General features: G+C 34.8%; 36 protein-coding genes and 1 pseudogene (1 of these 37 running past the window's edge). 20 read left to right on the forward strand and 17 right to left on the reverse strand.

Translation table 11 applies throughout. The features are described from left to right. From GON26_RS19075 to GON26_RS19085, 3 genes are all read left to right on the forward strand, one after another. The coding region (locus GON26_RS19075; protein WP_160376369.1) for a hypothetical protein at window positions 1-620 on the forward strand (620 nt) is incomplete at its 5' end. Between the two features lie 955 nt (window positions 621-1575). Continuing rightward, window positions 1576-3879, forward strand: coding sequence for a type IA DNA topoisomerase (locus tag GON26_RS19080; RefSeq protein WP_160376370.1), 2304 nt, complete (start codon window positions 1576-1578; stop codon window positions 3877-3879). A gap of 213 nt (window positions 3880-4092) precedes the next feature. Continuing rightward, window positions 4093-4572 carry a DUF6265 family protein gene (locus tag GON26_RS19085; protein WP_317164717.1) on the forward strand — a complete coding sequence of 160 codons (480 nt, stop codon included), beginning with the start codon at window positions 4093-4095 and terminating at the stop codon, window positions 4570-4572. Window positions 4573-4721: 149 nt separating this feature from the next. Here the strand turns inward: GON26_RS19085 and GON26_RS19090 are convergent, their stop codons facing one another. Next, window positions 4722-5885, reverse strand: a complete 1164-nt coding sequence (locus tag GON26_RS19090; protein ID WP_160376371.1) for an MFS transporter — start codon at window positions 5883-5885, stop codon at window positions 4722-4724. A gap of 327 nt (window positions 5886-6212) precedes the next feature. On the opposite strand from GON26_RS19090, the gene GON26_RS19095 reads away from it, so the two are divergent. The 8 genes from GON26_RS19095 (at window position 6213) to GON26_RS19130 (ending at window position 19347) form a co-directional block, all read left to right on the forward strand. Further along, window positions 6213-7712, forward strand: a complete 1500-nt coding sequence (locus tag GON26_RS19095; RefSeq protein ID WP_160376372.1) for an ankyrin repeat domain-containing protein — start codon at window positions 6213-6215, stop codon at window positions 7710-7712. Window positions 7713-7716: 4 nt separating this feature from the next. Beyond that, window positions 7717-8199, forward strand: a complete 483-nt coding sequence (locus GON26_RS19100) for a DUF2271 domain-containing protein (RefSeq protein WP_160376373.1) — start codon at window positions 7717-7719, stop codon at window positions 8197-8199. 147 nt (window positions 8200-8346) lie between these two features. After that, a complete protein-coding gene (locus GON26_RS19105) occupies window positions 8347-10536 on the forward strand; it encodes a PepSY domain-containing protein (protein WP_160376374.1) in 2190 nt (729 codons plus the stop codon). 160 nt (window positions 10537-10696) lie between these two features. Beyond that, the gene (locus tag GON26_RS19110; RefSeq protein WP_160376375.1) at window positions 10697-11695 is read left to right on the forward strand and encodes an FAD:protein FMN transferase; all 999 of its coding nucleotides are present in this window, start codon (window positions 10697-10699) and stop codon (window positions 11693-11695) included. 223 nt (window positions 11696-11918) lie between these two features. Next, on the forward strand, window positions 11919-14306 hold the full coding sequence (locus GON26_RS19115; protein WP_160376376.1) for a TonB-dependent receptor: 2388 nt from the start codon (window positions 11919-11921) through the stop codon (window positions 14304-14306). 81 nt (window positions 14307-14387) lie between these two features. Beyond that, a complete protein-coding gene (locus GON26_RS19120) occupies window positions 14388-15113 on the forward strand; it encodes a hypothetical protein (RefSeq protein ID WP_160376377.1) in 726 nt (241 codons plus the stop codon). Between the two features lie 409 nt (window positions 15114-15522). Then, a complete protein-coding gene (locus tag GON26_RS19125; protein ID WP_160376378.1) occupies window positions 15523-17832 on the forward strand; it encodes a TonB-dependent siderophore receptor in 2310 nt (769 codons plus the stop codon). 201 nt (window positions 17833-18033) lie between these two features. Beyond that, window positions 18034-19347 carry an APC family permease gene (locus tag GON26_RS19130; protein ID WP_160376379.1) on the forward strand — a complete coding sequence of 438 codons (1314 nt, stop codon included), beginning with the start codon at window positions 18034-18036 and terminating at the stop codon, window positions 19345-19347. Window positions 19348-19498: 151 nt separating this feature from the next. Here the strand turns inward: GON26_RS19130 and GON26_RS19135 are convergent, their stop codons facing one another. The 3 genes and pseudogenes from GON26_RS19135 to GON26_RS19145 all read right to left on the reverse strand — a co-directional run. Then, entirely contained in the window at window positions 19499-21832 is a 2334-nt protein-coding gene (locus GON26_RS19135; protein ID WP_160376380.1) for a hypothetical protein, read from the reverse strand. Beyond that, window positions 21792-22817: a hypothetical protein gene (locus tag GON26_RS19140; protein WP_160376381.1), complete on the reverse strand. Its 1026-nt coding sequence runs from the start codon at window positions 22815-22817 to the stop codon at window positions 21792-21794. Before GON26_RS19140 ends, GON26_RS19135 begins: the two co-directional genes overlap by 41 nt. Before the next feature lie 178 nt (window positions 22818-22995). Next, window positions 22996-23249: pseudogene (locus tag GON26_RS19145) on the reverse strand (hypothetical protein); the annotation flags it as partial. A 129-nt stretch (window positions 23250-23378) separates the two neighbouring features. On the opposite strand from GON26_RS19145, the gene GON26_RS19150 reads away from it, so the two are divergent. From GON26_RS19150 to GON26_RS19160, 3 genes are read left to right on the forward strand one after another with little or no spacing between them, the layout of a single operon-like run. After that, window positions 23379-25514, forward strand: a complete 2136-nt coding sequence (locus tag GON26_RS19150) for a TonB-dependent receptor plug domain-containing protein (RefSeq protein WP_160376382.1) — start codon at window positions 23379-23381, stop codon at window positions 25512-25514. 26 nt (window positions 25515-25540) lie between these two features. After that, on the forward strand, window positions 25541-26656 hold the full coding sequence (locus GON26_RS19155; protein WP_160376383.1) for a tetratricopeptide repeat protein: 1116 nt from the start codon (window positions 25541-25543) through the stop codon (window positions 26654-26656). Between the two features lie 3 nt (window positions 26657-26659). Further along, window positions 26660-27793, forward strand: a complete 1134-nt coding sequence (locus GON26_RS19160) for a PepSY-associated TM helix domain-containing protein (protein ID WP_160376384.1) — start codon at window positions 26660-26662, stop codon at window positions 27791-27793. Window positions 27794-27869: 76 nt separating this feature from the next. On the opposite strand, the gene GON26_RS19165 is transcribed toward GON26_RS19160, so the two are convergent. Beyond that, window positions 27870-30506, reverse strand: a complete 2637-nt coding sequence (locus GON26_RS19165) for a valine--tRNA ligase (protein WP_160376385.1) — start codon at window positions 30504-30506, stop codon at window positions 27870-27872. Window positions 30507-30711: 205 nt separating this feature from the next. On the opposite strand from GON26_RS19165, the gene GON26_RS19170 reads away from it, so the two are divergent. Further along, a complete protein-coding gene (locus GON26_RS19170; RefSeq protein WP_160376386.1) occupies window positions 30712-31092 on the forward strand; it encodes a DUF1573 domain-containing protein in 381 nt (126 codons plus the stop codon). A gap of 57 nt (window positions 31093-31149) precedes the next feature. On the opposite strand, the gene GON26_RS19175 is transcribed toward GON26_RS19170, so the two are convergent. From GON26_RS19175 to GON26_RS19195, 5 genes are all read right to left on the reverse strand, one after another. Then, a complete protein-coding gene (locus GON26_RS19175) occupies window positions 31150-31626 on the reverse strand; it encodes a hypothetical protein (RefSeq protein WP_160376387.1) in 477 nt (158 codons plus the stop codon). 43 nt (window positions 31627-31669) lie between these two features. Further along, entirely contained in the window at window positions 31670-33766 is a 2097-nt protein-coding gene (locus GON26_RS19180) for an OmpA family protein (protein WP_160376388.1), read from the reverse strand. A gap of 10 nt (window positions 33767-33776) precedes the next feature. Further along, window positions 33777-34706 carry a PorP/SprF family type IX secretion system membrane protein gene (locus tag GON26_RS19185; protein WP_160376389.1) on the reverse strand — a complete coding sequence of 310 codons (930 nt, stop codon included), beginning with the start codon at window positions 34704-34706 and terminating at the stop codon, window positions 33777-33779. 30 nt (window positions 34707-34736) lie between these two features. Then, window positions 34737-37358 carry a gliding motility-associated C-terminal domain-containing protein gene (locus tag GON26_RS19190; protein ID WP_160376390.1) on the reverse strand — a complete coding sequence of 874 codons (2622 nt, stop codon included), beginning with the start codon at window positions 37356-37358 and terminating at the stop codon, window positions 34737-34739. 121 nt (window positions 37359-37479) lie between these two features. Continuing rightward, a complete protein-coding gene (locus GON26_RS19195) occupies window positions 37480-38805 on the reverse strand; it encodes a PDZ domain-containing protein (protein WP_160376391.1) in 1326 nt (441 codons plus the stop codon). 121 nt (window positions 38806-38926) lie between these two features. On the opposite strand from GON26_RS19195, the gene GON26_RS19200 reads away from it, so the two are divergent. The 5 genes from GON26_RS19200 (at window position 38927) to lgt (ending at window position 43966) form a co-directional block, all read left to right on the forward strand. Beyond that, the gene (locus GON26_RS19200) at window positions 38927-40123 is read left to right on the forward strand and encodes a pyridoxal phosphate-dependent aminotransferase (protein WP_160376392.1); all 1197 of its coding nucleotides are present in this window, start codon (window positions 38927-38929) and stop codon (window positions 40121-40123) included. A gap of 203 nt (window positions 40124-40326) precedes the next feature. Beyond that, entirely contained in the window at window positions 40327-40998 is a 672-nt protein-coding gene (folE, locus tag GON26_RS19205) for a GTP cyclohydrolase I FolE (protein ID WP_160376393.1), read from the forward strand. 134 nt (window positions 40999-41132) lie between these two features. Further along, window positions 41133-42614, forward strand: a complete 1482-nt coding sequence (gene cysS / locus GON26_RS19210; protein WP_160376394.1) for a cysteine--tRNA ligase — start codon at window positions 41133-41135, stop codon at window positions 42612-42614. An 82-nt stretch (window positions 42615-42696) separates the two neighbouring features. Next, window positions 42697-42939, forward strand: coding sequence for a membrane protein insertion efficiency factor YidD (gene yidD, locus GON26_RS19215; RefSeq protein WP_160376395.1), 243 nt, complete (start codon window positions 42697-42699; stop codon window positions 42937-42939). A gap of 64 nt (window positions 42940-43003) precedes the next feature. Next, window positions 43004-43966 carry a prolipoprotein diacylglyceryl transferase gene (lgt, locus tag GON26_RS19220; protein WP_160376396.1) on the forward strand — a complete coding sequence of 321 codons (963 nt, stop codon included), beginning with the start codon at window positions 43004-43006 and terminating at the stop codon, window positions 43964-43966. Window positions 43967-44114: 148 nt separating this feature from the next. Here the strand turns inward: lgt and GON26_RS19225 are convergent, their stop codons facing one another. The 7 genes from GON26_RS19225 to asnB all read right to left on the reverse strand — a co-directional run. Further along, on the reverse strand, window positions 44115-46193 hold the full coding sequence (locus GON26_RS19225) for a CehA/McbA family metallohydrolase domain-containing protein (protein ID WP_160376397.1): 2079 nt from the start codon (window positions 46191-46193) through the stop codon (window positions 44115-44117). A gap of 750 nt (window positions 46194-46943) precedes the next feature. Beyond that, entirely contained in the window at window positions 46944-47558 is a 615-nt protein-coding gene (locus GON26_RS19230) for an acyloxyacyl hydrolase (protein ID WP_160376398.1), read from the reverse strand. A 78-nt stretch (window positions 47559-47636) separates the two neighbouring features. After that, the gene (secDF, locus tag GON26_RS19235; RefSeq protein ID WP_160376399.1) at window positions 47637-50609 is read right to left on the reverse strand and encodes a protein translocase subunit SecDF; all 2973 of its coding nucleotides are present in this window, start codon (window positions 50607-50609) and stop codon (window positions 47637-47639) included. A 227-nt stretch (window positions 50610-50836) separates the two neighbouring features. Further along, window positions 50837-51772, reverse strand: coding sequence for a malate dehydrogenase (gene mdh, locus GON26_RS19240; protein WP_160376400.1), 936 nt, complete (start codon window positions 51770-51772; stop codon window positions 50837-50839). A 109-nt stretch (window positions 51773-51881) separates the two neighbouring features. Beyond that, window positions 51882-53822, reverse strand: a complete 1941-nt coding sequence (gyrB, locus tag GON26_RS19245) for a DNA topoisomerase (ATP-hydrolyzing) subunit B (RefSeq protein ID WP_160376401.1) — start codon at window positions 53820-53822, stop codon at window positions 51882-51884. Window positions 53823-54135: 313 nt separating this feature from the next. Beyond that, window positions 54136-56868: a M16 family metallopeptidase gene (locus tag GON26_RS19250; protein ID WP_160376402.1), complete on the reverse strand. Its 2733-nt coding sequence runs from the start codon at window positions 56866-56868 to the stop codon at window positions 54136-54138. Between the two features lie 268 nt (window positions 56869-57136). Then, window positions 57137-57671, reverse strand: the 3' end of a protein-coding gene (gene asnB, locus GON26_RS19255) for an asparagine synthase B (RefSeq protein WP_160376403.1). 1082 nt of this gene lie beyond the right edge of the window; 535 of the gene's 1617 nt are visible here — the last part of the coding sequence; its start codon lies beyond the right edge, outside the window; its stop codon occupies window positions 57137-57139.

Below are 57671 nucleotides of genomic sequence, written 5' to 3' on the forward strand. Positions count from 1 at the left end.
AATTTGACATCACGGACGTCAAATTTGACATCACGGACGTCAAGTTTGACGTGGCGGACGCCAAATTTGACATCACGGACGTCAAATTTGACATGGTGGACGCCAAATTTGACGTGACGGACGCCAAATTTGACGTGACGGACGCCAAATTTGACGTGACGGACGCCAAATTTGACATGGCGGACGTCAAATTTGGGGTGATTCAAGAATATTGGAACGTGTACAAAGTCATGAGGCTTCGCAAAACTGGAGTGAATTATGCCGAATTTCACGTCACGGACGTGAAATTTCACATCGCCGACGTGAAATTTCACGTTCCGGACGTAAACGTTTACGTTCTTGGTGTGAAATTTCACATCACGGACGTGAAGTTTCACATCGCCGACGTGAAATTTTACGTTCCGGACGTAAACGTTTACGTTATTGATGTGAAATTTCACATCACGGACGTGAAGTTTCACATCGCTGACGTGAAATTTCACGTTCCGGACGTGAAACTTCACGTTTTTCTGAGATGGGACAAGATTTTGTGTAAACTCGAAATGGGTGTTAAGTTCTTAGCTATAATCCAATACAAAAAAGTCCTAGCGGGGTGGCATTCAGCATACGTTAAATCATGAGTAGAGATTCCTACGGAATGACAAGATTGTGGTGACTTTTTGGGTTCGCAATAGAAACTCAAGCGGGGTGACATTCTGCATGCGTCAAATCATCGATAGAGATTTACTTCGTAGAACCACTTCGTTAGGTTTCCTACGGAATGACAAGATTGTGGTGACTTTTGGGTTCGCAATAGAAACTCCGGCGGGGTGACATTCTGCATGCGTTAAATCATGGATAGAGAGATTTACTTCGTAGAACCATTTCGATAGGTTTCCTACGGAATGATAAGATTGTGGCGACTTTTGGGTTCGCAATAAAAACTCCAGCGGGGTGACATTCAGCATACGTGAAATCATGGATAGAGATTCCTACGGAATGACAAGATTGTGGTGACTTTGCGTTGACTTTTTGTTTTTTTTGCCTTTCGTTAGGTTTTCTACGGAATGACAAACTGTGTGTTTAAAAAATCACAGAAGCTTCGCAATCTTGTCATTCCGTAGGAATCCCAGCGGGGTGATATTCAGCATTATGTTAAATCATCGATAGAGATTCCTCCGGAATGACAAGATTGAGGACCTCCGTAACCACCAAGTGTAGCTCGGGTGAGGGATAGAGCTAAGCTACCGAAGTAGCAGCGAAAGCCCGACAGCATCCCGGTAAGAGGGCGTATAAGCGCATGCTGGATTTGCCCTCTTATCGGGATGCTGGCACCCCCTGATGAATGATAAAAACGATGTTTTCAGGAAGGGCTTGTGGGGGTACCAAAAAGGATAGAGGACCAAATTTTGTCTAATCTCAAAATGGATGTTAAGGTCTTAGCTATAATTAAATACAAAAAAATCCCCGCGGGGTGATATTCGATAGCACTACTTTTCGGATTACAAAAATTAGTGGCTTCGTGGCTTCGTGACAAAAAATCTTCCATACCAATTTCTAAATCCTTAATTTCGCTTTTCTAATAAGAAAGAGAAAATGAAGGTCTGTATTGCCGAAAAACCAAGTGTCGCACGAGAAATTGCATCTGTTTTAGGTGCTAATACCAAGCACGATGGCTATTACGAAGGCAATGGGTATGCGGTAACTTATACTTTTGGGCATTTATGTACCTTAAAAGAACCTAACGATTATAAACCGCACTGGAAAAGCTGGGACCTGAATAATCTGCCCATGCTTCCGGAAAAATTTGAAACCAAAGTGGTGGAAAATTCGGGTATCCAAAAGCAATTTAAAATTGTAAAAAGCTTATTCGACAAAGCCACAGTCGTGATCAACTGCGGGGATGCCGGACAAGAAGGAGAACTGATTCAGCGTTGGGTGATGAACGAAGCCCATTACAAAGGCGAAGTGCAGCGTTTGTGGATTTCGTCGCTAACCACTGAAGCTATAAAAGAAGGTTTTGACAACTTAAAACCATCTGCCAACTACGATAATTTATTCTACGCAGGATTTTCAAGAGCCATTGGCGACTGGTTATTGGGTATGAATGCCACGCGTTTGTACACTGTAAAACATGGCGGTTACAAGCAGGTTTTGTCTATCGGGCGCGTGCAAACGCCAACACTGGCCATGGTGGTGGATCGTTTTAAAGAAATTGAAAACTTTAAACCTCAACCCTACTGGGAATTGCAGACTTTGTACAGAGAAACACTTTTTAGTTATGAAGAAGGCCGTTTTCTGAATAAAGAAGATGGTGAACTTCTGGCCCATAAAGTAAAAGAAAGTGAGTTCGAAATTGTTTCGGTTGAAAAAAAGAACGGAAACGAGTTTGCGCCAAAACTGTTTGATTTGACAGGTTTGCAGGTGTATTGCAATACCAAATTTGGATTTTCGGCAGATGAAACGCTTAAAATTGTTCAGACTTTATACGAACAAAAGGTAGTTACCTATCCGAGAGTGGATACGACTTTTTTACCCAACGATATTTATCCGAAAGTTCCCGGGATTCTGGAGAAACTAACTCAATATTCTGAGTTGACGCAGCCTCTTTTAGGGAAAAAAATTAAAAAATCGCCTAAGGTTTTCAACGATAAAAAAGTAACCGATCACCACGCGATTATTCCAACCGGAATTGAAAGTAATCTGCAATACAATCAGCAGCAGGTGTATGATATTATTGTAAAGCGTTTTATTGCTGTTTTTTATGATGATTGTCTGGTGGCCAATACAACAGTAATCGGAAAAGCAGCCGATGTGCTATTTAAAACCACTGGAAAAGAGATTCTGAAAAAAGGTTTTCGGGTAGTTTTTGAAGACCCAAATGCCAAAGAAAAAGAAGCGGATATATTGCCGAGTTTTGTCGTGGGCGAAAAAGGACCGCACGAACCTTCGTTTTTAGAAAAAGAAACCAAACCACCGAATCAGTTTACAGAGGCAACCTTATTACGTGCCATGGAAACCGCTGGAAAACAGGTTGACGATGAAGATTTGCGCGAACTGATGAAAGAAAACGGGATTGGCCGACCTTCTACACGGGCGAATATTATTGAAACCTTGTTTAAGCGTCAGTATATTGTTCGAAATAAAAAGCAGGTTTTGCCTACCCCAACCGGGATTCAGTTGATTGATACGATTCAGAATGAATTGATAAAATCGGCAGAATTGACGGGTTCCTGGGAGAAGCAGCTGAAGGATATCGAAAAAGGAACTTTTACCGCTGGTGCTTTCATTAAAAACATGAAACGTATGGTTGAAGCTTTGGTTACGGAAGTTCGAAGCGAAACCCGACATGCCAATATTTCGCATGCACAAAGTGTTCAGAAAGAAGTGGCTAAAGTCGAGCAAAAGAAAGTTGCCGGAATTCTGGCAGAAGCCTGTCCGAAATGTAAAAAAGGAAATCTGATAAAAGGAAAATCGGCTTACGGCTGCAGCGAATATAAGTCGGGTTGTAATTTTCTGCTGCCTTATACTTTTGCAGAGAAAAAAATATCCGAAAATCAATATTTAAGATTGGTTCAAAAAGGTTCAACGGTAAACATAAAGGGTTTTAAAACGGAGGAAGGAACTGTGGAAGGTTTGCTTCGTTTTGAAGAAGGTTACAAATTAAAATTAGAAACAAAAAAAACAGCTCCAAAGGCAAAATCTGAAGCAGCTTCGGATGCTTTAACATGCCCGAAATGCAAAAAAGGAACTGTTCTAAAAGGCAAAACAGCTTATGGTTGTGGCGATTATAAATTGGGTTGTGATTTTAAAGTAACTTTTGATGAAGTGAGAGCCAAACTAGCTGATCAAAAACCTACTAAGGAATTGGTTTATGCTATTTTGGAGGAGAGCGTTTAGTTTTTTTTGCGAATAATTTGTTTCACGCAGATTTCGCAGATTTAAGCAGATTAAATTTTGATTTACAAAAAAAATCTGCGCACATCTGCTTAAATCTTTTTTAAATCTGCGTGAAACAAAAATCATATTAATCCTCTTATCCCGATAGCTATCGGGAGTGGTAAACAATTTTTTCCTAACTTAGCTATTCAATCTAACTTCTAAAACTCAAAAATGATGTTTCAAAAAACTACTTTTATATTACTTTTACTAGCAATCGTTTCTTGCAAAAAAGCCGAAAACACCGAAAAAGACAAAATAAAAGCCGCTGATTGGCTAATTGGAAACTGGGAAAATAAAAATCCTGATGGGGTGCTTACCGAAAATTGGGAGAAAGTAAACGACAGTACTTTTAGTGCAACTTCCTATTTTATTAAAGCAGAAGACACCATTCACCAGGAAACTATCTCGCTTGCGCAAAAAGGAGAAGAACTAACGTATATCGCTACTGTAAAAGGACAAAATAATGATAAGGCGGTTTCATTTCCAGCAACACTTTCAACCGATAAACAATTGGTTTTTGAAAACCCAAAACACGATTATCCACAGAAAATTACTTATACCAAAGGAGCTAATAATACTTTGACTGCAGAGATTACAGGGAAGTTAGATGGAAAACTGACTACGGAGAGGTTTATTATGACGAAGAAGTAGAAATCTCGCGAAGTCGCAGAGGCGCAAAGTTTTTTTTAAATATATTATTTTGTTTTTGTTTTTGTTTTTCGCCAAGTTGCGAGAAACAAAAATAAAAGCTGTAAAAACTTAGAACCTAAGTAGCTTAGAATCTTAGTGACTTAAAAAAACTACTCGTTCTCCCCTATTTTATTGACCATCAGAATCATCAATCCGCCCAGGAATGCCATTACCAGAAATGCCCATTTCATGCTTAAATATTCAGAGATGAAACCCACCATGGGCGGAACAAGCAAAAATCCTAAATAACCGATAGTTGAAATCGAAGTCAAAGCCGAGCCACTGCTTAATTTTGAAGATCTTCCGGCAATGCTAAAGACTAACGGAACTACACAGGAAACCCCTACTCCAATGAGTACATAACCAAAAATTGTTGGGTAAACAAAAGGAAACAAAAAGCAAATTAAAAATCCGAAAGTGATTAACAACGCACTGTAAAACAGGATATTCTTGATTCCGAATTTCATTACCGCATAATCTCCTAAAAAACGTCCTAATGTAACCGCTGTCATAAAAAACACAAAAGCTGCGGTAGTCAGTTTTGGTGACGCGTGCAATATATTCTGGAAATAGATTCCGCTCCAGTCGTACATCGTGTTTTCGCAAGCCATAGACACAAAACAAATCAGGGCAAACTTAATCAGGTTTTTATCGGGTAAGGAAAAGAACTTCTTTTTCTCTTCCGGCAAAGGTTCTGTATGAATGGAAAGCGGGTAAAAACAAGCCGTAACAGCTAGCATTGCCATACTTATTCCGAGTAAATGATACGATGGTGCAATATGCTGTGTAACCATCACGTACCCCAAACCTGCTCCGGCAAAACCAGCCAGACTCCAAACAGCGTGAAAACGCGTCATAATCGATTTTGGATAGAGTTTCTGTACTTCCAGCGCCTGCGCATTAATGGATAAATTGAAGATATTTCGTGAAGCTCCAAACATCAAAAGTATGATAATCAACTGCCAGACATAACTTGAAAAGCCGGGGAAAGCCAGCATGATATTAAACATTACAGCTCCTAAAAGCATGATATAGCGACTGCTGTATTTGTTTAATAATTTTCCTGTAAAGGGCATGGTAAACATCAAACCAATCGGGAAGGCAAATAAAACGGCTCCAAACTGGGCTTCGCTTAAATGCAATTGTGTCTTGATATCCGGAATTCGGGACGCCCATGATGAATAGCCAAATCCTGAAATAAAGAAAAATACTGTATTGGCTATCCGATATCCTTTTGGTGAATGCTGTATTTTTTTTATGTAGGAAAGAATCATGGAATGGCTTTGAATTTATTTTGATGCAAAATTAAGGTTTTGATCCTGTTTCTTAGTCATTCAACAAACTTAAAATTACTAATTCAGAAATTATTTGTCTAAAACACACTTATAAGCTAGCTAGAACTCCTTTTTTTATAAATTTTAAAAAAAAATCAATCTCTGATTAAACCTTATTATTAATATTTAATCTAAATAAGAGTGCTCAAACAAATATTATGTTTTACATTTGTATTTATTTTTATCAATTCTAAATAATTATATTTTTATAATCTTTAGAAAACCAACCAAAAATCCATTAACAAAGAACCTTTTTATATATACTTTATGAAAAACAGCCTTTTTATTTCCTTTGCATTCGCTGCTATTTTTAGCGTTAATGCCCAACAAAAAAACACTCTTTTAGAAGCCTCTTTTTGGAAAACAGCTCCAAATGAAATTTCGGTAAAAGCTGAAATAGAAAAAGGAAACAGCCCTTCAGAATACAACCAAAACTCTTTTGACCCTGTCGTTTTGGCTATTAATAATGAAGCTCCCAATGCTACCATAAAATTTTTATTGGAACAACCGGGAAATGCAGTCAATAAAAACACACATGATAACCGTATTTATTTGCACTGGGCAGCTTATAAGGGAAATGTAGAAATTGTAGAATATCTTTTAGCAAAAGGTTCAGATATCAATCATGAAGATAGCCACGGAGCCATTCCTATAACTTTTGCAGCAAGCAGCGGTCAAACTAACACGGCTCTTTATGATGCTTTTTTTAAAGCAGGAACTGATCCGAAAAAGAAATACAAAAACGGTGTTAACCTTTTATTACTGGCCATTCCGGCTGATAAAAACTTAACTCTTTCGGACTATTTTGTATCCAAAGGATTATCCCTGAAAGATGTTGACAGTAACGGAAATACTGCTTTTGACTATGCTGCCAGAACAGGTAACATTGCTCTTTTGAAAACACTTGTTCAAAAAGGCGTAAAATATACCGGCAGTTCGCTAATTTTTGCTGCACAGGGTTCACGCCGTGATTCTAACCCTATCGAAGTCTATAAATATTTAGTTGAAGATCTAAAAATAAAGCCTACAGCTACCAGCGCAGAAGGAGAAACAGTACTTCATTTTCTGGTACGCAAGCCTAAGCAAATCGAAATTATCAATTATTTTTTAGCCAAAGGTGTTGATATCAATACAGCAGATAAAGAAGGCAATACCGCTTTGATGAATGCTGCTGGTTCAAGAGAAAAAGAGGTTCTAGAACTGATATTGCCTCTTGTAAAAAACAATAATGCTAAAAACAACAAAGGCGAATCTGCCCTGACTTTTGCTATTACTTCTGGTACGCCTGAAGGTGCTGAACTACTTTTGAATAAAGGAGCTGATGTAAACGTTTTAGATAAAGACGGAAATAATTTAGGCTACTATTTAATACAATCTTACAGACCACAAATGGGTCGTGGCGGCGAAGCTCCTAAACAGGATCCTTTTGCTGCAAAAGCAAAATTACTTCAGGATAAAGGTTTGAATCTGGCTGCTCCTCAAAAAGACGGAAGCACTTTATACCACTTAGCTGTTGTTAAAAATGATTTAACCTTACTAAAAAAATTAGCCGATTTCAACATCGATATCAACGCTCAAAACAAAGATGGTTTAACTGCTTTGCATAAAGCTGCCATGATTTCTAAAGATGATTCGCTACTGAAATACCTCCTGTCCATCGGAGCAAAAAAAGAAATTGCTACTGAGTTTGACGAAAGCGCTTATGCACTTGCAAAAGAAAATGAATCCCTAACCAAAAATCAAGTTTCGATAGAATTTTTAAAATAAAAATATGAAGTCAATTATTAAAATAGCAGCTCTTGGCGCGCTAATGTTTCTTTTATCTTTTCAGGCTACAGCTCAAACGAGTAAATACAAATGTATGCTGCAAATGTCTAACTACATTGGCGAAGGTGCTTATATTGTGGTTTCTCTTGTAAACGCTAAAGGTGAATACGAAAAAACCCTTTATGTAATGGGTGATGATAAAAAATGGTACAGTTCGCTTAAAGAATGGAATAAATTTAACGCTGCAAAAAAAGAAAATATTAGTGCTAAAACCGGCGCTTCGGTAACTGGTGGAGACCGCAGTATTACGACTATCGAAATTGAAGATTCTAAAATCAATAAAGGGTACAAATTACGTTTTGAAACGGCTGTTGAAGATCAAAAATATTTTAATGCTGATGCTGAAATGGCTTTAACCAAAGAAGGAATGGCTGAAAAAGCAGAAGGCAAAGGATATATTCGCTACGTTCGGTTGAGCAAAATTTAAACATCAAACTTTACTATCTGCGAAAATCTTTTAATCTGCCTGATTTTTATGCGGATTTAAAAGATTTTCGCAGATTTATTTTTATAAATTCCAGGCAAGAAAACTTTAATTTGCCTGGAAAATAATTTCCAAAATATAATTATAGCAATGACTCTTTCCTTTTGGCGATATACACACTTAGTTTTAGCATTGTTTTCATCTGTATTTTTACTACTAGCGTCTGTAACTGGTGTAATTCTGGCCGTTGATGCTATTCAGGAAAAAATACCTTCTTACCGAATTGACAACTTTGACAGCATAACTTTAGGAGAGAGCCTGCCTGAACTCCGTAAGACTTACCCTGAAATTACCGAAGTTACTGTCGATTACAATCAGTTTGTAACACTTCAGGGTATTGATCAAAAAGACAATGATGTTCATCATTATATAAATCCAAAAACAGGAGAAATTTTAGGAACTCCAATCAAAAAAAGTGCATTTATTCAATGGATAACGGCTTTTCATCGCTCTCTTTTTCTTAAAGATGCCGGGCGTTTTACGGTTGGTTTTATCTCTTTTCTATTAGTCTTAATTTCGATTTCGGGTTTTGCTTTGATTATCAACAGACAAAGGAGTCTGCGTAATTTCTTTTCTAAAATCGTAAAAGAATATCTCGCACAATATTATCATGTTGTGTTAGGAAGACTGGCTTTGATTCCGATTTTGATTATTGCCCTTACCGGAATGTATCTTACCCTGGAAAAGTTTAATTTTTTCCTTGAAAAAAAAGCGGAAACTGAAATCAAAACTGAAATTGCAGCATCGCAAAAAGGTGCGAATCTGAATATTTTTAAAACTACGCTTCTGGCTGATGTTCAAAAAATTGAATTTCCTTTTTCAGATGACCCTGAAGAATTTTATATCATTAAACTAAAAGACAAAGAAATTGAAGTCAATCAGATAACAGGTGCTGTTGTGAGCGAAAAACATTATCCGATGGCGGTTTTACTGGCCGATTTGAGTCTGGATCTGCATACCGGAAGAACCAATATGGTTTGGGCTTCCGTTTTAGGAATTGCCTCTCTTTGTATTTTATTTTTTATCTATTCTGGTTTTGCAATGACTCTGAAACGCCGATCAAGTCGCATCAAAAACAAATACAAGGCTGAAGAGAGTAATTATATTTTACTTGTTGGTTCTGAAAATGGCAGTTCATTACGATTTGCAAATTCGATTTACAAACAATTAATTACCAATGGTAAAAAAGCATTTCTTGCCGAGCTAAACAATTATACCGTTTATCCTAAAGCCGAACATTTTATCGTATTGGCATCGACACACGGTTTGGGAGATCCGCCATCGAATGCTACCAAATTTATTTCGTTGCTAGAAAAAATCGAACAGCAGCAAAAAATCAAGGTTAGTGTCGTAGGATTTGGATCAAAAGCTTATCCTGATTTTTGTGGTTTTGCTTATGAAATTGATAAATTCATTCAAACCAAAAACTGGTCGGAGCGATTTTTAGAACTACAAACCGTAAATGACAAATCGGCTGCGGAATTTGTAAACTGGGTAAAACTATGGAGTGACAAAACCGAAATTCCGCTTGCCACTACTCCATCTTTGTATAACGATGTTCCTAAAGGTTTACAAAAACTGATGGTACTTGACAAAACAATCCTGTCTGATACTGACCAGACATTTTTACTGACGCTGAGAGCCAATATGAGAACCCAATATACTTCAGGCGATTTATTGGCTATTTATCCTGCCAATGATAATCTGGAGCGGCTTTATTCGATAGGAAAACATAGCGGAAACATTCAATTAGTTGTAAAACTGCATCCTTCTGGATTAGGCTCCGGTTATTTATACCATCTCGCTCCTGGAGATATTATAAAAGCAAGAATCATCAAAAATGAGGCTTTTCATTTTCCTAAAAAAGCGTCAAAAGTTGCCCTGATTTCAAACGGAACGGGCATTGCTCCTTTTCTGGGAATGATCGAGCAAAACAAGAAGAAAACCGAAACCCATTTATATTGCGGTTTTAGGCAGCATACCGAAACTATTTTGGGTTATGAAAAATTTGCTGATGAAATGTCACAAAAAAATTATCTGAATAGTTTTCATATCGCTTTTTCGAAAGAAGCCAATCATTGTTATGTAATGGATTTGATACAACGTGATGCGGCCTTTTTTGCAGCTTTATTACAAAATAATGGCGTAATTATGATTTGTGGTTCATTGGCCATGCAACAAGATGTAGAAAAAGCTCTTGATATAATTTGTCTTGAAAAAATGAATAAAAGTCTGGCGGTTTATAAAGAAAATGCGCAACTATTGACGGATTGTTATTAGTGATCAAGTTCCTAAATTAAAGAAACAAAAAAGTCAGCACAAACTTGTCATTCCCTTAGGAATCTCTATACTTAGCGAATATTAGCGCGTGAGATTCCTACGGGATGACAAGTTTGTGGTCAGTTTATGGTTATTCTATTGCGTTTAATTTTAATTATTTATGAAAACTAAAAATATATTTCTTCCAAAATATTTTCTTTTTCTTCTTGTACTGATGTGTAGCTTTTCAAGTCAAAGTCAAGTCTTACGAAAAAGAGCTACTTTGCTTATGGGTGGTCGTTTTGACATTAGTATTGTGGATAAAGACTCACTTTCGGCTGAACAGGACATTAATGAAGTAATTGCCGAAATCAGCCGAATAGAAAATCTAATTTCAGACTGGAAGCCGGATTCTCAAGTTTCAGAAGTCAATCAAAATGCGGGAATTCGTCCTGTAAAAGTAGATCGTGAAGTTTTTGAACTGACGCAGAAAGCCATTCGTTTTTCTGAAATAACCAACGGTGCTTTTGATATTAGCTTTGCAGCTATGGACCGAATCTGGAAATTTGACGGCTCGATGACCGAGATGCCTTCGGCGGAAGCCATAAAAAAATCGGTAGCAAAAGTGGGTTATAAAAACATTATTCTGGATAGTACTCAATCGACTATTTTCCTGAAGTTAAAAGGAATGAAAATTGGATTTGGCGCTTTAGGCGAAGGTTACGCAACCGATAAATGCCGCAAAATGATGCTTGAAAAAGGAGTACAATCCGGAATTGTAAATGCGTCCGGCGATATGAGTACCTGGGGAAAACAGCCTAACGGAAAAGATTGGAACATTGGTATTACAAATCCGTTTGATACCGATAAAATGGTAGAAATCGTTCCGGTAAACAATGGTGCGGTAACGACTTCAGGTAATTATGAAAAATTCGTGGTTTTTGATGGAAAACGGTATTCACACATTATAAATCCAGCGACTGGTTATCCTTCTACGGGTTTATGCAGTGTAACTGTTTTTGGTCCCAGTGCCGAAATGGCAAACGGTTTCAGTACTTCATTAATGGTTTTAGGGAAAAAGGAAGGTTTAAAATTATTACAAAATTATCCGGATTATAGCTGTATTATGATTACAGATAGTGGCAAAATCATTAAATCAGGAAATTTTAAATTGAAATAACACTTGTTTTAATTCTATTTAGAAAAAAAATCATCAAAATATTGATTTGTAAGAGGCTTCACCAGTACGTGGAGCCTTTTTATTTTATCTAAATCACTTTAAAACAAAGATTTAAAATATTTTATCAATATTTAATCTAAATAAGGTTTGTTAAACAAATATTAAATTTTACATTTGTACCTATTTTTATCAAGTCTAAATAATAACCCATTCATTTTATATTATGAATTGTCTGAATTACTACAAAAAATTCATCCTAACGGTAAGCTTCTTTATGCTTTCGGTTGTTGGTTTTGCTCAACAAGGCGGAACTATTAAAGGAAATATACAAACCAGCGATGATAAAGCTGCTGAAGGAGTTTCTGTTTCTGTAAAAGGAACAAACAAAACTACAATTGCGGACAACAATGGAGTATTTGAACTTACAAATGTACCTGCTGGATCGCAAACTTTAGTGGTTACATTGGTAGGCTATGAAGATCTTCTTGAAGAAATTGCAGTTAATCCCGGAGAAGTTACAAATGTAGATTTGAAACTTACTTTGTCAAATACTGAGCTGAACCAAGTTGTAGTTTTAAGTAATAAAAGCGCTTCTAAAACCAACCGAATTTCATCATCGCTTCGTTTACAATCTGCGATTATCGAAATCCCGCAAAACATTCAGGTTGTTACTGCAAAACTGATGCAGGATCAGCAAATTTTTGATATGCTTGAAGGTGCTACCAGAAACGTAAGTGGTGTTACAAGAGTAGAACATTGGGACAATTACGCTAACATTTTTATGAGAGGTAGCCGTGTAAATCCTTTTAGAAATGGTATGAATGTAAGTACAACCTGGGGCCCCTTGACCGAAGACATGAGTATGGTAGAGCGTATTGAGTTCGTAAAAGGACCTGCTGGATTTATGTTGTCAAACGGAAACGCAAGCGGATTGTATAATGTGGTAACAAAAAAACCAAGCGGACGCAACAAAGGTGAAGCTACTCTTACATTAGGAAGTTATGATTTGTACAGAGCTGCTATTGATTTGGATGGTAAATTATCAAAAGATGGTAAATTATTATATCGTGTAAACGTAATGGGACAAGCCAAAGGCAGTCACCGTCAATTTGATTACAATAATCGCTACTCTATCGCACCCGTATTAAAATATCTGGTGGATGACAATACAGCTATTACACTAGAATATACACATCAGTTTTCGCAAGTAAACATGATTGGAACAAATTATGCTTTTTCTAAAAAAGGCTATGCTGATTTGCCAAGAAACTTTACTACTGGTGAAGGTAATTTTGACCCAACAAACATGAATGATAAAAGTCTTCTTCTTATTTTAGATCACAAAATAAGCAATAACTGGAAATTTACAGGACAAGCTGCTTACTTTAATTATACTCAGGTAGGTATGTCTATGTGGCCTGATGGTATTTCGGGTGCAGATCAGAACATTATGGCAAGACGTGTTTATATCTCAGAAGATTATGCCATCGCTAAAACAGGACAATTTTTTGTAAATGGAGAAGAAAAAACAGGGATTGTGAATCACAAAATATTGGCAGGAATCGATTTGAGTGATAAAATTAATTATTATGACTGGGTTCAAAGTGCTTTGCTTACTGATCTTGATATCTACAATCCTGTTTACGGAAGTATGAATTCTAGCAATATGCCTGTGTTTGACAGAAGTGTTGACATTAAAGTAAGAGGACTTCAATATAAAAATGCTTACAATGCGTTTTATGTACAGGACGAACTTGGTTTTCTTGATAATGCTCTTCGTTTAACAGTAGCCGGTAGATATACAACTTTAAAAACAGCGAATGTTTATAGTGGTGATTTCGAAGATAGTAAATTTACACCTCGTTTAGGATTGAGCTGGTCAATCAACCAAAATACTTCTGTTTATGCTTTAAGAGACGAATCATTTAATGAAAATTACGGATTAGACTGGCAAAAAAAATCTTTTGATCCATTAACTGGAACCAATTATGAATTAGGTTTCAAAAAAGATTGGATGGACGGAAAATGGAATTCAACATTTGCAGTATATCAAATTAAAAACAATAACGTACTTACTGCTGACTTGGATCCAACTCACTATGAGGATGGTATTATACCTGCAAACCCATTTAACAAACAAAACGGACAAACAAAAGTGGAAGGTTTTGAAGCAGATATTAGAGGAGAAATTTTTAAAAACCTTGACGTAGTAATCAATTACGCATTTACCGAAGGAAAAACTACAAAAGATACTAATCCTGCAATGGTAGGTAGTCAACTATCAGGAACTTCAAAACATGTTCAGAATACCTGGTTAAATTATAAAATAGATAATGGTGCTTTGAATGGTATTGGGCTTTCTTTAGGATACCAATATCAGGCAGACAGAAAACCATGGTTTGCCTCTAACGACGAAACACAATTACCGGATTATTTCCGTTTGGATGGTGGGATAACATACACTAAAAACAAAATGACCTATAATCTTCTTGTAAACAACATCTTAGACGAATATTTATACTCAGGAGGATATTATGACTACAATCAAACGTATTACTGGCAAACAGAACCTGGAACAAATGTTCGTTTCTCTGTTAGCTACAAATTCTAAATAAAAAAACATAAAAATCCCTTACACAGCAATTTGTTTAAGGGATTTTATTTAAAAATAAAACTTAAAATCTTACTTATTATGAAATCAAATAATTTAAAAAAATTAGCTTTTGTACTTTTAATGTTCGTTACTAGTCCTGCCTTATTTGCTCATGCTTTATGGATCGAAACTAAAGCTACAGGAACAAAAGGTAAAGCTCAGGAAATATCTGTTTTCTTTGGAGAATTTTCAGATAAAGACATTACTCCTGCTGCAAAATGGTTCTCGGATTTAAAAGACTTTTCGCTAGTAGTCATTTCTCCTTCAAAAAAAGAAATTAAATTGACTGCTAATGCTTTAGAAAATAAATATCAGGCTTTTTTTACTCCGGATGAAGATGGCGTTTATACCATTGCGATGCACCATAAAGTAAAAGATGTTTACGGAACTATGGTTTTGGATTATAACTCAAGTGCAACTGTAACGGTTGGAAATGCTGCAACAGGAAACGAAGCTACAGCAAACAGAAATGTTATTAGTTTATTTTCTAAAGATGTAATTGCAGCTAAGAAAGATGTAAAAATAAATGTAAATGCTTTGTACGAAGGTAAAATTGCAAAAGAGCAAAAAATGAAAGTTATCGCACCAAATGGTTGGGAAAAAGAATTATGGAGCAACGAAAACGGTGAAATTGCTTTTACACCAATCTGGTCAGGAAACTACATGGTAGAATTTGCTTATACTGAAAAAGCTTCTGGAGAACACAACGGAAAAAAATACGATGAAGTTTGGAAAATGGCCACTTATTTGATTTCGGTTAAATAACCTCTCTTTCTTTTTCATACAAATTAAAAAAACTTTATTAAAGCCTTACACTGTAAGGCTTTTTAATTTATTAAAATAAGCTCAATAAACCATTCTCATTACAAAACAATATGACTATCCGTTTCTTATACCAATCATTAAGAATAGCACAAATATGAAATTGATTTCAACTAATAGCGCCGATTGTGAGTTATAAAGAGCTATGAAAAATAAAATTTAAAACTCTTAAAAAAAAATCAAATAAAACTAATAATACAAAGCATTTTCTTACCAACTAATTTTATAAACAATTAACAAGCAAATAGTTATAATATTAAGCTTAATTATTCTAAATAAACTTTGCATAACCCAATGTTGGTATTTATATTTGCACAAAAATACTAATTTTTAATTATTCTAAATAAATAGCATGAAACATCTTTTACTTTTCGTATTATCGTTTTTAAGTTTAGCCACATATAGTCAGGAGTATTCAAGCAATGAGACTGCATCAGTAATTAACGATACTGTAAAAAATAAAAAAGGAGAAGTTTTAAACGAGGTAACAGTTACCGCTAATAAACCCAAAAAGCCCATATCTGCTGCACGTTCTGGAATAAAAGTTATGGATTTACCTCAGAGTGTTCAAATCATTGGCAGCGAGGTTATCGAACAGCAACAAGCTATCCGATTAAGCGAAGTAATTAAAAATGCTAATGGTGTTTACGTAGGATCTGCCCGTGGGGGTGCTCAGGAATCGTTTTTCTCAAGAGGTTACGATATGTCTGGTAATAATATGTTCAAAAACGGTTTTAGATACAATGCCGGATCAATTCCTGAAGTTTCTTCATTAGAAAAAGTTGAATTCCTTAAGGGAGGTTCTGCTTTATTATACGGTAACGTTGCACCGGGCGGAATCTTAAATCTGGTTACAAAAACGCCAAAATTTATCCGAGGTGGCGAAGTATCGATGCAGGCAGGGAGTTATTCTTTTTATAAGCCAACAATTGATTTTTACGGTCCATTAAACAATTCTATTGCTTATAGAATTACGGCTTCGTATGAGAACTCAGAAAGCTTTAGAGATTATGTAAAAAATGAGCGAATCTATGTTAATCCTTCATTATTATTTAACCTTTCAGATAAAACCCATATTACTTTACAAGGAGATTACTTAAGCGCAGACTGGACTCCAGATTTTGGAACTGGTATTTATGGTAAAGATATTTTAGACTTGCCACGTAACGAATTCTTTGGAGCCTTATGGTCAACTGGAAACACAAAATCATCGAGTGCTTCCTTATTATTCAATCATGATTTTAATGAAAATTGGAAATTAAGTTTTAACTCTTCGTATCAAACTTATAGAAGAACTCAAACTTCTACAGCACAATTAAGTACTATTCAGGCTAACGGAGACTGGAAACGTGGTCTAACAAAAGCCGATGCAGGTGAAAATATTTTTGGTGATCAATTGAGTTTACAAGGCACCTTTAATACCGGAAATGTAAAACATCAAATATTTACTGGTGTAGATTACGAAAACGCTCTTACTCCAAGTTATACTTTTGGATTTTATAATCCTGCAGCACCTGCTGACCTTATAACAACAGAAGCTACCGCTATCAACTTATACAATTATGATTATGGCACCCAAAGTACAGTTATACCTTTTCAAACAAGAACAACGCAATTAACAAGTACAGAAACACAACGTTTTGGGGCTTACTTTCAGGATTTAGTTTCGATTAATCAATACATAAAAGTATTAGCAGGATTACGTTGGTCTTGGCAGGAAAGCGAAGCTACAACAACAAAAGAAGTAATTGGGAAAGATGTAAATAATAAAAATGTTATTACAACAACTTACGAAAACGCAGTGCCTGTAACGGCAACCAAAGTATTAAACAGAGCTTTTTCTCCAAAAGCAGGATTAGTAATCCAGCCGACTACAGATTTTTCTATTTTTGCTAGCTATTCGAACTCTTTTACGCCTAACACAGGAACAACCGTTAATGGAGACGTTCTAGATCCTTCTATTATTGATCAATATGAAGCAGGTATCAAAAAAGATTTTTGGAAAGGTCTTTTGAGCACAAACGTTACAGTTTATCAAATATCAAATAATAATTTGGCTCAAACGGCTCAGTTTTTAGCAGATGGTGTTACACAAAATGCAAACAATAATCTAAAAGAATTAGTGGGAGCTACAAAAGGAAAAGGGCTTGAAATTGATATTACTGCCCATCCTCTAATAGGTTTAAATATTATGGCTGGATACAGCTTTAATGAAACCAAAGTCTCTAAATCATCCGGAACAAATGGAAGTTTAGTCGTTGGAGATATTTTAGCCAGAACTCCTAAACACACTGCCAACTTGAGCTTTTTCTACAAATTGCCATCTGGAACATTAAAAGGTTTAACTTTTGGAGCAATCGGAAATTATATTGGTGACCGCACAGGAGGCTGGAACGATGATTATTTATGGACAGCTGTTGCACCTACACCTGCTAATCCTAAACCAGACCCAGCTTATACTATAACTATCAGAGACCGTGATATCCCATTAGAAGGCTATGCAACAGTTGATGCATCTTTAGGTTACGACTGGAAAAAATTCTCTTTCTTATGCAAATTATCAAACATTACAAACGAATTGAATTATACCGTACACGAAAATTATAGTGTAAACCCAATTGCACCTCGTCAGGTTTTAGCGAGCTTGCGATATAAATTCTAAAATATTGAATTAGTTTTTTTTTCCAAAACTTTTTCTGCTCATTTTCAAACAGAAGAAGTTTTGGTTTTTAATAAAAACATACTTTTACAAAACCTCGTTTAGCAATAGACGAGGTTTTTTGTTTTGAAAAAAGAAAGTCCTTTATTTGTATTTACTTTTGCTAAAAACATCCTGAATTTTAATAAAAACTAAAAATCTACAATGACAGATTCCAGACAAAACCAATTAAAAAAGAGCCTAGGATTAAGTTTTAATATTGCCGTATTAATTGGCGGGACAATTGGAGTCGGAATTTTGAGAACCCCTGGAACCATTGCCGGAATGTTAAATAATTACTGGCTCATTATTGCTTCCTGGCTTTTTGGCGGATTATTTGTTTTGATTGGTGCCAATTCTTATGCAGAACTTGCCACGATGCTCCCGAAAGCAGGAGGTTCTTATAATTATATTAAAAGAGCTTTTGGCGATTATGCGGGTTTTCTTTCGGGTTGGTTTGATTATATTACCAATGCCATTCCGCCTGCTTTTTACTGTATAGTCATCAGCGAATATCTTATTATTTTGTTTCCGGATTTGGCCAATTATTCAACCGTAATGGCAATTTCTTTATTGCTTGCTTTTGTCTTACTACATTTAACAGGTGTCAAAAACGGAAGCGCCATTCAGCAAATAACCAGTTTATTAAAAGTGTTTTGTTTTGTGGCTTTGGTAATCGCTTGTTTTATGTATTCCGGTGTTGCAATTCCAGCTATCAAAACGGACAATTCTTTCTTTCAAATCGGATTATTATTTGGATTTTTTAAATCGCTTCAACTCATTATCGGAACGTATAACGGCTGGAACAGTGCCTGCTTTTTTGCCGAAGAAAACAACGATCCCGGCAAAAACATTCCGAAATCACTGTACAGTGGTGTCCTACTTGTGGTTGCGATTTATGTTTTATTGAATATTGCTTTTTTTCATGTTTTACCAATCGAAACTTTAGCCAAATCCAATCTGGCAGCCGCAGATGTAGCCAACATTATTTTTGGAAAAAACGGAGCCATTATCGTTACCGTAATTTCTATTTTCTCCCTGATTAGTATTCTGAATGCTTTTATGATGATTCCGCCAAGAATTTTATATGGCTTAAGCCGAGATGGTTTTTTTATCGAAAGAGGAACAACTGTCAACAAAGGCGGAACTCCTATTGTAGCGCTTTTGGTTTCCTCCTTATTCAGTTTGTTTTTGATTTGTATTGGTTCCTTCGAAGTATTGTTTTCGTTTGCCGCCTTCACCTCTATTATCGTTTGGGGATTAGCGTATTGCTCACTCCTTAAACTAAGAACTACTGAACCCAATTTACCAAGACCTTATCGCTCACTTTGGTATCCCTGGACGACCATTATTGCTATTATTGCTTCAATTGCCTTACTAACTGGATTTATCTACAGCGACCCCAAAAGCTTTGGGATTATTGTTGGAATTACGATTGTTTCGTATCCTTTGTTTTGGGTTTTGAGGAGAAGGAAATAAAATAACTTTTTTTTCGCCACGACCCGACCGAAGGGAACTGGCAAAGCAATTCACTAATTAATTTTATTCATATAGTAGAAAAATAATTAGTGAATTCGTGGCGGAAATTACAAAAACAAAACCCGACAGGTTTGCTAATCAATTGTCTTAGTTATCTTCTGGATTTAAAATATTCTTCAAAAGCATTACAATCTGAAATTAAATCTTCGTAATCATCAGAATATTTTGATTTTAAATCTTGATAATATTTATTTTTTTTCAAAATAAAATTATCATAATTTTCAATACGATTATCATAATCATTAGGAAATTGATGTACTAATTTATTCTTTTCACACTTGCCTATCATCCTTAAACACAAAGCTTTAAACTTGTTTGTTTTTGCATTTTTTAGTGCCACCAAATAATATTTCTGCGCCAAATTGCACTCATAAAATTCATCGTTATCTTCAACGGGGTTTTCAATTATTTGAACTTGCCATCCATAACGTCTCATTTCTGGTAAACTACCATAGAAAGTCATATTATAATAACAATTCGCTGCCAAAAAATAAAAGTAATCTCTATCTTTTTCTTTTGGATTTGATGCTTTTTCTAAACAAGAGATCAATTGCTGTGTAACGGCATATTTATTAAGTTTGAATAAATTATTTTGAGAAACAAAGCCTGGCGTATATTTTAAAACAAAAAAAGGATTTTTATAAACGCCGTCGCAATCCTCTTTCTCCCATAGGCATTCTGAATAATCAATTTTATATTCCTTTTTATCTTCATTTTTAGCAAAATAAAACAAAGCCCGCTGTAGATTATTCTGGCGAATGTATTTTGTACCAATCAAATCATACAGTCTTGGCAATTCATTTTTGATAAAAGTGTTTTTCCAGACATAAAATTCATCCGAATCTTTTTTATTATTTGTAATTTCTTCCACCATTTTTTCGACTTGAAGCGGGGAATAAAACATATTAATATAATCAAAATAATCAGAACAATAATCTGTATAGTATGTTGCTTTAATCTTAGAGTTTTTCCAATAGGCCGCATTATAATAACTGTCATCATCAGCTTCTTTATCATTTAATTTTGAATATAGAAAAGCTGCATCTGTGGTGTTTCCTTTATATTCAAGCTCTCTCCCAATGGCAAATACAAATTTCTTGTAATTTTTGTTTTTAAGAAGAATTGGCTTTACTTCTTCTAAAATAACAGCTTCGTTTTTAGGTTGATTTGCCGTTAACGCTAACGCTTTTATAATTTCTAATTGATTGTAAAGAGGGTCAGATTTCGATATTTGTTTCTCTAATAAAGAGATTTGGCTTAAACATCCCTGATTGTCTTTAGTCATAAAATGAAGATATGCCTGGCATATTTTCCACAAAAGTATATTGTCAACTTTTTTAAAATTTACACTATTGACGAACTTCAACAATTGATCGGCATAATTTCGGTCTCTTTCAACACGATTCATTATATCGTGTATTGAATTCTTCTGTATATCATCATAAGACGACAAAGATGGGCTAAAAAGTGAATAATAAGGTGTAAAAACCCAATCTTCAATTTTATTTATTTCTCTTAATAACAAAAATGATAATCCCTCAAATTCCGGATTATATTTATAAATCTGCTTTAAGTACTCTAGTGATTGATCTGTTTTTTTGATTCCTGCCAATAAATAAACATTGGCTTTTTCCTGATTTGTATTAGCATATTTTAAAACTTCATTGATAGAAACGTTTCTATTATATTCGCCGGAAATCATAAAGCGCTTGTCTGGAGCATTTGCAAAAACCTGCGCAGCGTAATAATTCGCCAATGCGAGATCCGTTTCTGCAAATGTTCTAAAATACAAACTCCAGTAATTAAGTATTTGTACATTCTTTTCAAGTTTAAAAACACCATCATACAAAGTTCTTATCGTTGCATAATCGTTATTATAATAGGCCAGTCTAATCGCTAAAAAAGTGTATCGAAGCTTCAGTTCCTTATTTGTGATTTTATTTGAAACTGCAATCGCTTTATCAATAAGTTTGGTTCTTTTTGGAGTAACCAACATTTGTTTTCTTTCCCAAGGATCATCATATATCCCATTAAAAAACTCACAGCTTTTGGCAAACTTCAAATAATCAACAGCTTCAAAATCTTTAGATTGATATAAATACCGAATCATTTCATTTGAACTTTGCGGATTAATTTCTTTTGAATCTATTTCAAGTAAAACTTTTCTAATGGCATCAACTGAAACCTTATTTTGGCAATATGCAATCCACAGCTTTTCGTTGCCGTCGATAGTCAGTTCTTTTCCAATACTATCTTCACTTGGACTAAAAGAGTTCGAAGAATAATTAAAATCTGAATAAGAATAATATTTAAAATGGAGGGGATCTAAAAACGAATACCGAAGGTCTTCTCCAGAAGGATAAAATCCGCAGGAAAAAATTGCGTTACTTACTAAAGTTACTATAAAAATCAGAAAGTGTTTCATTGCTATAATTGCTTAATTGTTCTTCGTCTAAATGAAATAGTGTTACAGTTGTATTAGCATCAAAAAATACATTTTTCTTTATAATTTCAATGGCTTTATTAATCTTTTCGGGAGTGATCTTTTCATATTTAATTTTATCTCCAACTCTCAAATAAAAATCATCCACCACCCGATCCTTTTTTACCTCATACCACATCGGTTTTATTTCTTTTACTAATTTTAAAATTACTTCATGATTATTATAAATCACTTTTGAAAACTTATTATTCTGATACACCTGCATCCATGAATAAGTGGGCAATGCAATATCTAAATGCAAAGGGTATTTCCGTTTTTTATTGAGATAAAGCCCTAATTCATCAAGATCTAAAATTGAATTTTTCGACTGATTCTCCAGCGGGTTAATCAAATTATAACACATTAAAGTAGCTTTATCAACAGGAGGAATTCCCATTTTTTCTGGATATTTATACGGATACAATCGTAAGGTACAACTGATTTGCTTTTTTGAAATTTCTTTCAGTTTCTTTAAAAAATAAAAATAATTATCCTTTGTTTTTAATGTCCAATCGCAGTCCATTTGAAATTCTGAAACAGGATTAGCTCTTTCAAATTTATCTTTAGTGTATTTGTTAATTAGAAAATTAACGTTATCTGCTAAAGTGTCCAGTTCTTTTCTATCAGCATTTTTAAAAACTTCATTCTTTATATAAACGGTGGGAATGATTGTAAGGCTATCTTGTTCATAAATATGTAAAGTTGTTTTTGATATCGGAAAATCTCCAAAAGATTCGTTATGGTCGATTTCAAAAAACTTTACATAAAGCTTTTTAATTTTTAAGTCCTTAACAATTGATTTTTCTTTTTCGGAAAAACTCCAACTATTACTTTTCCAGTAATAAAAAGATTTTTCAACGTTTTCTATTTTATTAGAGCATCCCCAAAAAAAACAGGAAACAAACACAAATAACACGATTCTTTTCATTGCAGACTGATTTTTGTTTTAACGTAAAATCGTATTAAAATTATACTATTTTGAGATATAAAGTTTAAAAAAAGACAACTATTTTCATAAAAAAATACCCAATAAAAACAACAAAACCCGGCAGGTTTCAAAAACCTGTCGGGTCTAAAAATTTATAGATTTAAAGTAAATCAAATCCTTACTTCAATCCAGCCAAACTTTGCTCGATTGTAGCAATTTTTGCTAAAGCATCTGCTTCTTTTTGTCTTTCGTTTGCTAAAACTTTTTCTGGCGCTCCACCAACAAATTTTTCATTTGATAATTTTGCCTGAACTAATTTTAAAAACCTTGTGTATATTTTAATTCTTCTTCTAATTTCTTAATCTCCGCTTCAACATCGATATTTCCAGAAATCGGAATAAAATATTCATTTGATTTTACACGGAAAATCAATTTTTTTTTCAAAAGCAGAACTGTTAAATTTATTAATATAATTATATATATTTGTTCTAAATAAACTTTGTTCGTTCAAGTTCAGTTATTACATTTGCGCTTTATTTTTATTTAAACCAAATAAGCCTAATGAAAAATATTTTACTTGTAATAAGTTTTCTATATACTTCTCTCCTTTTTTCACAAAATGAGATTCAAAATCAGAAGAAAGATTCTATCTCAGCACTTCAAGAAGTAATTGTTTCTTCAAAAATTGGAGTTACACAAATAGAACCTCAAAAAATTCGATTCAATACAAGTGACCTTGCTTCCCAAAATGGAGGCACAGCGGGAGATATTTTAAAAAGTATGCCATCTGTAGCTATGGGAGGAAGTCCCAATCACAATCGTGACATTCGTTTGAGAGGATTATCCAATGGTTACACACAAGTTTTGATTAACGGAAAAAATTCTGGTATAAGTGGTAACAATAGAGAAACTGTGCTGGATCAAATTCCAGCAAGTGCCATTGAATACATCGAAATTATAACCAATCCTAGTGCAGAATATCAAGGAGATGGAATTAACGGAATTGTTAATATTGTCCTTAAAAAAGGATACACAAATAGCACGTTAAAGGGCAACATTACTTTTATGGCAGACAATGCTGACGGTTACAATGGAAGTCTATCATTGTCACAACAAAAAGATAAATTTGGTTATATCATTTCCTATGACCGACTTCAAAGAACCATAAACAATGACAAATTTGTTGAAAAAATCAATTCCAAAAATGGCATATATGATGGAACTCAGTTAACCAATCAATTGGAAGAAAAAACATTCTTAAACGAAAACTTTAGATTGAACACCAATTTTGGACTTTGGAAAAATGCAGTTGCAAATGCTGGTTTAAACTACGGAAGACAATTAGAAGTCAAAGATAAAAACATAGACATTAATACGACCAAAGCTGACGAATCTTTTAAAGATAGTTCTATTCGTACGGAACCTGAAACCAAAGACAATAAATACTTTGAATACATTTTTGACATCAAACAAACATTCAAAAATAATGGGGTTTTAAAATTCGCATTCAACTATTTAGATTTCGAACAACCTAAGACCAAAAACATTAACATTCAAAAACTGAATGCAAATGGTACTTTTAGCGGAAATCCTACTTTACAGGAAGAAACAGAAATGCTAAAAGACAACAATTACTTTGGTAACATTGATTATAGTATGCCAATTGGTAAAAACAATAATCTTAAAGCAGGATATCGATTGGCATCATTAAATAGAGATTTAGATAACTCTATAGCCACTTTTAACCACACTACTGGTAATTGGGATACTGCACAAACCGATGATAAAAATTATTCATTTACTGAAAACACACACGCACTTTACATCACTGATGAGTTCAAATGGAAGTTTTTTAAAATCAATGGAGGTCTTAGAATGGAGCAAACCCATTTGGAATTAGAATCTCCAATAGATGCCATTTATGAGTCAAGAGACTACACAATGTGGCTTCCAAATCTTACTGCTCAATTTAATTTAGACGAAACGCAATACATCGCATTAGGCTTTGGCAAACGTGTTAGACGTCCTGCTTTTCAAGATTTAAATCCTTTTATTGATAATAGAGATCCTTTAGTCATAAAACAAGGAAATCCGGACTTAAAACCTGAATACTCCTATAATTACGAAATAGGTTATTTGAAAAGCTTTGAGAGATTTAATGCTGGAGTCAACATCTTTTATCGTGATATTCACGATCTTATTCAAAAAGTTACTACCGAAGACGACAATAATATTTTATATGAAAAACCAGATAATTTTGCAGGAGCATTTCTAAAAGGTATTGAATTAATATCGTCTGCAAAGCTCACAAAATGGTGGACAGTAAATGCTAGTTATTCGTATTTTGAATCAGAAATTAATGACGATATGTTTAATGGTGACGCGCTTAAAGATCAGGTAAAATATACGGCAAAATTGATAATGGACTTCAGTTTGCCCCAAGAATTTAAAGTACAGTTAATTGGAAATCTTATTGGTCCAAAACCATCACCTCAGGAATCTGAAAAAGAGCTTTACTTTGTTGATTTAGGGATTACTAAAAATTTCCTTAAAAATGGAACTTTTATGCTTCGTGTATCAGATCTTTTTGATACTGTTACAAAACAAAAAACTAAAATTGCAACCAATTCTGTCACTTACGAAACCGAAAACACACAAGGGCAGATTGTAAGTGCCGGAGTAAAATGGAATTTTTAAAAAATGAACAACTAAAACACAAACAAATGAAAAATTTAATTTTAAGTATTATTCTATTAATCTGTGCAACAGCTAATGCACACCGCACAGAAGTAAACATTCTTGATACCGAAGCTGGGAAAATAGCAGCTTTGGCAAAAGTAGGTGGAGAAATGGGACGCTTTTTTGACAAACAAAAAGGCTTAGAAATTCTTTCGAGAGCACTTTCAGAAATCTATACAATAGACAAAAAAGAATACAGAGAGACTGTACTTGCTGCTATTGCAAACGAATATGCAGGTTTAGATGAAACCAAAAAAGCAATTAATATAACCCGAAGCATAACTGATGTCCATTTGTTTGCTACAAATATGGGTAAAATTGCTAATAAATTAGTAAAATCGAATCCTACTTTGGCAAATGAGTTATTAAATGAAGCTGTAAACAAAGCACGTAAAGAAGCAGCCGAAGATGATTTACCAGCTTTATTAGCTGAATTATCAGGGAAATACATTCGTCTAAATAAAACAGATGTTGCAAAAGAATTGCTTAAAGAAGCAAATATAGCTGTAGAAAAAATTAAAGACATCCATTTAGATGACAAACTAAGTTTGTATGCAGAAATAGCTGCAAATATGGTAGCTGCTGGTCAAAAAGAAGAAGCTTTTAAACTTTTTGATAAAGCCTATACATTATCTTCTCAATTAAAAGATCCATTTGAAAGAGCTGCTATACTTACTATGCTTGGTGGTGAATTAGCCGAAAAAGGCCAACCTGAAAAAGCAATTCAAATGCTGGATGAAGCATTAAAAGTAAGCTTATTAATAAAAGACGAACAAAAAAGAATAGATGTAACTAGTGAAATCGCTAGAAACTATGGTCAATCGAAAAAATTTGAAAAAGGAATTGAAATTGCCAAAGGAATCTCAGATGCTTATTTCAGTTCAGAATCATTGATTGTACTTGCAAAAAACTATGCAAAAACAAAACAAACTAACGAAGCCTATGCTCTATTAAAAGAAGTTGTAAGCAAAACAGCATCTATTTCTTCTGAAAGCAAAAAAGCAACTATACTAGCAAAAACTGCCGCTGAACTTACTGAGCTAGATAAAAAAGAAGAAGGAAAAGCTTTATTAGAAGATGCATTAAAAACACTTATCTAAGCCGTGAACAAGAAAACCCTTTGGAAAATACATGCTTGGATTGGTCTTTATACAGGAGCTATGATACTACTATTCAGTATCACTGGCTCCTGCATTGTTTTTAGAAAAGAACTTGACGCCATACTCAATCCAGAATTATACAAAGTATCACAATCCAAAAAAGAAATAGTTTCACTGGATGAGATTTCAAAAAAAGTGCTTTCAAAATATCCTGGATATTATTTGCATCATTTTAAATTTAATGAAGAAGACAAAGCATTCGAAGTAAAAATTAAACCCGAAACAAAATCTTCAAAAAATAAAAAAAAAGATTTAGATTTTTTCATTGACCCTAATAATGGCGATATAAACGGCTTTAGAAAACCAGAAACAGGATTGCTTTATTGGGTTGCTAAATTACACACCAATCTGTTAGGTGGAAAAATAGGAAGATATGTTGTTGGAGTATTCGGAATAGCATTATTACTAATGTTAGTGGGTGGATTACTAATTTATTCAAACTTCATGAAAAAAAAGCGTGTAACTCAAATACGCTGGGGTGAAGGAACAAGAAAAGTATCTGCAGACTGGCACAAACTTCTAGGACTTACAACAGTTCCTTTTAATCTTGTTTGGGCAATTACCGGAATTACTCTTGCCTTTTTGCCAAGTATCATCGAAGCTAGTATTGGAAAACCCAATGAAACTTTTGCTAAACCTAAAATCCTTGAAAATCCTATAGCAATAAATCCTTTTTCCTATGACCAAATTGCTAATACAGTTGCCTTGAATTTTCGAAATGCAAAAATAAAAACAATACGCGAGGCTTATAAAGATAATCCGTTTATTGAAGTAAAACTTGATTATGGCAGCCCTTTAATTAAAGACGATGCTGCAAAATTATATATTGACAAAGACAAAAAGCAAATCATCAGTCATTTTGACCCGAGAGTAGCTAGCTTAAGCACCAAATTATTCTATAGCCAAGACCCCTTGCATTATGGAACTTTTGGAGGACTTTGGTCAAAAATTATATATTCTATTTTTGGTCTATCGTCTGGAATTTTATGTATCACTGGATTTGTAATTTACCTAAAAAGAAATCAGTCCAAGAAAAAAATCAACTCCTCGAAATGTCAAACACATTTACAATTATAAAACTGCAACTAACTGAAAAATCCCAATCCTGATTGATTTCAGCATTGGGATTCTCTACATTAAAAAGAATGGACTCTTACTTCAATCCAGCCAAACTTTGCTCGATTGTTGCAATTTTTGCTAAAGCATCTGCTTCTTTTTGTCTTTCGTTAGCCAAAACTTTTTCTGGCGCTCCACCAACAAATTTCTCGTTTGATAATTTTGCCTGAACCGATTTTAAGAAACCTTGCGTATAAACCAACTCAGCTGTTAGTTTGGCGATTTCAGCTTCAACATCAATATTTCCTCCTGAAATCGGAATGAAATATTCATTTGATTTTACACGGAAAGATAACGCTCCGTCAACCTTAGATGAAACATATTCAAAAGCTGAAATATTTCCTAATTTCGTTATTACAGCATCAAAATAAGTAGAGAATTTTTCGCTGTTGATTGCTTTTAATTCAATACTGTCTTTCATAGCAATATTCTTTTCTTTACGAATCGTTCTGATTCCAGAAATCACTTCAATTGTATTATCAAAATCAGCGATTAAACTTGCATTGAATGGTTTTAAATCTGGCCAGGTTGAGACAATCAAAGCTTCTTCTGCCGTTCTATCAGCGATTAAATGCCAAATTTCTTCAGTCAAGAAAGGCATAAACGGATGTAATAATTTCAAGTTGCTCTCTAACATTTCTATCGCTTTCGCGAAAGTTACGCTATCAATTGGCTGCTGGTACGCCGGTTTGATCATCTCTAAAAACCAAGAGCAGAAATCGTCCCAAACCAATTTGTAAATCGCCATTAAAGAATCTGAAATTCTGTATTTTTCAAAATTATCTTCGATATCCACCAAAGTTTGCTGCAATTTTGCTTCATACCATTCGATCGCTACTTTTGATGATTCTGGCTGTGGAATTGTTTCTGAAACTTCCCAGCCTTTAATCAGTTTGAAGGCATTCCAAATTTTGTTCGAAAATGCTTTTCCCTGATTACATAATTCTTCATCAAACATAATATCGTTTCCTGCAGAAGCACTCAAAAGCAATCCTACACGTACACCATCGGCTCCGAATTTATCGATTAAATCTAAAGGATCAGGAGAATTTCCTAATGATTTAGACATTTTACGACGTTGTTTATCACGAACCAAACCCGTTAAATACACATTTGTAAATGGTTTTTCGCCCGCATATTCATAACCTGCAATAATCATTCTGGCCACCCAGAAAAACAAAATATCCGGACCTGTTACCAGATCGTTTGTTGGATAATAATATTTGTAATCTGCACTTTCCGGATCCATTATTCCGCCAAAAACGGACATTGGCCAAAGCCATGATGAAAACCAGGTGTCTAAGGCATCAACATCTTGTTTTAAGTCTGAAGCTTGAAGTTGGGAGTTGGAAGTTTTTTCTTTCGCTAAAGCTAAAGCTTCTTCGATAGTTTCAGCCACTACAAAATCTTCTTTTCCGTCTCCATAATAATACGCTGGAATTTGTTGTCCCCACCACAATTGGCGTGAGATATTCCAATCGCGTATATTGTTTAACCAGTGTGCATAGGTATTTTCGAAACGTTTTGGGTGCAATTTAATATCTCCAGTTTCTAAAACCGATTTAATGGCTGGTTTTACCAATTCTTCCATTTTCAAAAACCATTGGTCTGATAATCTTGGTTCGATTACGGCTTTGGTTCTTTCTGATGTTCCAACTTTATTTAAGTGGATTTCAGTTTTTGCCAAAGCTCCAATTTCGTCCAGTTCTTTTGCAATTTCGGTACGAACCACAAAACGGTCTTTTCCTTGATAATGTAATCCGAAACTATTTAGCGTCGCATCTTCATTAAAAATATCAACGATTTCAAGATTGTGCTTCTCTCCTAGCGTTTTGTCATTCATATCGTGCGCAGGAGTCACTTTTAGACATCCCGTACCGAATTCTACATCTACATATTCATCTTCGATAATCGGAATAATTCTTCCGCAAATTGGAACAATAGCTTTCTTCCCTTTCAAATGCGTAAAACGCTCATCATTCGGGTTGATACAGATTGCAGTATCTCCAAAAATAGTTTCTGGACGCGTAGTTGCAATCGTCAGGAAATCTTCTGAACCTTCGATTTTATATTTTAAGAAAAATAATTTTCCTTGTTGTTCTTCATAAATAACTTCTTCGTCAGAAAGTGTTGTTTTTGCTTCAGGATCCCAGTTTACCATTCGGTAACCTCTATAAATTAATCCTTTATTATACAAATCTACAAACGAACGAATTACAGATGCCGACATGTCAGGATCCATTGTAAATTTGGTTCTTTCCCAATCGCAGGAAGCCCCTAATTTTTTAAGCTGGTCTAAGATTACCCCACCGTATTTGTCTGTCCATTCCCAGGCGTGTGCCAAGAATTCTTCGCGGGTCAAATCATTTTTGTTGATTCCTTCGGCTTTTAATTTGGCCACCACTTTTGCTTCAGTTGCAATAGAGGCGTGATCGGTTCCCGGAACCCAGCAGGCGTTGAAACCTTTTAGACGCGCACGACGAATCAGAACATCCTGAATAGTATTGTTTAACATGTGTCCCATGTGCAGTACTCCTGTCACGTTTGGTGGCGGGATTACAATAGTATAAGGTGTTCTGTGATCTGGTTCCGAATGAAAATAATTATTTTTCATCCAGTAGTCATACCATTTATTCTCGATTGTTTTAGCGTCAAATTGTGCTGGAATTGCCATTTTATTATGAGTTCGTTATTTCGTTAAATGTATATTTTAAAATTGTTACTATACTAATAATAGTACCAAATTATACTTTGGTTTAATTTTTGTATTTGTATCTACCGCAAAAGTAAATAATTAAGTACACTATAAAAAGCGAAATAATAATTTGTGTATTAATTAAAAGAAAGTATATTTACTTACAACTTAAAAACAATTTCAAATGAAAAATGTTGCCACTTTTATTGTAATCATTATGTTTAGTGCATTGGGTTACGCTCAAAAAGGTCCAAAAATTGAATTTTCGGCTAAGGACAACACGGTAGATTATGGAAAAATTTCTAAAAGTGATAGCGGAGTCCGATCATTCGAATTTACCAATACTGGTGATTCTCCACTGCAAATTATTGCTGCTGAATCTACTATTAGTTCCATCGTTGTTACCAAACCAGCTGCTGCCATTATGCCTGGTAAAAAAGGAAAAATTGATGTAAAATACAATATGGCTACAGGGCCAATACGCAAAACAATCACTGTTGAAACTAACGCTTCTAACTATCCCGATGGTAGAGTTGCTCTTAAAATCAAAGGTGAAGTTTTATAAAACAATCTAAAAACTAAAAAACCGCTTCGTAAATTTATGAAGCGGTTTTTTTATGTTTTATTTACAGTCTGTTGCATCAAACTTAAATCTTACTTTATCATAATCGATTGGTTTTCCTTTTTCGAAATAAGAAACGCCAAGAGAGGTTACAATTGACCCGTTACCAAAAATTAACTGATTATCTCTTTTTAAAAGTGCAATTGGATTTTTGTAAATTCTGTCTTTATTTGTTCCTTGTCTAAAAGTATAATCGGCAACCAAGGTATCTCCGTGAAATTCTCCTTTTACTTCTCCAATTTTTGGCGACTGAAACTCAATTTTCATGACCATATCACCCATTATTTTACCGTCTTTTAAAGTATTCAATTTCAATTCGACAGTGTCATTTTCGTAAATAGCTTTGTAACATTCGGTTTTTACATATTTATCAGCTTCGGTTTTGGTGGCTGCTGCTCCATCAGGATTTTCATTTTTTTTACAGCTTTGAAAGCTAATGCAAGCCAGAAACAAACAAGGGAGAAATAGATTTTTCATAATTTGATTTTTGAAGTTTAAAAATTCATAGTAATGTATAAAGCTACAAATTCTTAATGACAAATTCGCTTCTTCTGTTCAATTCGTGTTCTTCTTCGCTACAGGAATCATCTGTTTTACATTTTATAATGGGCACATATTCGCCATACCCTTTTGCGACCACTCTTTTCGGATCTATTCCGGATTCAATAATGAAATCTCTGGTCGAAGAAGCTCTTTTTTGAGATAAATCTTCGTTAAACTTATCATTTCCACGAGAATCCGTGTGCGAACCAATCTCAATGACCATTTCCGGATATTTGTTCATCAAAGCCACAACCCTGCCCAAAATTACTTTAGATTCTTTTCGGATATACCATAAATTATAATCAAAATAAATCGGATCTGTTTTAATAATCAGACGGTCTTTGTCTTTTACCACATCTTTTTCCTTAGCCAGAATTTCTTCTACTTTTTCCTTTTTCCTGATTTCCCCTGCAACAATTTCATCTGCTTTTGCTTTCTTTTCGGCTTCTTTTAAAGCGATAAGAGCCAAAGCTTCTTTTTCTTTTTTCACTTCAGCATCACGTTGCTCTTCTAGCTTTATCGCTTCAAATGATTTCAATGCTAATGAGGCATCCACAATACCTTCTCTGGTTTTACCTGTTACGACAGACTTTGACTTAGTTGTGTATTTTTCTTTGAAAGCCTCAACGGTATAAGAAGTTTCGCAGGCAACAGTAAAACTAAATTTACCGTCAGCTGCTGTACTAACTCTGTCAAGCTCTTTTTTATCAGAATCCTGCAACATAACAAAGGCATCACCTAAAGGCAATCCGGTATCAATATCTGTAATGATTCCTGTTACGAACTGCTTGCAATCTTCAACAATTAAATCTTTAATTTCTTTAAACTGATAAATATCATCGCTTCCTTTTCCGCCTTCTCTGTTGGAAGCAAAATATCCTTCTTTGGTATCAGAATCGATATTAAACGAAAAATCATCCAAATTCGAATTTAAAGGCAGGCCAATATTCACCGGTTTACTGTATTCATTTCCTTTAATATCAGAAACAAAAACATCAAGCGAACCGTATCCTAAATGTCCTTCCGAAGAAAAATAAAGTTTGCTGTCTTTTGAAACAAAAGGAAATTGTTCTCTTTTGTCCGTATTAATTGTAGGTCCTAAGTTTTTTGGCGTATCGAAAGCTCCTTTATTAATATTTACCGAATAAATATCGAAAGAACCTAAGCTTCCCGGCATATCCGAAGCAAAATACAAAACAGTTTCATCCGTACTCAAAGCTGGATGTTCTACCGAATAATCGGCACTATTAAAAGGAAGCGATGCTACATTTGTCCATTTGCCTTCAATAAATTCTGCTTTAAAAATCTGAAGGTTGGAAATTTTCTGGTCATTTTTTGACTTATGTCCGTTCTTAGAGTTATTTCTTGTAAAATAAATGGTTTTTCCGTCTTTAGTAAAAATAATATTCGATTCGTGCATGCCGGTTTTTAGTTCCGGAGCAAAATATTCCGGAACAGCCTCTGCTGAATTTATGTTTTTTATTGGCATTATAACCAAATTCAAATAGGTTTGATTATCCCACTTAAATTTTTTATCAAATAAACCCGGTTTTAGTTTTACTCCTGCGTAAATCAAATTTTCATGATGTTTTATGGCTCCAAATTCAGAATTTGGCGTATTGATTGCGAGATTTTTTATTTCGAATCGATTGCCAATTGCGGAAACATTTTCTAAAACTTTACTATCCTTTTCAAAACCGGCAAGATCCTCAGGATTTGTTGATTTTGAATAATATGTTTTTAAGGCTTCATTTGCATCTTCATTACTATTGCTCGCATTGAGTGTCTGTGCGTACCTGAAATAATAATTCCGGTCTAAATCCTGACTGTATCTCGTCATCAGAAGTCGGTAATAGCGTTGTGCTTTTATTAAATCATTGGTATAATAATACGAATCTGCCAGGTTTTTGATGACTTCCTGCGATGGTTTTTCGTCGGCTAGTTTTTGGTATAAAAGAATCGCTTCGGTATAATAGGTTCTGTCAAAAAATCTTTTGGCTCGGGCCAAATCATAATCCTGAGCCTGTATAAACTGTATTGAAAATACGAATATAATAACGAGTAGTTTTTTCATATTTTTCATTTTAAAAGAATCTTGGTGATTTATCATATCCTTTTCCTAATAAATCTAAATTAAACAGCAACATAATTTCGTGAGTTCCAGAATTAAACTGTCCTAAGTTGGTTAGTGTATGATCATACGCATAACCCACTCTGAAAGAAGGTGTGATATTGATATTCATCAAAGCACTTACGGCATCATTAATCCTGTATGCAGCGCCAAGTTCAAACTTTTCGTTGTACAAAACATTCGCAGTCAAATCAACAGATACAGGAGTTCCTGCAACAAATTTTGACATAAAAGCAGGTTTCACCTTAAACTGATCGTTGATTTGAAAAACATATCCTGCGGTCAAAAAAGTATGAATTTCTTCAGAACCGTAAGCACTTATACCTTCTTTTTCTTCGATATGTTTTGTATTCAATAGATTCGGAATCGATAATCCTACATAATAAGTATCGGTAAAATAATAAGCTCCTGCTCCAATATTGGGTTTGGTAACGTTTATATTTTCGGCGAAAGCCAAATCTGTTTCAGGGTCAGCAAATCGAAATCCGTTGAAATTGGTTTGCAATGATGTAAATCCAGCTTTTAATCCTAATGAAAGTTTGTTTCTGCCGCTCAATTGCAAAACATAAGCAAAATCGGCATAGAAATTATTTTCTTTTTTAGCTCCGTCGCCAATATCATCGGAAATTAAGGAGAGTCCCACCTCAATCTTTTCACTCAAAGCCGTGTGACCAAAAAAGGTAAATGTTTTAGGTGAACCAACAGCTCCTACCCATTGCGTTCTGTATAAACCTCCTACATTCAGCATGGCAGCTGTTCCGGTAGCATAGGCTGGATTTACGGCACTCATATTGTACATATAATGCGTAAATTCAGGATCCTGCTGCGCTGAAGCAGATGTTATATAAAAGAGAAAACTTATAAAAAGTATTATTTTTTTCATTTGAATTTTATTAAATAATGTCAACCGGAATTATCTGTTTAAGTAAAGACGCCCTTGTCTGGCAGGCTTGTTATCTTTATTAAAATAAACCACATAAAAATAAACTCCGTTTGGTGCAATTCCGTCGCCAAAACTGCCTCCTTCAGAACTTCTTCCATCCCAGTTGGGTATATTTTTATTTCCTTTAAACATTATATTTCCATATCTATTGAAAATTTCGATGGTATAATCCGGAAATAAAAATTCGATATCCGGAATTCTGAAAGTATCGTTTACATTATCTCCGTTTGGCGAAAATCCGTCAGGAATAAAAAAATCATATTGCTCTTCATCACAATCCGTTAGCGCGACCGTTACCTCGATATTATCCTCTGAAATACACGCTGTTGTTGATGGAAAATCGAAACCATAATACGTCATGTTGTCAATCAATTTTGTTGATGCCGGCAATAAATTTCCGTTGGTCTGCGCATCATACCAAACAACTGTCGAAGCAACATTGGTTTTATTTGATAAATCTAAAATAGTCGGATTTTCGAGTGCACAAAAGTTTGGTCCATCCGGATCCAAAACAGGTGCAGGCGAATCATTTATCACGACAGTAATCATACTAGCAGGAGACGTACAGCCTTCTGCAGAAGTTTGAGTTAGATAATAATTCTCTGATTTTAAAACATACGTATCTTCAAGTGGTGTAGTTAATGCAGAACTATTGTACCATTTATATTGAGTTCCGTTTGGTACCAAATTAGCAACTGTTGCACCATCAACTTTACAAAAATCCAGATTCCCTGCTATTGGAGCTAATGGAATTGGGTGTAATAAAAAAGTGTCGGTTACATTCGTCAGATCAATAGCACAGGTGGTTACATTATTTATAATATTACTCATTGTAAAGGTATAAGAACCGTCTGACGGAAATATCCCTGATGGAATTGTAAAACTTGCTTTGCCACCTTCAACTTCTAAAGTCGTGGTTAGATTTGTTGCGGGCAAACTTCCTGAAAGGATATACGAAATAGTAATATCTTTAAGTGTTCCGAGTCCTGAAAGCGCTACTGTAACAGCTTCGCCTAAACAAACACTCTCCACATTGACAACTAAATTGGTAACATCAGGCAGCGAATTTATGAGTATATCTCCGTTAACGTCAGCAGGAACTGTATTGGTACATTTTGTAACCGTATGAGTGATTCTGGTGATGGTTATAATTGAAGATCCGTCATTTGCATTCAAAGTTCCAGGAATCGTGAAACTGGCAGTCCCTCCAGTAAAAACAACAATTGCTGTCTGATTGTTTGCCGTATTATCTCCTCTGATCCTATAAATAATTTCATAAGTTCCATCAGCTAAATGTATGGCATTAGAAATAGTAACCAATGAACTTTCGTTTTGGCAGGTTGTTGTAGGAGTTACAAGGGCATCATCCAAAACCGGCGTTGGATAAATATGTAAATCATCTGTTAAGTTATCGATAATATTTTGGCAAGTCTGACTGGTTTCGGCTTCAATATTTAAAATAGTAATGCTATAATCTCCTACTCTGTCAAAATATTTTGAATCAATAGGAAAAGTGATTACGCCATTGATAAAGTTGGCTGTTATCGTTTCGCTTCCGCTATTTGCTCCTGAAACAGCATAAGTAACCTCGTATATGCCATTCGGAATAACTTCAGGCCCGCGTGTAAGGGTTGCGGTATAAGTTGCCGTAGGAATATCTGGCTCACAAATATCCTGATCTACAACAAGTGTTGCACCGGTAAAATCGAGTTTTTTCTCAATTCTAATTAACACTGTAGCACTATCATCCGGGCAAATAGACGGATTGGTAGATCGAACCAGATAAGTAAAGGTAAAATCGCTTTCGCCATAGGTTTCAAAAAGCTTTTCCAAATTTACATTATGATCCGTCTCAGAAGATATTTCTCCTGAATTCAGAGGATCACTCCACGTTCCGCCAGGATCTTGTCCTGAAAGCAGACTATATAAATCGAAATTGGTATAAGAAGACAAACCATCACTGCCGCACAAAAGCAATATTGCCGGAGTACCGGGTTCCGGCGCTCTGAAAACCGTAACTTTTGCAGTCGATGTCACCTGCGCACAACTACCAATTGCCGGCATTGTGTACGTAAATTGATAGGTACCCCTAAGTTCTTTTACTCTAACGGAAGAACCCACAAATTCGCCTGTGGTATCATTGTGCCAGTATCCATTGGTTTGTGGACTTAAAAAAACGCCATCAAATGCCTGAAAAAGATTGAAATTAATGATAGAAGTACATACGGATACATTAGGTGATGTTACTCCAGAATATCCCCCGATAATAACCGTCACCGTTGCCGAGTTATCAACACATCCTTCAACGGTATAGGTATAATGATAAATCTTGCTTTCAAAAATTTGATGTGCATTTAAAACTCCTGTTACGGGATCCAATCCGCCTGAACGATCATCATCTGTCCATACACCTCCGGCTACCGGTGTGCCTTTTAATGCCGAAAAAAGAGAAATAGTCTGGCTTGAAAGATTGGGTATGTCGCAAACTGTTACTACATCACTATCCTCTCCTGCACATTGTGCAATCGAGTTTAGGGGCAGTAAAAGGAAAAACACTATTATTTGTAAGAAATTAAAGTAGTTTTTAACCATGTGGTATTATTTTTCGATAAACTTAATAAAATAATACCGCTAACTAGTACAATTATTTAATTTTCTTGTTAATTTTTAACGTTTTACCATTAATTATAAAAAAAAGAAGTAATCTCAATTTTTATAATTCATCTTCCAACTTAAAACGAAATTTCAAAATCATACTATTTCGTTCAATTTCCATAATAATAAAAATATCTTCATTAGACTTTAGCAAGTTGTTGATTTGCTGCAAGGTATATTTATAAGGTTGCGTGCCATTGATACTGACAATAATATCACCCTTAAGCAACCCGCATTTATCAGCTGTTGAATTTTTACGAATATTTACAATTTCATAAACGGGTTTTAATTGAAATTTGTATCTAAAATCATCCTCTTTTTTTGATTCCATCTCTGAATCTCCTATGGTAGAAACCAATTTTACAGTCTGCATATGAACCGTTTCCTGAACCCATTGCAAACCGTTGTGCTGAATAGTGATACCACTTTTATTATAATGAAATGGTTCTGAAAACTTACTATTCTTTTTTAAATACAGCTTACGATCCTGATAATCCAAAACCAATGTAAATCGCTTTAAAATTTCTCCACCAACTGAACCAATTCTGCCCGAAACCATCTTTACATTACGTATAGAAGTTGAATCAGGAAAAGAAACAACAGGCCTTTTAAAATTGAAACCGGCTATTGAAAATTGATCAATTTTAGCCCGATGACCTTCAATATCACCGCTAAATCCTTTGCCTAAGAAATCAGGAAAATTCTTTTTTGGCAATTTTATAATATCATTTTCAAAAATCCAAAAAGCGTCACTATTACCAATATCAATAAGCAATTTAGCAGGAATTTCTACATTGTCAACAATTGCTTTTGTAATCAAATAGGGCTTAGATCTTTCGATGGTAATAGGAATGGTTTCAAATTTTTTATTCAGTTTTATTCTGGCCTCCTCCTTCTTGCCATACACGATGATTTTCTTTTTTTGATAATTAATTTCAACTAAATTATTTTTGAAAAATTTGTGACCAATAATACCATTGACCGGAATCCCAATATGAGAGGACAAATTAAACTCCTGATCCAGAATAATATATACTAAATGATTGGTAGATTTTAAACCATGTGTTTCCAGAATATTATTAGCCGATTTTAATCCTTCTATTTCATCTTCAGCTCCCAGACCCCGCAATGATATTTTTTCAATATTATTAAACTTGACTTCCTTTTTTTCATCCATGCTAAATAATATCGTTTCCTCTACTCCTGAATCTACTAGAAAATTAAGTTCTACTCCATTCACTTTAATTGGAATGAAAATCAGATTATTAATAAACTTAAAGGGGATTATCACCTTCTTTCGTTGGTTTTCTATCACGAAATCCGTCTGAGAGAATGTTGGAAAAATTAAGAAAAGTCCAAAAAATAAGACAAATATTTTTTTCATTAACATTTTTTTATATAAAATTAATAAAAATATTAATAATTGTTACATTTTTCTAAGTAATCGTATTGTTCTCGTTAAATTCGAAAAAAAAATGCAAATTTGCAACTCAATAATTAAACTCATGCCAACAATTTCAAGCAAAGGCAGAAACATGCCCGAATCACCGATACGTAAATTGGCTCCTTACGCAGATATTGCAAAACAAAAAGGACACAAAGTGTATCATCTAAACATTGGTCAACCGGATATCAAAACTCCTGAGGTGGCCATCGAGGCGGTAAAAAATATTGATTTAACACTGATAGAATACAGTCCGTCTGCCGGATATGAAAGTTACAGAAAAAAATTAGCCAAATTTTACCAGCGTCAAAACGTAAATGTAAACTCAGAAGACATCATTATTACGACTGGTGGCTCTGAAGCCTTATTGTTTGCACTGGCCACAATTACAGATCCAGGAGATGAAATCATTATTCCTGAACCATTTTATGCCAATTATCACGCCTTTGCATCCTCAACGAGTGCAACGGTAATTCCGGTAATTTCGACTATCGAAAGCGGATTTGCTTTGCCAAGTATTGATACGGTTGAGAAATTAATCACACCAAAAACCAAAGCCATTTTGATTTGTAATCCTGGAAATCCTACTGGTTATTTATATACAGAAGCTGAAATCAAGCAATTAGCAGGTTTGATCAAAAAACATGATTTGTATTTGATTGCTGATGAAGTCTATCGTGAATTTTTGTACGATGGCGACGACGTACACTTTTCTGTAATGAATCTTGAAGATCTGCAGCAAAACGTAATCATGGTCGATTCGGTTTCGAAACGTTACAGCATGTGTGGCGCAAGAATTGGTTGTTTGGTTACTAAAAATAAAACTGTTCTGGCAACCGTAATGAAATTTGCCCAGGCACGTTTGAGTCCGCCAACTATTGAGCAAATTGCCTGTGAAGCTGCTATTGATACCCCTCAAAGTTATTTTGATGAAGTGATTGCAGAATACAAAGAACGCCGCAATACTTTAATTACGGAATTAAATAAAATTGAAGGTGTTGTCGTAACCAAACCGAAAGGAGCATTTTATTGCATTGCCGAATTACCTATAGAAAATGCGGATGATTTTGCACAATGGCTTTTAGAAAGTTATGATTTAAATGGTGAAACTGTCATGGTTGCTCCTGCTGCCGGATTCTACTCGACTCCAGGAATGGGATTGAATCAGGTACGAATTGCTTATGTTTTAAACAAAACTGATTTAGTTAAAGCTGTAAATGTTCTGAAAGAGGCGCTTTTGGTTTATAATAAAAGATAATTTACATCTTAATTAAAAATTTTAAAAGACAATAACCACCTAAGTTATTGTCTTTTCTATTTTAGAAAAATGGTCTTTTGGTTTTAATTTAAATTATACCCAAAAAAGACCTATTAAATAGTAAAAACGATAGAAAAGGTTTGCTTTTTATTAATTATCTTTACCGCCTTAAAAAGATATACCCATACTAATAGTAGTTTTTAATGATAAATAACGAAGATTTTTTAGACGAAATAGGAGACAATCATTTTAGCAGTAATGCCAAAAACCCTGTAAGACAGGACGCTTTTGAATTAAGTGATGATGAAAAAATAGAAAAAATTAAAAAAGATGTCGAAAACATTCTGCAGACTCTTGGAATGGATTTGACAGATGACAGCATAAAAGGTACTCCAAACAGAGTAGCAAAAATGTTTGTAAAGGAGATTTTTGGCGGACTGAACCCTTCGAAAAAACCAAAAGCTTCTACTTTTGACAATAATTATAAATATGGCGAAATGTTGGTTGAAAAAAACATTACGCTTTACTCTACTTGCGAACACCATTTATTACCTATCATCGGAAGAGCACATGTGGCTTACATTTCGAGCGGAAGAGTAATTGGTCTATCAAAAATGAACCGAATTGTAGAACATTACGCCAAAAGACCTCAAGTACAAGAGCGTCTGACCATGCAAATTGTACAAGAACTTCAGGAAGCATTAGGAACGGAAGATGTAGCTTGCGTTATCGATGCCAAACACCTTTGCGTAAATTCAAGAGGAATTAAAGATATCGAAAGCAGCACAGTAACATCTGAATTTGGCGGAAAATTTAAAGATCCTCAAACACGCAGAGAGTTTTTAGATTACATCAAGTTAGATACACAGTTCTAGTTTTTTACAAGTTTTCATACTATATTTATGACCTAGCCCAGATGGAAGCGGTATCCTTTTTATTTTTTCTTTAAAAATAAAAAGATACAAGTGAACAGCTGGAAATAGCTCCTAAAAAAATCAATAATAAAAATATGCCTTTATATAAAAGTCAATCGCTAAAAATATACAATTCGCTTTCTGGCGAAAAAGAAAATTTCAACCCAATTCATGAAGGAAATGTTGGAATGTATGTTTGCGGACCTACGGTTTATAGCAATGTACACTTAGGAAATGTGAGAACTTTTATGTCTTTTGACGTGATTTTCAGGTACTTTTTGCATCTTGACTACAAAGTACGTTATGTGCGAAACATTACCGATGTAGGTCATATTGTCGATGATGTGGATGAAGGCGAAGACAAAATTGCCAAAAAAGCACGTTTGGAGCAATTGGAGCCAATGGAAGTGGTGCAACGCTACACGGTAGATTTTCATGACATTTTAAAGTCTTTCAACTTTTTACCGCCAAGTATTGAGCCAACCGCTACAGGACATATTATTGAACAAATAGAAATTATCAAAAAGATTATCGATACCGGAATTGGTTATGAAGCCAATGGATCGGTTTATTTTGATGTTGTAAAATATAACGAAACCAACAATTACGGGGTTTTAAGCGGCCGAAATATCGAAGATATGTTAGCCAATACCCGCGATTTGGATGGTCAGTCAGACAAAAGAAATCCGCAGGATTTTGCACTTTGGAAAAAAGCAGAACCAGAGCACATCATGAGATGGCCTTCGCCCTGGAGTGATGGTTTTCCGGGCTGGCATCTTGAATGTACTGCTATGAGTACCAAATATTTGGGGAATCATTTTGACATTCACGGTGGTGGAATGGATTTGAAATTCCCACATCATGAGTGCGAAATCGCTCAAAACGAAGCGTGTACAGGTCAGTCGCCGGTAAATTACTGGATGCACGCCAACATGCTGACTCTTAATGGTAAAAAAATGGCCAAATCAACCGGAAATAATATTTTACCCGGAGAAATTTTGAGCGGTGATAATACAATTCTAAGCAAAGCTTTTTCGGCTTCTGTAACGAGATTTTTTATGTTGCAGGCACATTACAGAAGTATCTTAGATTTTTCTGATGATGCTATTGTTGCTGCCGAAAAAGGATACAAAAGATTAATGGAAGCTGTTGAAGCTTTACCTAATATTACACCAAGCGACAGCAGTTCTATAAATTTCGAATCCTGGAAACAGTTGTGCTACGATGCCATGAATGACGATTTTAACACGCCAATTTTGATTGCGCAGTTATTTGAAGGAGTTCGTTATATCAATTTATTGAAAGAAGGAAAAGAAACCATTTCTGCCGAAGATCTTAAAACATTTGCAACTGCTATCAACGCTTTTGTTTTTGATGTTTTAGGTTTGAATGATGAGAAAGCAGCTGACAGCAATAACGATAAATTAGAAGGTGTAGTAAACATGCTTATCGGAATGAGAAATCAGGCCAGAGCAGATAAAAACTTTGCCCTTTCAGATCAGATTCGCGATCAGTTGATTGCTTTGGGAATACAACTGAAAGACGGAAAAGAAGGAACATCCTTTAGCGTAAATTAATTTTAGATTGTAGAGTTCAGATTGTAGAATTATCTAAAAAAATCTACAATCTGAACTCTACAATCTACAATATTTAAAAATCATGAAATTCCTTATCTATCCTTTTGTATTATTGGTTCGGTTTTATCAAACAGCCATTTCGCCTTTTACCCCTGCGTCATGCCGTTTTGAACCTACCTGTTCTACTTACATGATTCAGGCTTTGCAAACACACGGCTTGTTTTACGGAGGCTATTTAGGAGTTAAACGCATTTTGAGTTGTCATCCGTGGGGAAGAACCGGCTACGACCCTGTTCCGGAGAAGAAATGTTCACACAAACATTAACTTATTATAAAGACTTACTTTACTATAAATATTTATTTTTACAACAAATAAAACAAAATACTACATGACACTAGCCTCAAATATTGTTTGGAATCCTTCTGAAGGAATCGATTTAGGATTTTTTATGATTCGTTACTATAGTTTAATGTTCGTAGTTGCATTCGCGTTAGGATGGTACTTAATGAAAAAGATTTTCGAACGTGAAAACGAATCGATAGACAAATTAGATTCGCTGTTTGTCTGGACGGTTTTAGCAACTTTAATTGGTGCCCGTTTAGGTCAGGTTTTGTTTTATGACTCTGATAAATATTTCAGAAGCCATCCATTAGAAATATTTTTACCCATTAGAGAAAATGAAGGCTCAACACTTTTTGGCTTTATAAACGGTTGGGAATTCACAGGTTTTCAAGGCTTAGCAAGCCATGGTGCTGCAATTGCAATTATTATTGCGATGTATCTTTATAATAAAAAAATACTTCACCGCTCTGTTTTATGGATTTTAGACCGAATTGTCATTCCTGTTGCCAGTGGTGCCGTTTTTGTACGTATTGGTAACTTTATGAACTCAGAAATCATTGGAGACAAAACTACTTCTGCATTCGGAATTCGTTTCTTACACGATCAGTTTAGCAAAAATGATGTGGTAAATGCGACCGGAATTGCCAACCCGAAAGATGCTTATACTGCCATTGCAACCGACCCAAAATTTGCTGATATATTAGCGCAGGTTCCTGCAAAACACCCTACACAACTGTACGAAGCAATTTCTTATGTTTTTGTATTTGCTGCTTTATATTTCTTGTATTGGAAAACAAATGCGAGACTTAAAACAGGTTTTTTATTCGGAATGTTTTTAGTGCTTTTATTTGTAGTTCGTTTTATTGTAGAGATTGTAAAAGAAAGCCAGGGTGGTTTTGAAAGCGCATTAGGCGTATTCTCAACAGGACAATGGCTAAGCATTCCTTTTATCATTATCGGTCTTTTCTTTATCATAAGAGCACAAAGAAACCCTTTGGCAACTTCATAAAAGATTTTATTCAAAATATAAAAACGCCCAAAGCACGAAAAGCTTTGGGCGTTTTATTTTAACCCTTAATAAATGTTTTCAGGAGCAGAAACCATACGTTTCATAATATCATTTAGTCTTGCTGCCCGCTAAATTCAATCTTCCTTTTTTACTCCAACCAAATCATTTGCGTAAAAGCACCATTGGTAGCAATATCCCAAGCTTCTACCCTTACCCATTTTTTACCTTTCAAATTCGCAGACCAGTTAAAATTTTGTTTACCAAAGGCTAATGTATTATTTAGATTTATACGTTCGCGATACACTTTTTTGCCATCGCCAGAAATAATTTCAGCAAAACTCAACGGGAAAGTCCAGTTAAGAGATACCTTAATTTTGGCATCGCCTTTTTCTGTAAGTTTTAATGTTTCGCCAGCTCCTTTCCCATTGATAGTAAATGCCGGAATTAGAACTTCGCCGGTGCTTACAAAAAATTTTCCGTTGCTTATAGCATCTAAAACAGGCTCCCAGCCCTCTTCGTAATTAGGCAATTTATCTAACTGGAGATAGTTTACATTTAAATGGGCATACATTTCGTTTTGGTGGGTGATGGTAAAAATATCAGCCTCGGCAATTACATGTTTTTTATAACCCCAATTGGCCATATCATCCATTAAATTAAGCACACGTTTACTAAGAGTTGGCAATGCCAAATCGCCGGGAATAGCTTTCCATGCCGCACCCATATAGGTATCCGATTTAAAAAATTCTTCGTCTTTATATTTATCAGGATAACCTGTTGATGCTTTTGTACGGGCATGCGCCACCCAGGCTAAACCCTTCTCCCTTTCAAGGAGTTTAAGCATCTCGTTTTTATCGCCTACATGGTAAACTTTACCATATTCGGGGTCATTGACCATAAACGGCGTTTCGGCTTTTCTATCCATTACCCAATACACTGGTTTTGGAAAAAAGGCCAGCCAATGGCCGCCATAAAAGTTATTGGCTTCTTCACCTGGAAGCAATAAAAAATCAGAATCAGACAGGCGTTTTGTTTGCTCGAATAAAGAATTAAGTTCTTTTAGTCTGGTGGCATCCGGACCTTTTGGGTGACCTGGACCATGAAACTCTGCAAGTTTTACGATGTCAAGTCCCGCAGTTTTTAAAACATCTACAAATTCTGGTTTTTCTGGCACGGGTTTACCGCTCAGAACCACATCAGAAATAAACTCGTTATGAAAATGAGTAGCCATTGTTTTATACCCAGGTAAAGGCAGGTAAGAATCATTATGAGTGAACTTTTTTACTTCATCTAAGGCTACTGCTGCATTATCGGTACTCAATAAACAGAAAAAATTAAGTCGCTGTTCTGTATTTGGTGGCGAATTAAACCATGGCACAAATCGGTTATCTCCTTTCGGATCCTGACGAATACCTATTCCATATTCTGGAAACACATCCAAATAATTACTTCCACACCAGGTAAATTTCAAGTTAAAAGCCTCGTCTAAAGGATAAAAATATTGATGCGGCGCAGGAAAAAGAGCCAAACTGCTCGATTTATTCTCGCCAATTACACTACGATATTTCACTTCTAAATTTTTAGCCAAATCCGTTTTAGCAGGTTGTATGTGCTGCATATTTTTCTGCACATCAGAAAATGCAATGTTTTGCCAAAGTTCCTTTTTGTTTAGTAAACCTGCATCGTATAAAATAGCTGTAGAATCAGCTTTTGTACTAAGCACCGATGCCACATTAAATAAAGGGCTGCCATTATAAAGCGTGATTTCTAAAACTCCGCTAAAATCCGCTGCCTTCATATCTGAGATTCGAATAATGGTTTGGGCGCCCGAGGTACTTACGCTTGTTTTACGCTTATCAAATACTACTTTATAAGTTTGGTATGGCTTATTGGGTACTCTGTCAAAAAACACATCCCAACCGCCACTATCTGGGCTTAAAGTTCGCTTACCGACCCTAAGGATAAATGCCGGATCTAAATTATTGGCAATTTCTTTAAAACCATCTGCATTGCTCAATTGAATACTGCTGAATAATGGTTTCTGATTATCTAAATCTAAAATTAATTTTCCTGTACTCGCTTTACCGGTAGGCCAGGTAGCGGTAAGGATTTTCTCTTTTACAGAAACTTTGGCACCATTATTTTTAAAAGACGATAAATTAACTGGTACTTGTGCCTGGAGCACCGAAATGGATAAAACACAAAGGACGTGAATGATTTTTTTCATTTGGTTTGATTAGAAAGTTAGAATATGCAATATACTAATTCTATTTAGTAAAACGATTTAGTAATAAAAAATTAATTGTTCAGACCCTTGAAAACCATTACACTTTTATACAAAGCAACTTGCTGTTTTTTGTATTTACAATGCTTACTTCTTGCATTAGAAAATAAATACATAATTTGATTATTTTTTTTTAGGAGCAGAAAAAATACGTTTCATAATAACGTTTAGTCCCGCTGTCCGCTAAATTCCCGATTAACAAAAACTACGGCTAAAAAGCCTTGTTTTTCTAAATCGGGCGATATCGCTTCCATCGGGGCTAAGTTAGAATCTCTTATTTTCATAAGATTTTCACAGCTTAAAAAATCCATATCCGAAACTCCACTTTTTAATTTTCAGTAATAAATTTTAAAGTTTTACGATTAATTCTTTTTTTGTATTTTAATACATCCAACACCGTGGCTAAATCTATGTAAAAATTTCATCAACTTAATTAAGAGACCGGGAAAAATAGATTTGAATAGCCTCCAACTTTAGTTGGAGAATAGCAGAATTTAAAAAAAAATGGCTTTAGCCAAAGACAAAGCAAATCATTTATTTGACTAAAGCCCTTATTCATCTTAAACAACAACCATCCAACTAAAGTTGGAGGCTTTTTAATAATAATCCAGCTAATTTCTGATAATTATAAAACACCATACAAATAGGCAACTTTCAATTCCTTATATAACTTATATGGTTTAAACAAAAAAATCACAAACCATACGAAACACCAAACTCAATATTTCTGGTGTTATACCCTGAATTTTTATCGTTAAATCCTGCATTAGAAACATGTCTTATACTTGGTCGAACATCAAACTGAAAACTTTCGACTTTTACAGAAAAGCCAACCGCAAAAACATCAGCGAAAGCAAAACCTTCAGACATTCGTTCTGTTTCGGTGTCGTTTATCATCGGGCCAACACTGCCTAAAACATAAAAAGAACAACTGCCCCCTATTGGTTTCCGAACCAAAAAACCAAGATTTAAAACATATTCGTGAACGTCTTTCAACTTTGTAAAACGTTCTCTCTTTTCGAGATAATCAGGCTCAGATGGCTGTACAAAATAGAAATTGAGTAATTGATGTGTTCCAAAATTAACTTCGGGCTGAACTAAAATTTCAAACTCAAAATAGCTTGTTTTCTTCACCTGATAATACAATTGAGCCTTATAAAAATTATTAGTAAAAGTATAGTTCCTATTATTGAATTCGCTTCCAAACCCATAATTAAAACCAATAGCAAAATTGCTTTTCTTTTCCTGCGCAGCGAGTTTTAGAATACTAAAAAAAAACAACAAACCTAAAAGTATTTTTCTATCCATGAGTAGTATTTACATTTTAAAGATAAAAAAAAAAGAGCCAACTTTCGCTGGCTCTTTCTATATAGACAAATTTGCTTATTATGCTTTTTTGTGCTCTTCTTCGATTGTATGTTTATCATCTTTAGAAATCGTATCAACCAATACTGGTGTCGCGATAAATAATGAAGAATAAGTTCCTACGATAATACCTACCAACATGGCAAAGATAAATCCACGAATTGATTCTCCTCCAAAAAGGAACATCGTCAACAATACAATAATCATCATTAATGACGTATTCAACGTTCTTGATAAAGTAGTGTTAATAGAAGCATTTACGATATCTTCGAAACTTCCTTTACGCTTACCAATAATAAACTCTCTAATTCTATCGAATACAATTACAGTATCGTTCATAGAATAACCAATTACGGTTAGAATTGCAGCAATAAAGTGCTGATCCATTTCCATGTGGAAAGGCATGAATTTATAACATAAAGAGTAAATTCCTAATACAAAGATAACGTCATGCGCTACCGCTGCAATCGCACCTAATGAATATTGCCATTTACGGAAAGATACAATTAAGTACAAGAAAATAGCTGCCATTGCTCCCAAAACTGCCCAATATGAGTTCGTTTTGATATCCTCAGAAATAGAAGCACTAACTTTTGCTTGTTGCAAAACTCCAACAGTTTTACCTTCATACGAGTTGATAAATTTGTCATAAGAAGTATTTGGATAATATTTAGCTAAAGCTGCATATAATTTTTCGTTAACTTCTTTATCTACTGCAAGACCATCTTCCTGGATTTTATATTTTGTAGTAATTTTTAATTGTTCGTCACTTCCAAAAATTTTAGCCTCAACTGGAGTTCCAAAAGCAGCTGATAATTCATCTGATACTACAGTCGCATCAACTGGTTTTTCAAATTTTACCTGGAATGTTCTTCCTCCAACAAAATCTACACCCTGATCTAATCCGTTAACGAAGAAGATAGAAACCAAACTTACAATAACTACGATTGAAGAGAAGATATAAGTAAATTTCTTAACTTTAATAAAGTCATAGTGGAAATTAGTAAACCAGTTTTTAGTAATATTCGTAGAGAAAGTCAAATCTCCTTTTCCTGCAATATTTTTATCGATAAAAATTCTGGCGATAAAGATTGAAGTAAATAACGACGTTGCAATACCAATAAGTAATGTTAAAGCGAAACCTTTAATTGGTCCTGTACCAAAGATAAACAAAATTGCTCCGGTAAGAATATGAGTAACGTTTGCATCAATAATAGAACGCATTGCACCGTGCCATCCGTAAGAAGCTGCAACAGCTTCAGAAAGTGATTTACCTTCACGTAATTCCTCTTTAGCTCTTTCGTAAATAATAATGTTCGCATCTACTGCAGTACCCAATGTTAATACGATACCTGCAATACCTGGCAATGTCAGTACAAAACCAAAACTTGCCATAATTCCGAACAAGAAAAGTAAGTTTAATAATAAGGCAAGGTTAGCATACCAACCCGCTTTACCATAATAGAATACCATCCATACACATACTAGTAAGAATCCAACGATTGAAGAAATCATACCTGCATCAATAGCAGCCTGACCTAAAGATGGCCCAACTACAGTTGACTGAACGATATCGGCTGAAGCTGGTAATTTACCTGCATTTAATACGTTAGCTAAATCTTTTGTTTCAGCTACATCAAAAGAACCTGTAATTTCAGATCTTCCTCCTGCGATTGGTCCGCTAGTAACACCTGGTGCAGAATACACGATGTTATCTAATACAATAGCAATATATCCTTTTTGAGAAAAAGCTCTACCTGTTAATTCTTCCCAGGTTTTAGCACCCTGACTGTTCATTTGCATAGAAACAGCCGGTTTTCCTAATTGGTCAAAAGTATCTTTTGCGTCCGTTACAACACCACCGCTCATTGCTGGAGCATTGTCTCTGTTTCCTTTTAAAGCGTATAATTCTACAACTTCAATATCTTTTTGTTTAGCGTCTTTTATTGTAGTTGGCTTACTCCATACAAATTTTGCATTGTGTTGGTCACCAGCCAATAAAACTCTAATCTCTGGTCTTTTAAAGTAATTGTTGATAGTCGCAGTATCTTTAGGAGCAAAGTATCCTAAAACTGGTCCACCACCCTGACCTAAAATTTTGTCGAATAAAGGATTGTTTCCTTTTTTAGTATCTAAAGAATCTTTAGCATCTGTTAGTAAAGCATTCAATGAATCTTTAACAACTGCTTTAGTTTCGGTCTTCTTAACTTCAGTTTTCTTTAATGCTTCGTTAGCAGCAACTAAGAAATTACCAACTTCTTCTATTTTATAAGTTTCCCAGAACTCTAATTGCGCTTTTCCACCTAATAATTTCTTGATTCTATCAACATCTTTAGCACCTGGAAGCTCAACTAAGATTCTTCCTGTTTCTCCTAATTTTTGGATGTTTGGTTGTGTAACACCAAATTTATCGATACGCTCTCTTAATACTTTGTAAGCACTTTCGATAGACTCTTCAACTTTTCTTTTGATTACTTTTTGAGCTTCAGAATCACTCATTTTGATATCGATTCCTCCTTCACCCTGCAAACTTCTGTTCGCAAAAATATCAGAATCTGCTAATCTTACAGTTCCATTTGAATTTGCATCAAACGCTTCGAAAAATTTATTCAGGTACGTTTTATTTCCTTCTAAATTGGCCGTTGCATCAGCTAATGACTTATTAAAAACAGGGTTTTTAGAATTGCTTGACAATCCTTTCAATACATCTTTAATAGAAATTTGAAGAATCACGTTGATTCCTCCTTCTAAGTCAAGACCTTTATTAATCTGTTTGTTTTTTACTTCATTATAAGTAAAACTTGTAAATCCAAGATTTAATACATCTACCTTTCCAATAGAATCTAAATATTTTAGCTCTTTATCAGGATTATCTCCTGCAAAAGCCTTGGCCTCACCCTTGACATTATTTGCCACAAAAGTGAAAGAAAGTTGGTAAATACTTACCAATGCAAATAGAATTGCGAAAAATTTAATAAGTCCTTTATTCTGCATTATTACTAAAAATTAATTATGTTTTATTGTTTGTTTTTGTTTTAAATTCCCATAAAATAAGCCCTGACATGAATTTTTAAAACTAAAAATCTTCGATCACGAATTACCGCATATTTTTTAAACCGAGCAAATATATAATTCTCGAAAAGATTAACCAATTTATTTATTAATTAATCTCAAAAAAAAGACTGCAAAAAACGCAGTCTTCTTCAATTTTAACGTAAATCTTATACTAAAATCGATTTCAGAGCATCATTCATCCCTCTAACCGCATCTGCGCTTTTAGCAAATAACGCTTTTTCCTGGTCATTTAACTCAATATGAAGAATTTCTTCTACTCCGTTTTTACCAATTATACAAGGTACACCAATACATATATCATTTTGTCCGTATTCTCCTTCTACAAAAACAGAACAAGCTATCATTTTCTTTTGATCGTTTAAAATACTATCCACCAAAAAGGCTACAGAAGCTCCTGGCGCATACCACGCTGAAGTTCCTAAAAGACCTGTAAGTGTTGCTCCACCTACCATTGTATCTGCAGCTACTTTTTGCAAAACTTCTTCTGAAAGAAATTGTGTTACCGGAATTCCATTATAAGACGCCAAACGTGTTAATGGTATCATAGTAGTATCACCGTGACCTCCAATAACCATCGCCGAAATATCATTTGCTGGTTTGTCCAAAGCCAAAGAAAGATACGTTCTGAAACGTGAACTATCCAATGCTCCACCCATACCTATAATTCTGTTTTTTGGCAATCCTGTAGATTTTAATGCTAAATAAGTCATCGTATCCATTGGATTCGAAACCACAACAATTATAGTATCCGGAGAAAATTTCAGTACATTTTCGGCAACTGTTTTTACAATTCCTGCATTTATACCTATTAATTCTTCACGGGTCATCCCTGGTTTTCTAGGAATTCCAGATGTAATTACTACTACATCACTTCCTGCGGTTTTAGAATAATCATTGGTTACTCCCGATACTTTGGTATTAAAACCTGTATTGGTAGCACATTGCATAATATCCAACGCTTTCCCTTCGGCAAAACCTTCTTTAATATCCAACAACACTACTTCGCTTGCAATTCCTCTATAAGAAATAACATCAGCACAGGTAGCTCCAACGTTTCCTGCTCCTACAATGGTAACTTTCATATTTTATAGTTTATCGGTTATTAGTTAATTTGTTTATTTGGTAAATCGAAAATTCGTTTAATCGTTTAAGTAAATTTAAACAATTAAACGAATTGACGGTTAAATTTTATTACGCATCGATATTTGCATAAACAGCGTTTTTCTCGATAAATTCTCTACGTGGCGGTACTTCGTCACCCATTAACATTGAGAAAACCCTATCTGCTTCTGCCAGACTATCAATAGTTACCTGACGCAATGTTCTGAAGTTTGGATCCATTGTAGTTTCCCACAATTGCTCAGCGTTCATCTCTCCAAGACCTTTATAGCGCTGGATAGCTGCACTTCCTCCCATTCGTTCGTTGGCCTGATCGCGTTGAACGTCATTCCACGCATATTCTTTTTTATTTCCTTTTTTAACTAAATATAAAGGCGGTGCTGCAATGTAAACGTGACCTTCTTCAATCAATTCTTTCATGAAACGGAAGAAGAACGTTAATATTAAGGTAGAAATGTGACTACCATCGACATCGGCATCACACATGATGATTACTTTATGGTAACGTAATTTTGAAAGATTCAAAGCTTTGCTATCTTCCTCAGTACCAACCGTTACACCAAGAGCCGTAAAAATATTACGAATCTCTTCGTTTTCGAATACTTTATGGTGCATTGCTTTTTCAACATTCAAAATCTTACCACGCAATGGCAAAATCGCCTGAAATGCACGGTCACGACCTTGTTTTGCTGTTCCACCAGCCGAATCTCCCTCGACAAGATACACCTCACATCTTGCAGGATCCTGCTCAGAACAGTCTGATAATTTTCCTGGCAATCCACCGCCACCCATAACGGTTTTACGCTGCACCATTTCACGTGCTTTTTTAGCAGCGTGACGTGCCTGAGCTGCCAAAATTACTTTCTGGATAATGATACGGGCATCATTTGGATTTTCTTCCAAATAATTTTCTAACATTTCTCCAACCGCCTGAGAAACCGGCGAAACTACTTCTCTGTTTCCTAACTTTGTTTTTGTCTGTCCTTCGAATTGTGGTTCTGCAACTTTTACCGAAATAATAGCTGTTAATCCTTCACGGAAATCATCTCCTGCAATTTCGAATTTCAATTTATCCAGCATTCCGGATGCATCTGCGTATTTTTTAAGGGTTCTTGTCAAACCACTTCTAAAACCTTGTAAATGCGTACCACCTTCGTGCGTATTAATATTATTTACATAAGAGAAAATATTCTCTGTGTAGCTTGTATTATAAATCAAGGCAACCTCAACCGGAATTTCTCCTTTTTCGTTATCCATGCTGATTACGTGAGAAATGATTGGCTCACGGTTACCATCTAAATAACGAATGTATTCCTTTAAACCTTCATCAGAATGAAAAACTTCCACTTTGAATTCGCCTTTATCATCAACTTCTCTTTTATCTGTAAAAGTGATGGTAATTCCTTTATTCAGGAAAGAAAGCTCACGCATACGCGCAGATAAAGTATCATAAGAAAACTCCGTAGTCTGAGTAAAGATAGTGTCATCCGGGTAAAAAGTCTGACGTGTACCTCTTTTATCTGTTTCTCCAATTTGTTTAACCGGATATAATGATTTTCCTCTTTCGTACTCTTGTTCGTAGATTTTACCGTCTCTAAAAACAGTAGACTTCATGTGAACAGAAAGCGCATTTACAACCGAAACCCCTACACCGTGTAAACCTCCGGAAACTTTATATGAATCTTTATCAAATTTACCTCCGGCACCAATCTTGGTCATTACTACCTCAAGTGCAGAAACACCTTCTTTTTTATGCAAATCAACCGGGATACCACGACCATTATCTTCAACAGTTACTGAACCGTCTTCGTTTATTGCAACACCAATGGTATCACAATGTCCGCCCATCGCCTCATCAATCGAGTTATCAACAACCTCATAAACCAAATGATGTAAGCCTCGAACCCCCACATCTCCAATATACATCGATGGACGCATTCTTACGTGCTCCATTCCTTCTAATGCCTGAATACTATCTGCTGAATAATTGTTCTTCTTGATTTCTTCGCTCATATAATTTATTCTAAAAAATGTAATTATTGTCTAACACGCAAATATATAAAAACGCAAATTATATATCCGCTAATATACGATTTAAAGCAGGTAAGTTATTAACATATTATCAAAAAAAGTCAATTAAAAAAACAAATTACAATAGCAATATCAATTTCAAAAATCAATTTCAATATTAGAAAACAAGAATCCAAATTTGTAAAAAAAAACAAATCCGAAACGAACATCTAAAATGTCGTTTCGGAAAATGAATTTTCTCAATCAAAATCATTTTTAAATTGAAATTGATTTTTGAAATTGATATTGATTTTTGCTACTTTTTATTAAAATCTCCCACGTAAACAGAAGTCATTTTATCCAAAGAAATATATTTTTTCAGAACACTATTTACTTCCTGAACTTTCAACGCTTTTACTTTACTCTCCAAAGTGTCATAATCTTCCAATGGTACTCCGAATTGCAAATAAGTATTTACCAGGCTCATCAAAGTGTAATCATTTCCAAGTCTTGTTTTTCTTTCGTTTTGCCAGCTTTTAAGATTTGTATTCAGCTCTTCTTCCGTAAATCCGTCTTTTAAGGCTTTTGCAATTTCTTCTTTAGTGGCTGTTTCTACTGCTCCTTTTTTAGTTGGATTCAGGAACGCGTAATATTCCCAAAAAGCAACATCATTGGTAATCGGCACTTCCATAAAAGAACCTGCTCCGTAACTAATTCCCTCTTTTTCTCTTAAACGCATCGGAATTCTGGCTGTTAAAAATCCTCCGCTTCCTAAAATTTCGTTTGCTATTACCAAAGCTGGATAATCAGCGCTATTTCTAGTCATTTTAAAGCTGATTTTTCCTGTTGCTACTGCATTCTCTTTATCAGGAGTTATGTAATCTTTATCCAGTTTTTGAGAATCGAAGTAAGTTGGTTTTGCCAATTCATATTTGGATTTGGAAGTCCATTTTCCAAAAGCATTTTCCAGAATTTCAGCAGTAGATTTTGCTTCCAATTCTCCAATAACACTTCCTACTCCGTTGTTTCCTCCTAAAATAGTTGCGTAAAAATCTACCAACTCCGATTGTTTTATTTTTTTGTAAGCATCAATTTGCTCCTGAACGGTTGCTGTATAAAAAATACTCTCTTTAGGATACTTAGCTGTTTGTCTTGAAATTTCAGTAAATGCAATTGCCTGAGGATCATTCAAACTTGATTCTAAATAAGTATTATAGTCCGTGATGGTTTTCGTTAATTCATTTTCCGGGAAGGTCGAATTTACTAACAAATCACCCACGATTTCCATTACTTCTTTAAAACTTTCTTTATAAGTATTAACGTTTAAAGATAAATTTTGGCCTGAAAAATTAAAATTCACACTTGATTTTAATTGGTCTAATCTATCCTGAATCTGTTCTTTGGTTTTCGTTTTAGTTCCCGTTTTCAGCAATTGAGCCAGAATAGTTCCTACATCACTTTTGCCAGCCAAATCTTTTTCGTTACTAACCGGAAAAACAAAACTAGCCTGAACTTTCCCTCCTTTGATTTCTTTTTTAATCAAACCGTATTTTGCACCGTTGCTCAAAGTTCCTTCTGTTAGGTTTTTCTTCAAATTTGAAATAGAAGCTTCAAATGCAGCGGTTTCTTTTTCTAAAGCTTTTCCTTTATAATCTTTAGTAAGAGCTACTAATTGCTCATCTGTATATTCGATTGATTTTACCCTTTGCTCATCTTTTGAAGGAATAAAAATACCTACCGTTCTGTTATTACTTCTAAAATATTTTTCCGCAACTCTTTGGATATCTTCTTTTGTTAATTTCTCAACTGCATCTCTATATATATTACCCAATCTATAATCACCAGCACCAATAATTTCGGTTAAATTGATGGCATAATTAATTGTATTGTTTTTTACACTTTCGATTTGCTTGATAATTTTAGCTTTAGCTCTATTAACATCCTCGTCAGTATATTTTATTGCTCCAACTTTATCAAGTTCTGTTCTTACCAAATCTTTGGTCACTTTTACATCTTTATCATTTGACAAAGCCACACCAAAATACATAAAACTTGCATCTCTCAAAGTAGGCTGCCAGGCATAAATACTGGATACTTTTTGAGTTTCTACCAAAGCCTTATATAAATATCCCGAAGGATCCGATGTTAAAATTTCGATCAAAGCATCAAGAGCAGCATAATCTTTATCAGCATAAGGAACAGTATGATATAAAGCCCCAACATTCTTACTATCACCTGCTCTATTCAATTCTACAAATTTTTCTCCGTCCTGAGCCGGTTCAATAGTATAGGTTTTTGCCAGAACTCTTTTAGGTTTTGCCAATGCTCCAAAATATTGTCCGATGTATTGTAAAGCTTTTTGTTCATCAAACTTACCTGCAATAATTAAAGTTGCATTGTCCGGCTGGTAATACTTTTCGTAAAAAACTCTAAGTGTAGAAGCTTTTACACGCTCAATATCTTCTTTACTACCAATAGTGCTGTTTCCGTAATTATGCCATAAATAAGCTGTTGAAAGAATTCGCTCTGTTAAAACTCTGTCCGGATTGTTCTCTCCAATTTCAAACTCGTTTCTTACAACTGAAAATTCTTTATCAAGATCGGTTTGCAAAATAGTTGCATTCAACATCCTGTCGGCTTCCATCTCCAGACTCCATTTTAAATTTTCATCACTAGATGGGAAAATCTCATAATAATTGGTTCGGTCTAACCAAGTGGTTCCATTTGCATTACCTCCTTTATCAGAAAGCATCTTTTTTATATCACCAAGGTTTTTTGTGCTTTTAAAAAGCATGTGTTCCAGCAAATGCGCCATACCTTTTTCGCCATAGCCCTCATGTCTCGAACCTACGTTGTACACAATATTGACAACCATATTGCTCTGAGAAGCATCCGGAATCAAAAGAATTTTCAAACCATTGCTCAGCGTGTACTCTTTGGTACCTTCGACATTGGTAATGTATTTTGGCGCTTCCGCTTTTTGCGCATAAACTGTACTCATTAATCCCAATGAGCAGTACAAAATCCCACTTAGTAATACTTTCTTCATAAATTAATTTTAATTATTAAAACAATGAATAATCTGTTTTTTGAGTTAATCAAATATAGTATTTTTCTTAAACCACACAAGTGAGTAAAATCTTATTAGAAGAAATTTAACTTTTAATTTTGAAATTGAAAATTCTCCGGAATACAAAATTCCAATAGACATCGATTATAAAAACAAAATCCGAAACGAGCATTTAAAATGTCATTTCGGATAATTATAATATTGTTAACAGAATTTAAATTTTATACCCCTAAAAGAGTCTTTACTTTTAAACCGCTACACTCGATTTTGCAATTTCTACATCGGCTTTTACGTGAGCGGCGTTTGCTCTTCCGCTTGGATCAAGATTTTCCTGCCATTTCGGTATCCATTTACGAACGGTTTGTGCTGCACTAATCTGCGGATAATATTTATGAAATATTGATCGGTAAAAATAGGCTTCTTTGGTCGTTGGCGAATTATACGGAAATTCGACCGCTGCTCTTTCTAACTGTTCCTCGGTAACCTGAGAAGAACAATACTCGATTAGTTCATCAATCCAGCCGTATCCTACCCCGTCTGAAAATTGTTCTTTTTGTCTCCATAAAATCTCAGCAGGCAAATAAGGATCTTCGGGAGTATCAAAAGCTTTTCTTAAAATATACTTTTCAACTCCGTCGTATGTTTTTGGCTGTTTTTCTTCTGGTTTGATACGAACTGCAACATCCAAAAATTGTTTATCCAAAAACGGAACCCTAGTCTCTAATCCGTTTGCCATTGTTGATTTATCAGCACGTAATAAATCGGCTGTAAACAACTTCTGA

It is taken from the genome of Flavobacterium hydrocarbonoxydans (assembly GCF_009789235.1).
GTDB lineage: Bacteria > Bacteroidota > Bacteroidia > Flavobacteriales > Flavobacteriaceae > Flavobacterium > Flavobacterium hydrocarbonoxydans.

What these genes read in the sequence shown, in the direction of transcription:
- GON26_RS19105 (WP_160376374.1), top strand. Translation starts at nt 8,347, where the DNA reads ATGACTCTTTCCTTTTGGCGATATACACACTTAGTTTTAGCATTGTTT.
- GON26_RS19090 (WP_160376371.1), bottom strand. Translation starts at nt 5,885, where the DNA reads ATGATTCTTTCCTACATAAAAAAAATACAGCATTCACCAAAAGGATAT.
- GON26_RS19195 (WP_160376391.1), bottom strand. Translation starts at nt 38,805, where the DNA reads ATGAAAAAAATATTTGTCTTATTTTTTGGACTTTTCTTAATTTTTCCA.
- yidD (WP_160376395.1), top strand. Translation starts at nt 42,697, where the DNA reads ATGAAATTCCTTATCTATCCTTTTGTATTATTGGTTCGGTTTTATCAA.
- GON26_RS19180 (WP_160376388.1), bottom strand. Translation starts at nt 33,766, where the DNA reads ATGAAAAAACTACTCGTTATTATATTCGTATTTTCAATACAGTTTATA.
- GON26_RS19165 (WP_160376385.1), bottom strand. Translation starts at nt 30,506, where the DNA reads ATGGCAATTCCAGCACAATTTGACGCTAAAACAATCGAGAATAAATGG.
- GON26_RS19190 (WP_160376390.1), bottom strand. Translation starts at nt 37,358, where the DNA reads ATGGTTAAAAACTACTTTAATTTCTTACAAATAATAGTGTTTTTCCTT.
- GON26_RS19155 (WP_160376383.1), top strand. Translation starts at nt 25,541, where the DNA reads ATGAAAAATTTAATTTTAAGTATTATTCTATTAATCTGTGCAACAGCT.
- GON26_RS19080 (WP_160376370.1), top strand. Translation starts at nt 1,576, where the DNA reads ATGAAGGTCTGTATTGCCGAAAAACCAAGTGTCGCACGAGAAATTGCA.
- GON26_RS19140 (WP_160376381.1), bottom strand. Translation starts at nt 22,817, where the DNA reads ATGAAAAGAATCGTGTTATTTGTGTTTGTTTCCTGTTTTTTTTGGGGA.
- folE (WP_160376393.1), top strand. Translation starts at nt 40,327, where the DNA reads ATGATAAATAACGAAGATTTTTTAGACGAAATAGGAGACAATCATTTT.
- GON26_RS19095 (WP_160376372.1), top strand. Translation starts at nt 6,213, where the DNA reads ATGAAAAACAGCCTTTTTATTTCCTTTGCATTCGCTGCTATTTTTAGC.
- GON26_RS19135 (WP_160376380.1), bottom strand. Translation starts at nt 21,832, where the DNA reads ATGAAACACTTTCTGATTTTTATAGTAACTTTAGTAAGTAACGCAATT.
- GON26_RS19225 (WP_160376397.1), bottom strand. Translation starts at nt 46,193, where the DNA reads ATGAAAAAAATCATTCACGTCCTTTGTGTTTTATCCATTTCGGTGCTC.
- GON26_RS19170 (WP_160376386.1), top strand. Translation starts at nt 30,712, where the DNA reads ATGAAAAATGTTGCCACTTTTATTGTAATCATTATGTTTAGTGCATTG.
- gyrB (WP_160376401.1), bottom strand. Translation starts at nt 53,822, where the DNA reads ATGAGCGAAGAAATCAAGAAGAACAATTATTCAGCAGATAGTATTCAG.
- GON26_RS19250 (WP_160376402.1), bottom strand. Translation starts at nt 56,868, where the DNA reads ATGAAGAAAGTATTACTAAGTGGGATTTTGTACTGCTCATTGGGATTA.
- GON26_RS19175 (WP_160376387.1), bottom strand. Translation starts at nt 31,626, where the DNA reads ATGAAAAATCTATTTCTCCCTTGTTTGTTTCTGGCTTGCATTAGCTTT.
- GON26_RS19230 (WP_160376398.1), bottom strand. Translation starts at nt 47,558, where the DNA reads ATGGATAGAAAAATACTTTTAGGTTTGTTGTTTTTTTTTAGTATTCTA.
- mdh (WP_160376400.1), bottom strand. Translation starts at nt 51,772, where the DNA reads ATGAAAGTTACCATTGTAGGAGCAGGAAACGTTGGAGCTACCTGTGCT.
- GON26_RS19200 (WP_160376392.1), top strand. Translation starts at nt 38,927, where the DNA reads ATGCCAACAATTTCAAGCAAAGGCAGAAACATGCCCGAATCACCGATA.
- cysS (WP_160376394.1), top strand. Translation starts at nt 41,133, where the DNA reads ATGCCTTTATATAAAAGTCAATCGCTAAAAATATACAATTCGCTTTCT.
- lgt (WP_160376396.1), top strand. Translation starts at nt 43,004, where the DNA reads ATGACACTAGCCTCAAATATTGTTTGGAATCCTTCTGAAGGAATCGAT.
- GON26_RS19110 (WP_160376375.1), top strand. Translation starts at nt 10,697, where the DNA reads ATGAAAACTAAAAATATATTTCTTCCAAAATATTTTCTTTTTCTTCTT.
- GON26_RS19085 (WP_317164717.1), top strand. Translation starts at nt 4,093, where the DNA reads ATGATGTTTCAAAAAACTACTTTTATATTACTTTTACTAGCAATCGTT.
- GON26_RS19125 (WP_160376378.1), top strand. Translation starts at nt 15,523, where the DNA reads ATGAAACATCTTTTACTTTTCGTATTATCGTTTTTAAGTTTAGCCACA.
- GON26_RS19130 (WP_160376379.1), top strand. Translation starts at nt 18,034, where the DNA reads ATGACAGATTCCAGACAAAACCAATTAAAAAAGAGCCTAGGATTAAGT.
- GON26_RS19185 (WP_160376389.1), bottom strand. Translation starts at nt 34,706, where the DNA reads ATGAAAAAAATAATACTTTTTATAAGTTTTCTCTTTTATATAACATCT.
- GON26_RS19120 (WP_160376377.1), top strand. Translation starts at nt 14,388, where the DNA reads ATGAAATCAAATAATTTAAAAAAATTAGCTTTTGTACTTTTAATGTTC.
- GON26_RS19115 (WP_160376376.1), top strand. Translation starts at nt 11,919, where the DNA reads ATGAATTGTCTGAATTACTACAAAAAATTCATCCTAACGGTAAGCTTC.
- secDF (WP_160376399.1), bottom strand. Translation starts at nt 50,609, where the DNA reads ATGCAGAATAAAGGACTTATTAAATTTTTCGCAATTCTATTTGCATTG.
- GON26_RS19100 (WP_160376373.1), top strand. Translation starts at nt 7,717, where the DNA reads ATGAAGTCAATTATTAAAATAGCAGCTCTTGGCGCGCTAATGTTTCTT.
- GON26_RS19150 (WP_160376382.1), top strand. Translation starts at nt 23,379, where the DNA reads ATGAAAAATATTTTACTTGTAATAAGTTTTCTATATACTTCTCTCCTT.